We start from the raw sequence: 57,671 nt of genomic DNA on the forward strand, positions 1-57,671 counted from the left end.
TTGTGGATTTATTATTAGAGGCGACAAAATATTAATATTTCAAGCTGCGGAAATGGAATGCCTGAGAAAGCGGGAGCCGTCACAGAAAAATCAGGAGATGTCGGAAGCTCTCATCGTAAAAGGATTGGGTATGAGCAATTCCTCTTTGCAAATCATTCATGCCATTCTTAAAATTTGAATGATCAATGATCATGAAATAAGTAGCCGATTCATGAATAATGCCAGTCCCACTCTAAATCACGGAGAAAAGGGCTGGTGATTTTTAAAATAGATATTTTTCTAGCCATCTTTGCTGTTGATTCCTGACAAAACAATCTTTTTTAGGCTGAAACGCTTCGAAAAAGAAAAGGACCATTTGTTGAGTAATAAAAAAGTTGTTTAAATTATAAAAATGTCATTTAAAAAATAAAAAAGTCGTTTAGTTGAATAGCGTACCAGTTATTTTAAAGGAAAATACTATAATTAACGGGATGTTGCACAATAAGCCCAATATACTTCTTTTGATGTTTTTGTGTTTGATATTCTAATTTTAAGAAGCATCTCTGTGAAATCAGAGATGCTTCTATAATTATATGAGAATCAATGGTAAGGTTTTCCCGACTTCAAGTTTTTGTTCAAGTTTAACAACAAATTTTTATCAATATTTAATAAATTTTTATTGCGAAACGATAAATAACGTATTAAAATTTATTCAAAAATAAATAAGTGAGGTGCTTTTTATGAAACAAAGATCAACATTGTTTTTAAAAATAGCTGTTTTTATTATCGGAACTCCAGTTCTTGCTTTATGTATATTTGGGTTGCCTATGTTAGCTAAAGAAGCAGCAGAAAGTAATTCGGAGTTTGCTTATGTACTATATGGCTTTTTAATCGTTATGTATGTATCGGCGATACCATTTTTCTTCGCTCTGTATCAGGCTTTTAAACTTTTAAGTTATATTGACAAGAAAAAAGCTTTCTCGGAATTATCCGTAAAGGCTTTAAAGAATATAAAATACTGTGCGGTCATAATCAGTATCTCGTATGTGCCGGGTTTGCCATTCTTCTATATCGTTGCGAAGTTAGAAGACGCCCCAGGTATCATGCTAATCGGATTGGGCATTATTTTTGCTTCAACGATTATTGCAGTCTTTGCTGCTGTTCTTCAAAGGCTTTTACAAGAAGCCATCGATATAAAATCAGAAAATGATTTAACGATCTGAGGTGAATAATATGGCAATTATCATCAATATTGATGTGATGCTGGCTAAAAGGAAAATGAGCGTCACAGAACTTTCGGAGAGGGTTGGAATCACGATGGCTAATCTTTCTATATTGAAAAATGGAAAGGCAAAAGCGATTCGATTATCAACTTTAGATGCGATTTGTAAGGCTTTAGAATGTCAGCCTGGAGATATCTTAGAATACCGAAGTGATGAAGACATCCAAGATTAATAAAGTAGGAAACATTGAAAGGAAAAGAAAGTTATCGGCGGTGAGCTAGCTACTATACTAAGCAGGACTTGCATATATTCAGAAAAAACTTTGGAGGAACAAATCATTGAGAGCACTAAAACAACTCGTTCGTTTTGGTTGGAAGCAGGCCCTATCATGTTTGTTTCCTGTCGTTATTTTTGCCTCTTTGGCTTTTACAAAAATCATGCCACTTCCCTTCCTACCACGGTATGACTGGCTGCTTATCATCTGTCTTCTGATGCAGTGGTGGATGGTGCGTTCTGGGCTTGAAACACGGGATGAACTAAAGGTTATCACATTGTTCCACCTTATTGGACTTACTCTTGAAATTTTCAAGGTACATATGGGCTCCTGGTCTTATCCAGAGGAAGGATATTTCAAAATTTTTGGAGTGCCTTTGTATAGTGGATTTATGTACGCAAGTGTAGCGAGTTATCTTTGCCAGGCGTGGAGGAGGCTTAAGGTTGAACTGGTTAAGTGGCCACCGTTTTTGGTAGTTGTACCTCTTGCAGCTGCGATTTATTTGAATTTTTTCACCCACCATTATTGGATTGACGTTCGTTGGTGGTTATCTGGACTTGTAATTATCGTCTTTTGGCAATCATGGGTCACATACGAGGTTGATGGAACTCGTTACCGTATGCCACTCACACTTTCTTTTGTGCTTATCGGATTTTTTATATGGATAGCCGAAAATATCGCAACGTTCTTTGGAGCTTGGGAATATCCAAACCAAACCGATGCATGGAGTCTCGTTCATCTAGGAAAGGTGAGTTCATGGCTCTTATTAGTGATTGTTAGCTTTCTTATAGTAGCGACGTTAAAGCAGGCTAAGGGAAAATTCAACTAGGAGAAACTAGTAATAGTCAATTTTTATAACTGTTAAGAACCCTTTTTTAAAAAGTTGGAACCTTAGCATGGTAAGGAATTCGACTTTTTTAGGTTGAAGTTCTCCTAGCGTACAAAATTCTGAATAAGATAAATTGGAAAAAGCAACGTTGAATTGTTACTTTTTTCTCTAAAAATAGCTTTTGATCATTCTGCTGGAATGCATTTATTAGGGGGGGTTGTGAAAATATTCACTTAAAACTTTAGCGTCCTAAATCAGAATGGGGTTTTGTGTGTTTGAGGTTATAAAATTAAATAACTTTATTGTAATCTTACACCATATCTATGGAAAAAGAATTTCAAAAAAACTATTTACAAAAATAAAATACAATACTATAATAATTCATGTCTTTTTGATAAGCATTTTAATAAAGCGGGTGTAGTTTAGTGGTAAAACCACAGCCTTCCAAGCTGTTGTCGTGGGTTCGATTCCCATCACCCGCTCCAAAAAATAGTTCGGGCCTATAGCTCAGCTGGTTAGAGCGCACGCCTGATAAGCGTGAGGTCGATGGTTCAAGTCCATTTAGGCCCATTCTTCATATTGTATACTGATGCTCAGTAAAATGAATGGATTCGCAATCGGCAGTTGACATAAACAAGCAATGGTCTGTGAAGAGTGGGGAGAGCTGTCCGAGTGGTCGAAGGAGCACGATTGGAAATCGTGTAGACGGTCAACGCCGTCTCAAGGGTTCGAATCCCTTGCTCTCCGCCATGAAATATTTTGGCCCGTTGGTCAAGTGGTTAAGACACCGCCCTTTCACGGCGGTAACACGGGTTCGAATCCCGTACGGGTCATCCTCAATGGAGGTTTAGCTCAGCTGGGAGAGCACTTGCCTTACAAGCAAGGGGTCGGCGGTTCGATCCCGTCAACCTCCACCATCACCATGTAACTTTTTCGAAGTGTAGTGGACATCTGAATTTGGTTTTCATGCCTTTTATAAGGTCATGCGGAAGTAGTTCAGTGGTAGAACACCACCTTGCCAAGGTGGGGGTCGCGGGTTCGAGTCCCGTCTTCCGCTCTTTTTTTATGTCGGTAAGGGAATGAAGAATTGAAACTGATCATGATCATACTTTGAGCCTTTTTTCGATATACTTGCGCCCATAGCTCAATTGGATAGAGCGTCTGACTACGGATCAGAAGGTTAGGGGTTCGACTCCTCTTGGGCGCGCCATGAAATGGTCAGTTTTAAGAACTCTTCTAGAACCGTTATGTTCAGAAACTTGAATAATAAGTCTTTCTTTTTGGTTTCAGAAACTTTTTTTCAAGGTCCCGTAGTGTAGCGGTTATCACGCCTGCCTGTCACGCAGGAGATCGCGGGTTCGATTCCCGTCGGGACCGCCATGAAATCAAAAGAGGTCGGTAAAGGAAAAAACCGATAAAGCATTTTTTCTCAGAGAACATTTTCCCTTGCATTTCTTTTGTGTTGGGTGTATAAATAAATAGCTGACTTAAAAGAGATGATCAAAACAACTTTTAATAAAAAAGTTGTTGACACAAATGCAAGAAGGTAATATAATATAAAACGTCGCTTTTGATAATGCGATTTTGATAGATTCAAAAGTTGGATCCTTGAAAACTGAACAAAACGAAGCGTAAACCAATGTTTCAATCGAAACAAGCCAAGTCAAATTTCTTTTTGGAGAGTTTGATCCTGGCTCAGGACGAACGCTGGCGGCGTGCCTAATACATGCAAGTCGAGCGGACTTTCAAGAAGCTTGCTTTTTGAAAGTTAGCGGCGGACGGGTGAGTAACACGTGGGCAACCTGCCTGCAAGACGGGGATAACTCCGGGAAACCGGGGCTAATACCGGATAATATCTTCCTTCGCATGAAGGAAGGTTGAAAGGCGGCGCAAGCTGCCGCTTGCAGATGGGCCCGCGGCGCATTAGCTAGTTGGTGAGGTAACGGCTCACCAAGGCGACGATGCGTAGCCGACCTGAGAGGGTGATCGGCCACACTGGGACTGAGACACGGCCCAGACTCCTACGGGAGGCAGCAGTAGGGAATCTTCCGCAATGGACGAAAGTCTGACGGAGCAACGCCGCGTGAGCGAAGAAGGTCTTCGGATCGTAAAGCTCTGTTGTCAGGGAAGAACAAGTACCGTTCGAACAGGGCGGTACCTTGACGGTACCTGACCAGAAAGCCACGGCTAACTACGTGCCAGCAGCCGCGGTAATACGTAGGTGGCAAGCGTTGTCCGGAATTATTGGGCGTAAAGCGCGCGCAGGCGGTCTCTTAAGTCTGATGTGAAAGCCCACGGCTCAACCGTGGAGGGTCATTGGAAACTGGGAGACTTGAGTGCAGAAGAGGAGAGCGGAATTCCACGTGTAGCGGTGAAATGCGTAGAGATGTGGAGGAACACCAGTGGCGAAGGCGGCTCTCTGGTCTGTAACTGACGCTGAGGCGCGAAAGCGTGGGGAGCGAACAGGATTAGATACCCTGGTAGTCCACGCCGTAAACGATGAGTGCTAAGTGTTAGAGGGCTTCCACCCTTTAGTGCTGCAGCTAACGCATTAAGCACTCCGCCTGGGGAGTACGGCCGCAAGGCTGAAACTCAAAGGAATTGACGGGGGCCCGCACAAGCGGTGGAGCATGTGGTTTAATTCGAAGCAACGCGAAGAACCTTACCAGGTCTTGACATCCTTCGCTACCTCTAGAGATAGAGGGTTCCCCTTCGGGGGACGGAGTGACAGGTGGTGCATGGTTGTCGTCAGCTCGTGTCGTGAGATGTTGGGTTAAGTCCCGCAACGAGCGCAACCCTTGACCTTAGTTGCCAGCATTCAGTTGGGCACTCTAAGGTGACTGCCGGTGACAAACCGGAGGAAGGTGGGGATGACGTCAAATCATCATGCCCCTTATGACCTGGGCTACACACGTGCTACAATGGATGGTACAAAGGGTCGCGAAACCGCGAGGTGGAGCCAATCCCAAAAAACCATTCTCAGTTCGGATTGCAGGCTGCAACTCGCCTGCATGAAGCCGGAATCGCTAGTAATCGCGGATCAGCATGCCGCGGTGAATACGTTCCCGGGCCTTGTACACACCGCCCGTCACACCACGAGAGTTTGCAACACCCGAAGTCGGTGAGGTAACCCTTACGGGAGCCAGCCGCCGAAGGTGGGGCAGATGATTGGGGTGAAGTCGTAACAAGGTAGCCGTATCGGAAGGTGCGGCTGGATCACCTCCTTTCTAAGGATATATGAATGAGCGCTTTCGTTTTGTTCAGTTTTGAAGGATTTCATCCTTCCAAGTTGTTCCTTGAAAACTAGATAGAAGAAAGAAGCAGCATAAACCGAGTATCGCCATCTAGGATAAAACCAACATGGTTAAGTTAGAAAGGGCGCACGGTGGATGCCTTGGCACTAGGAGCCGATGAAGGACGGGACTAACTCCGAAAAGCTCCGGGGAGCTGTACGTAAGCGTTGATCCGGAGATTTCCGAATGGGGAAACCCGCTGCCCGTAATGGGGCAGCATCCTTGCCTGAATCCATAGGGTAAGGAAGGCAACCCGGGGAACTGAAACATCTAAGTACCCGGAGGAAGAGAAAGCAACAGCGATTCCCTGAGTAGCGGCGAGCGAAACGGGAACAGCCCAAACCAGAAGGCTTGCCTTCTGGGGTTGTAGGACACCAATTGTGGAGTTACAAAGGAACGAGGTAGACGAAGAGGTCTGGAAAGGCCCGTCAGAGAAGGTAACAACCCTGTAGTCGAAACTTCGTTCCCTCCCTGGTGGATCCTGAGTACGGCGGGACACGAGGAATCCCGTCGGAAGCTGGGAGGACCATCTCCCAAGGCTAAATACTCCCTAGTGACCGATAGTGAACCAGTACCGTGAGGGAAAGGTGAAAAGCACCCCGGGAGGGGAGTGAAAGAGAACCTGAAACCGTGTGCCTACAAGTAGTCAGAGCCCGTTTACGGGTGATGGCGTGCCTTTTGTAGAATGAACCGGCGAGTTGCGATCTCATGCGAGGTTAAGTCGAAAAGACGGAGCCGCAGCGAAAGCGAGTCTGAACAGGGCGCATGAGTATGGGGTCGCAGACCCGAAACCAGGTGATCTACCCATGTCCAGGGTGAAGGTGAGGTAACACTTACTGGAGGCCCGAACCCACGCACGTTGAAAAGTGCGGGGATGAGGTGTGGGTAGGGGTGAAATTCCAATCGAACTTGGAGATAGCTGGTTCTCTCCGAAATAGCTTTAGGGCTAGCCTCAAGGGAAGAGTCTTGGAGGTAGAGCACTGTTTGGACTAGGGGCCCTCATCGGGTTACCGAATTCAGACAAACTCCGAATGCCAGTGACTTATCCTTGGGAGTCAGACTGCGAGTGATAAGATCCGTGGTCAAAAGGGAAACAGCCCAGACCGCCAGCTAAGGTCCCAAAGTATACGTTAAGTGGAAAAGGATGTGGAATTGCTTAGACAACCAGGATGTTGGCTTAGAAGCAGCCACCATTCAAAGAGTGCGTAATAGCTCACTGGTCGAGTGATTCTGCGCCGAAAATGTACCGGGGCTAAACGTATCACCGAAGCTGCGGGTGGACACCTTCGGGTGTCCGCGGTAGGAGAGCGTTCTAAGGGCAGAGAAGCCGGACCGGAAGGACCGGTGGAGCGCTTAGAAGTGAGAATGCCGGTATGAGTAGCGAAAGAAGGGTGAGAATCCCTTCCACCGAATGCCTAAGGTTTCCTGAGGAAGGCTCGTCCTCTCAGGGTTAGTCGGGACCTAAGCCGAGGCCGACAGGCGTAGGCGATGGACAACAGGTTGATATTCCTGTACCACCTCTTTTCCGTTTGAGCGATGGGGGGACGCAGGAGGATAGGGTAAGCGCACTGTTGGATGTGCGTCCAAGCAGTGAGAGGGGCAGCGAGGCAAATCCCGTTGCCACTAACCTCAAGCTGTGACGGCGAGGGAAATATAGTACCGAAGTTCCTGATTCCACACTGCCAAGAAAAGCCTCTAGCGAGGAAAAAGGTGCCCGTACCGCAAACCGACACAGGTAGGCGAGGAGAGAATCCTAAGGTGTGCGAGAGAACTCTCGTTAAGGAACTCGGCAAAATGACCCCGTAACTTCGGGAGAAGGGGTGCTTTTTGGGGTGCATAGCCCCGAGAAGCCGCAGTGAATAGGCCCAGGCGACTGTTTAGCAAAAACACAGGTCTCTGCGAAGCCGTAAGGCGAAGTATAGGGGCTGACGCCTGCCCGGTGCTGGAAGGTTAAGGGGAGCGCTTAAAGCTTTGCTTGAAGGTGCGAACCGAAGCCCCAGTAAACGGCGGCCGTAACTATAACGGTCCTAAGGTAGCGAAATTCCTTGTCAGGTAAGTTCTGACCCGCACGAAAGGCGTAACGATCTGGGCACTGTCTCAACGAGAGACTCGGTGAAATTATAGTACCTGTGAAGATGCAGGTTACCCGCGACAGGACGGAAAGACCCCGTGGAGCTTTACTGCAGCCTGATATTGAATTTTGGTACAGCTTGTACAGGATAGGTAGGAGCCTTGGAAACCGGAGCGCCAGCTTCGGTGGAGGCGCCGGTGGGATACTACCCTGGCTGTACTGAAATTCTAACCCGCACCCCTGATCGGGGTGGGAGACAGTGTCAGGTGGGCAGTTTGACTGGGGCGGTCGCCTCCTAAAAGGTAACGGAGGCGCCCAAAGGTTCCCTCAGAATGGTTGGAAATCATTCGCAGAGTGCAAAGGCAGAAGGGAGCTTGACTGCGAGACCTACAAGTCGAGCAGGGACGAAAGTCGGGCTTAGTGATCCGGTGGTTCCGTATGGAAGGGCCATCGCTCAACGGATAAAAGCTACCCCGGGGATAACAGGCTTATCTCCCCCAAGAGTCCACATCGACGGGGAGGTTTGGCACCTCGATGTCGGCTCATCGCATCCTGGGGCTGTAGTCGGTCCCAAGGGTTGGGCTGTTCGCCCATTAAAGCGGTACGCGAGCTGGGTTCAGAACGTCGTGAGACAGTTCGGTCCCTATCCGTCGCGGGCGCAGGAAATTTGAGAGGAGCTGTCCTTAGTACGAGAGGACCGGGATGGACGCACCGCTGGTGTACCAGTTGTCTCGCCAGAGGCATCGCTGGGTAGCTATGTGCGGAAGGGATAAGTGCTGAAAGCATCTAAGCATGAAGCCCCCCTCAAGATGAGATTTCCCATTTCTTCGGAAAGTAAGATCCCTGAAAGATGATCAGGTAGATAGGTCCGAGGTGGAAGCGTGGTGACACGTGGAGCTGACGGATACTAATCGATCGAGGACTTAACCAAATGAAAGAGCGAGATCGGTGTAATACTGCTTCTTCTATCTAGTTTTGAAGGAACAATCGTTCCAACAACTTCATACCGTCTGGTGGCGATGGCGAAGAGGTCACACCCGTTCCCATCCCGAACACGGAAGTTAAGCTCTTCAGCGCCGATGGTAGTGAGGGGATTCCCCTTGCGAGAGTAGGACGCTGCCAGGCAAATGAAAAAGTCCGAGATCCAATTAGATCTCGGACTTTTTCATTTGTTAAATTTTTATGTTGATAGCTCACAGAATAAGACTGTATGGATTGACAAAGCTTATAATCCTCTATTTTGATCCAGCCATTCTTTATTGTTCCATTCAGCAGACATCCCGCCCAAATTTGGAAAGCCTATTTTGGCATCATTTGATTGCACGAAAGCAATAAGTTTTATGTCTTCAAGTAGAAATCTCCAAGAATTGTTTTGAATGATATCCAAAATGTCATAAGCCGCTTTTGGATCTCTTTTGGAGAATATATCATAGTTTTTGAATACTAAAACAAAACCTATTCCATCCGGAACCACATCTGATAAACAATCGTCAAAGGCATTTAAGTTTTTACCATATTAATTTGAAAAGTGGAGGACAGATGCCAAATCTTTATGGTAGTTTCGAGAATTCCATTTTGAACAATCAAAAATGTAAATTTCAAATCCTTCTTGAGAGATATCTGCTATAAACTGATATAGAATTTCGTCTTTCCAAAATAGCTTTACACAGCCGTTTAAAAGAAGTTGTTTCCATAACTCCATGTTTGCGCCTCTCTTCATTTTACAATTTGACCAAATTCCCATGAATGATAAGAAACATACCATCGAAGAATCTCATCAATCCATACAGTTTTCAAGATATTTTCGATTTGTAGACCATTAAACCTTTAATCTTCTATTCTTTTTTACTTCAACATTTTTCAAACTTAATTATAAAACAGCGGGTACTAAGAGGTCTTTTATTTATAAAATAAATTTAAAAAAACAGAAAATATAGTAGGAAATAAAGCAGTTTTTGTCGAAAAAAAGAAATATATGACCAATGTTTTCATCGGTTCAATTGGCGAGAGGTAAGTTATAGTGGAAAAAACTTATTGATTTTGGCACAAAGAAAAGTTCAAGGAGAGCTATGAAATAATGAAAAAAGCTATTTTTTTTGATTTGGATGATACTTTATTAAACGATCGTAAGAGCATACAGCGTGCGTTTGATGTGACATGTGGGGAACTGGCAGAAAAATATGGATTGGATTCTGCCGAACTGGAAGCGAATGTCCGTGATTGTGCAAGAAAAATATATTCCACTTATCCATTCTTCGAGTTTACCCAAAAAATTGGCATCAACCCATTTGAAGGATTATGGGGGAGATTTACGGATGTCCACCATTGGAAGTTTCGGGAGATGGGAATGCTTATTTCAGACTATCAATTGAAAGCGTGGAAAGAGGGCCTTCAGCTTTCCGGTGTTCCGGAAGAGGAGGCGGAAGGGGCGAAAAAAAGGTTTCAAGAAGTTCGACGTTCTACATCGTTTGTGTTTGACGATACTTATGAAGTTTTGGAGCAATTAAAAACAAGAGGTTTTCGGTTGCTACTGTTGACGAACGGCTCGCCTTCCCTGCAGCTGGAAAAGCTGGCGATGGAAAAGCGTTTGATTCCATACTTTGAACATATCGTGATTTCCGGCAACTTCGGTTTTGGCAAACCGGATCCTCGTTTATTTCAACATGCTCTCCGCTTAATGGAGATTTCAGCAAAAGAAGCCATTATGGTGGGGGATAATGTGAGTACTGATATTTTAGGGGCCAATAACGCCGGAATCGATTCGATCTGGATTGATCACGGAGACGGCAAAAAAATGGAGGGAGCAAAACCAACCTATCGTGCAGAGCGATTGAAAGACGTTTTGGATACGACCGTTCTTCTTCCTCGATAAGATCATGATCGTTTGCTATGGCTGATATTTGTGCAATTCTTAATCGATCGATGTCTTTTCATCGGAAAGCAACAATAGCATCGTTTTGTTCCGTCAGAACATGTAGACCTGATTTTATTCATTAAAATAAGATTCCCTCTAAAGTAGACGCAAAAACAAGAGTGACCTGCCTGTTATGGGTGGTTGCTAACTGAGATCTGCTTTAGAGGGTTTTTATTAAGTAGATCTATTTTGTGAAAACCGGCAAAATCGTTCTTATGTGTGAAAAGAATGACAGTGGTTTTCTCAAATATGAGGACTGAATAGCCATTGCTTTTATAGAGTGCAAATCGAGCGTTGAGTGAACATCTTATAATTCAACGCCTCCTAGTTTCATTATTTACTGCATGACCCTTTAGGACTACTTTCTCTTAGATTTTTCCGTTTTCCATTTCACAAACGTCTTTGCTTAATAGTCTATTACTATATATAAGCAAGGCTGACCCTATACTAGAAAAATACAGACATGAATATTTAAGAAAATTATTGCTCTTTAATAACCATTCGTACAGAATGATGAGCAAGTTTTTTGTGCGAGTGATCATGATAATTTATTAAGATGGACCTAGGTAAAAAGAGATGATAATTTTCCGAATAATAGAAGAAAAACTAGAATAACACTTGGAAATCAATATATTTCGATTGGGTAAAGAGTATTTTTATTCATACAAAAATCATAAAAATATAAAAGAATGACTAGACGAAAAGGAAAGAATAATATACAATATTTTCAGAATATTAATATATATCAAATAATTGTAATATTTTATTAGTATAAGAAGGAGGTCTGCGTCGTTCATTCATTTGTTAGGAAAGAAATAAAAAAATGGGGGAATTTTTATGAAGAAAAAATTTTCTAGTATTACGCTGACTTTATTATTCTCAACCGTACTCATGGCAGGGTGCGGAGCCAGCAGCACCACCGGCGGAAGCGCATCGAACGGCAAAACGATCAAGGTGGGCGCCGATCTCGAACTGTCGGGGAATGTGGCATCGTATGGGCAATCCATTGCTGAGGGATTTGCTCTCGCATTAGATGATATTAATAAAAAAGGAATTGATGGGAAGAAAATTGAATTAATCAAAGCGGATAATAAATCTGATGCGGCTGAAGCTACGAGCACCGCCATTAAGCTGGTGAGCCAAGATAAAGTAGCGGTCCTTGTAGGTTCTGCAACAAGTACCAATACGCTTGCACAAGTACAAGTGGCGCAAGATAACAAGATTCCTTTAATTACGCCGACAGCCACGAATCCGGAAGTGACTGTAAAGGGTGGAAAGCTGAATGACTATGTGTTTCGGACTTGTTTTATCGACCCATTTCAAGGGACGGTCGCAGCGAATTTTGCAGCCGATCAACTGAAAGTGAAAAAAGCGGCGATTCTCATTGACAGCTCGAGTGATTATGCAAAAGGGTTGGCAAGTGCTTTTGAAAAATCCTTTAAGAAAACGGGCGGGAAAATCGTTTCAAAAGAAGCGTATGTAGCAAAAGATACAGATTTTCATGCTACATTAACAAGAATCAAAGGCGAAAATCCACAGTTTATTTACTTGCCGGGCTACTATGAAGAAGTAGGGCTGATTGTAAAACAGGCTCGTGAAATTGGTTTAAACGTTCCGATTATGGGCGGAGACGGTTGGGATTCACCAAAACTGGTGAAAATTGCCGGGCCAAAGGCATTGAATAATACTTATATTACGAATCACTATTCTTCCGGAGATCCGGATCAAAAAATTCAGAAATTTGTGAAAAAATTTAAAGCAAAATATAATGGAGATTCTCCAGATGCCTTTAATGCGCTTGGCTATGATACGGCTTACCTGTTGGCAGATGCAATAAAAAGGGCGGGAAGCACAGATCCGGAGAAAATCAAAAAAGCACTGGAAGACACAAAGAATCTTGAACTGGTGTCAGGCACCTTGACTTTTGACAAAGATCATAATCCGATTAAATCCGCCTCTATCTTAGAATATAAGGATGGTAAGCAAGTATTTAAAACAAAAGTGAATCCATAATCTTGAAGAAAGGGGGGATCTTTCCCCCTATTTTGAATTTTCAAAGGGATTAAGCCACAAGGATGGGAGGAGCATGCATAATGGAATTCGTTCAACAATTAGTAAACGGAATATCGCTCGGCAGCATCTATGCTTTACTTGCTCTCGGATATACCATGGTTTATGGAATCGTGAAATTGATTAATTTTGCGCATGGTGATGTTTTTATGGTAGGAGCCTTTATCGGATTTTACTCCGTCACCGTGTTTCATTTCGGTTTTTTCCCGGCTTTGCTGTTGGCGATGGCGGTTTGCGCAGTGTTTGGCGTGCTCATTGAACGCATTGCCTATAAGCCATTGCGCAATGCTACGAGAATTGCCGCGCTGATCACAGCGATTGGAGTTTCTTTGTTTATTGAATATGGCACGATCTATTTGCACGGAGCACAGCCGGAGGCATATCCAAGCAATGTTCTTCCCGAAAAAAATATCAACATTTTCGGGGTTACGATCAATAGCCAATCGCTGTTGATCCTTTTTACCTCCATTGTATTAATGATCGTTCTTCAGTTTATCGTACATCGAACAAAGGTAGGAAAGGCCATGCGGGCCGTTTCCTATGATGCGGAAGCTGCACGATTAATGGGAATCAGCGTAGACCGCACCATATCGGCCACTTTTGCCATCGGTTCTGCTTTAGCAGGCGCTGCCGGAGTTATTTTTGGAATTTACTATACCAAAATTGATCCACTCATGGGAATTATCCCAGGACTGAAAGCTTTCGTCGCAGCCGTATTGGGGGGTATAGGGATTATTCCGGGAGCCATGGTGGGAGGTTTGCTTCTCGGTGTCATTGAATCGTTGGTCAGTGCAATGGGCTTTTCATTATGGCGCGATGGGGCGGCATTTATCGTTTTGATTCTGCTGTTAATTTTTCGACCGTCCGGCTTGTTTGGAAAAAATGTAAGAGAAAAAGTGTAGGAGGAAAAAATGATGACGATCAGACATACAAAAGGCTTTTGGCTTTCCATCATATTGGCGCTCGCAGCATTTGCAGTGGTTCAATTTCTTATTACCGGGCAAATTCTTAATTCCTTCTATTTAAACACACTATTTTTAATTGGCATCAATATCATATTGGCGGTCAGTCTTCACCTTATTATTGGTATTACAGGACAATTTTCGATTGGCCATGCCGGGTTTTTAGCGGTGGGGGCATATGCATCGGCGATTATGACAATGAAGTTTCAATTGCCTTTTTCGGCAGCCCTTTTGATAGGCGGAGTGGCAGCAGCTGTGGCAGGATTGATCATCGGGATTCCGACGCTTCGCTTAAAAGGAGACTATTTGGCCATTGCCACACTGGGATTTGGAGAGATATTGCGGATTGCATTATTGAATATTGATTATGTCGGGGGAGCAAGCGGGATGCAAGTCTCTCATTTTACCACGTGGCCATGGGTATTTGCCTGTACGCTGATTGCTATTGTAGTGATAGCCAATTTTACGAATTCCAGACATGGACGAGCATGTATTTCCGTCCGTGAAAATGAAATCGCTGCTGATGCGATGGGGATTAATACTACTTTTTATAAAGTGGTGGCATTTGTGATAGGGGCGTTTTTTGCCGGGGTGGCCGGAGGTTTATATTCCCACAATTTTTACATCATTCAGCCGACTAACTTCGGATTTTTAAAGTCTTTTGATATCTTGATTTTTGTTGTATTAGGTGGATTAGGGAGCATGTCTGGAGCGGTTATTTCAGCGATCTTGCTGACGATTATTTCCACGTTTCTTCAAGATTATCCGGAAACCCGCATGGTGATATATAGTCTTGTTTTGATTCTCATGATGTTGTTCCGCCCTCAAGGACTGATGGGGACAAAAGAACTGGCGACATTTTTCAAGAAACGTGCAGCTGAAGGGGGAACGAACCATGACAACAAACAAACCGTTGCTTAAAGTGGAGAATGTCGGAATTCGATTTGGCGGCTTAAAAGCTGTGGCCGAGGCCAATATGGAAATTTATAAAGGGGAGCTTGTCGGGCTAATCGGACCAAACGGAGCCGGCAAAACTACTTTTTTTAACCTTTTAACCGGCGTATATGTACCGACGGAAGGAAATCTTTTGTTTAACGGTGAACGGTTAAATGGAATGGCGCCTTTTAAAATTACACGAAAAGGCATCAGCCGCACTTTCCAAAACATTCGACTGTTTCAGGACCTTTCTGTTCTTGACAATGTGAAAGTGGCTTATCACTCTTCAGCGAAAAACTCTATTATCAGCTCCATTTTTCGCCTTCCTTCCCATTTTAAGAATGAAAAGGAAATAGAAGAAAAATCGCTGGACATTCTAAAGCTTTTCAAACTGGAAGGTTATGTACACGAAAAGGCAAAAAACTTGCCATACGGACAGCAGCGGCGTTTGGAAATTGCGAGAGCTCTCGCAGCGAATCCAAAGCTTTTATTGCTTGATGAGCCGGCAGCCGGAATGAATCCGCAGGAAACTCATGATTTAATGAATTTGATTGCGTTTATCCGCGATCAGTTTGAATTGACGATCTTGTTGATTGAACATGATATGAATTTAGTCATGGGTGTTTGCGAACGGATTTACGTCCTCGACCACGGACAGCTGATTGCCCAGGGAACACCGGAGGAAATTCGAAACAATCCGAAAGTCATTGAAGCCTATCTGGGCGAGGAGGTATCGTAAATGCTGAAAATAGAAGATATTCATGTTTATTATGGAAATATTCATGCTTTAAAGGGTGTGTCTTTGGATATTCATCAAGGCGAAATTGTGACGCTGATAGGAGCGAATGGCGCTGGAAAGAGTACACTGTTAAAAACGATTTCCGGATTGCTAAAGCCGAAATCAGGAAAAATAGAGTACGAGAATCAATCTATTATGGGAAAACCGGCTCAAGCAATCGTTAAGATGGGGATTTCTCACGTTCCGGAAGGACGTCGAATTTTTGCGAATATGTCTGTTCAAGAAAATTTGGAATTAGGAGCTTTTTTGAGGAAGGATAAAGATGAGATTCGCAAAGATTACGAAAAAGTTTTTCAGTTGTTTCCGCGGCTGCAGGAACGTTGGAAGCAGCAGGCGGGAACTTTATCGGGCGGAGAGCAGCAAATGCTAGCCATGGGCCGAGCATTGATGGCTCGTCCGAAACTGCTGCTGCTGGATGAACCTTCCATGGGATTAGCGCCTCTTTTAGTGAAAACCATTTTCCGAATTATTCAGGAAATCAATGAAACTGGTACAACCATTTTGCTGGTGGAGCAAAATGCCAATATGGCTCTGTCAGTAGCCGATCGAGCTTACGTGATTGAAACAGGGAAAGTCGTCCTGTCCGGAACTCCGGAAGAACTGAACGAAAGCGATCAAATCAAACATGCTTATTTAGGAGGGCAATAATGGACAAAAGTTCTGATTAAAAAACTTTCGTCTGAACAAGGCGGAAGTTTTTTAATCATTTCAATGGTTTCTGCTAATGTTATAGAAAAAAATGGTGAATGTGGAGTGTTGTATTTCATGAAAGATTTGTCTCTCATTGGAAAAATAAGTATTGTATCAGGAATTTTTTTGCTTCGTATGGCCTTTTATTATTCATAAAAGATATGAAAGAAAAGTCAACATTAATAAATTTTCTCGATTCAAGCGGATTTATTGCTCTTGGTATATCTATATTTTTATCAGCATTCTTTTACAAGAAACGAAAATAAAAGTCGAAGTGCAAAACGGATTATGGAGGGATTTATGGGACGTAAAACGAAAAGAACTTTGGAAATTTTAAATATACTAAGATGATTAGAGGGTATTATGTTCAGTTTAAGGACATATATCCTCTTTTTTCATACATAATAGATATATCGATTTTGGATGAAAATTTAAAATAATTAGTTTTTTAGGAAAGGGCATAGCCCACAGCGGGAGGCGTAGCGAAGTCTTTCGACCGATTGTAAATAAGTAAGGCTTTTTTAGAGAATAACAGCAAGAGATAATGTATTAGTGGTGAAGTGGGATTTCCTTTGATTCCTGTCGTGGAGTATCTGAACTATTTAAATACAACAGGGAAACGCAGTAATACAGTAAAAACTAAACCGTTATGCTTTAAAGCAATATTTTATGTATTTACGGGAGAAAAAGAAAGATTACAGGGAGATTCGTTTAAGAAAACTTGATGGAGTTTGTCCCATGGTTGAGGAATCCATATGAGAGTGCAAGGGCCAATCCCCTGCAACTTGTTAAAGCAAAAAACAGACAAGACGATTCATCTAATGAAGAAATTCAAAATGATATGGTCGGTAAGTTGATGAAACATTGTTTACGGTTAGAATAATTTTATTTATGAGGGGGATTTTTATGGAACTAATTACAAGTAAAGTAATGATCATCTCTTCATTTTTATTAGTTATCACAATGATTGAAACTTTGGCCTATTCAACGAGGATTTCAGGGGCAAGAGTAAAGTTAATCGCAACTGCAATATCTTTGTTTAGTACATTAGTGGTCGTTTCAAGATTATCTACAACCATTCAACAACCTTTAACAGCAAAACTTATTGCAGAAGCTCCAGATATAAATAGATTACATTTTATAGAGGAGCAGTATAGAATTTTAATGGGATTAACTTCAATTGGAGTTTTACTGGGAATTTTTCTTTTTCCGACATTTATCAACGTCTTCTCAAGAGCGATCGTTCAATTGTCAAATGAACGAGGTTCGATGATCACTTTATTTTTTAAGTTCTTTAATATAGAAGGTTTTAAAAAAGTTTTGAAATGTTTTAGATTGCCGAGATTTACCTACCTAAAAGGGATTACCTTAAAAACAATACCTAAACGTCTTTTTGTGATAAATATCATTATTTCTGCTATATTTACAACTGGTGTACTCTCTTCCATATATGCTTCATTGTTAGTTCCGAAAGATTATGCACAGGCTGCATTAATGTCATCTGGGATTATAAATGGAATAGCGACCATTTTGTTAACTTTGTTTATTGATCCAAAAGCTTCTGTATTAGCAGATAGAGTAATGAAAAATCAAATTGATTATATTTATTTAAAAAGTTACACTTTGACAATGGTTAGTTCAAAATTTTTAGGCACAATCGTGGCTCAATTTTTGTTTATTCCCGCTGCCTACTATGTCGCTTGGTTTGCCAAGTGGATTTAATGAAGAGGTTATTCCACTAAGAGGGCGTTCATTTAAAAAAAGGACATTACATTTTAGCCATATAAAATATGTAATGTCCTTTTATTTATCTTTTTAACATTATTTCCGAAAGAAGTCTCCCACTTCAAGCGTGTGAAGGGCGATAGCCCAACGATAAGTGGGGAGATGAATTTCGGTTGGCGATAGCCAACTAATAGGATAGAATATAGCTAGAACGGACACCTTCGGAACGAAGGGAAGCGTAAAGGGTTCTTGTGTGTGGCTTACCGTTCAGCGAACACGCACAAGTCGCTTGAAGCCCCCGCCTCTAAGCGAAGCGTAGGTGGTGGGTAGTTCACAATTTGTTCTTGATAAAAATCTTAATGTCCTTATTTATTGGCCTGATAAAGGTCTAAGATAGGAGTAGAAAAGAACCACGATCTAACGTGATGATGTAAAAGCCCGAAGGAGGCGTATGGCCCCCATTCGGGCTTTTCTTTTAATCTTCTTTTGCAGCTTCAATGTAGATGGCTACTTTAACGTCATCGCCGACAAGAACACCGCCGGTTTCGAGCGGAGCATTCCAAGTCAGGTTGTAGTCGCTGCGTTTAATCACGCCATTAGCGGAAAATCCTGCTTTTTCTTTACCGCTCATAGGATCTTTCGCCAAGCCTTCAAACACTACTGTAAATGTTTCTGGGCGAGTGACGCCATGAAAATTGACATCTCCCGTTACTTCATACTCTCCATCGCCTTTTTTGTGAATGTTTGTAGTGCGAAATGTCAATGTTGGGTATTTTTCGATGTCAAAGAAATCAGCGGACTTTAAATGTTGATCACGGTCACTGTTGCGAGTGTCAATGCTGGCTAAATCGATTTCTACTTGAATCTTTGCCGTTGTTAAATCGGTTGGATCCGCTTCAATGGAAGCATTGAAGTTTTTAAATGCGCCCCTTACTCTCGATATCATCATATGTCTGACAGAAAAATCAATGTTACTATGGGCCGGGTCCACGATCCATCTGGAAATGGTCATTTTGATTCCTCCAATTCACCAATATTATTACTAAAAGTAAGTTAGTGTTAATAAATAATATAATGCGATAATTAAAGTATAAGAGTGATAGTAACAATTGTCAATTTAAACAGTTTTTTCATACAAGCGCTCGTAAGATAGATGTTTAAAGGAGACATGAAACAGTATCGGGAGAAGGGTTTAGGAAAAAGATCAACACATTGGATGAATGAAAGTACGTTTTAGATAAGTTAAATTCTAAAGCAATTAGGCTTTAGGAGGAGTGGGAAAACAAAAAAATAGACTTATTCATTAACTTTTTTGGTACCGTCAAGAATTTTGTGTAATGTAAGATAGATAGGGTATCTCTGAAATAGATTTAGAATAGAGGGGAAGACTGGTTTCCTCCATACAGGAGACTGAATATTCAGTCTCCTGTATGGAAAGAGAGAATCCCCCTTATAAAATCAACCTCATTGATTTACATTATTTGGTTAATTATAACGTTCTTCAAACATTCGTTGAAGGGCTTCATGTGCTTCGGCAAATCCTCGCAATTTTCGTCCTGCCCATTTCTCATTAAAATCTTGGATGGTCAAATACACGACTTTTTCAGCGGCTTCTAAACTACTCAAACTGTTCATCGGCTTTAGACGTTTCCGAATCTCTTTGATCGTTCGTTCAATGGCATTGGTCGTGTAAATCACACTTCGAATACTGCTTGGATAATCCATAAATGTAAGGAGGACATCCAACTCATTGGCCCAAGATTGAACTTCTCTCGGATACTTGTTCGACCATTTCGACTCAAACTGTTGAAACATCTGTAACGCCATCTCCTTATTCGGTGCGCGATAAATCAGTTTGAGATCCTCTGCCACTTCAAATTGATCTTTTTTCCGAACACGATTTAAGGTATTACGTACTTTGTGAACGACACAGCGCTGCACATCGGCTTTCGGATAAACGGCTTTAAAGGCTTCCTCCAGTCCCGGAAGGCCATCGAATGCACCAAGAAGTACTTCCTGTAATCCTCTCTTGTAGAGATTGTGGAGAATCTCTTGCCACCCATAGGCACTTTCTTGTCCTCCTACGAAGAAGTCGAGAATTTCACGATACCCTTCTTCGTTTACACCTAACACGACATAAATGACCTCTTTTTCTACCGTATCTCGACGAAGTTTCACGTACAACCCATCCAAATATAAGACCGAATAACGCTTGGGTAGGGGGCGATTATGCCATTTCTCGATGTCTTCCCTTACCACATCCGTGATATGGCTAATCGTTGTTGGTGAGTAGGCATTTCCTAAAATTCGTTCGATAAACTTGCCAATTTCACGCGTACTCATCCCACTTTGATACATCTTGATGACGGCTTCCTCGAGCCAGCCGGTATGGCGTTGGTAAGGGGCAAACAGCTGCGTTTGAAATTCCCCGTTTCGGTCTCTTGGAACAGAAAGTCCTTCGATACGACCATACTGCGTGTCTAGGTTTCGATGGTAATAGCCGTTTCTTCTATTCGACGTTCCCTCTTGTTCCATTTCGAGGAAAGTCTGGATTTCTTCCTTCATGATCAGCTCTAATTTTTCCTTTACAAACTCACGAATAACGTTTTCCAGTTGATTCATCCAATCTATATTCGATATACTTTTAGACATAGGTAGGGTACTCCTTTCTCTAAGATTTTTGCCAAATCAGAGAATACCCTACCTTTTTCTTTTGGTCTAACTAAATGCTTGACACAAAATTTTATACATCATCACTTTTTTTAAACAATTTTTGATGTCTTTTGAATATGTTGTATGGAGAGGAGATGAAAAAGCATGAAAATAAGGAGCATCAAGAGAGAAGCGCGGCAGGCGCTAAAAAACCATTGGGGATTTGCAGTGCTTTTGAGCATCGTCGTCTTTTTGGTTTATTCAGTGGTCCCTTATTTAGTAGAAGTCATTTTAAGCGGCGGTTTTACACGATGGGCAACTGAAGAGCAAAACTGGCCTGTCATTGTGTCTCAAATCCTCACATTGTTGTTAACACCGGTTACGGTTGGATACAGTTGGGTATTTTTACGATTGGTGAGAAAAGAACCTGTTCAAATAAAGAACACGTTCGAGCTGTTCTCCGGCAAGTTGTACTGGAAATCGCTCGGCTTGACCATTCTCATAACCATTTACACGTTTTTATGGTCTTTATTATTAGTCATTCCAGGTATTATTAAGAGCTTCGCTTATTCTCAAGCTTACTTTATTTTGAAAGATCATCCGGACTATTCATTAAATCAAATCATTACAGAGAGCAGAAAAATGATGAACGGATACAAATGGAGATACTTTCTGCTGCAATTAAGTTTTATTGGCTGGTTCATCCTCAGTTTGATTACTTTAGGTATTGGGCTTCTTTGGTTAGTTCCTTACGTCTACAGCTCATTAGCCCGTTTTTATGAAGAAATCTCTCAAAAAAGGGAAGAAGTTCCCCAACCATAATCGAAGGATAACATGTTGCCGCTCATTTACAAATGGGTGGTTTTTTTCGTAAGAGGAAGAAAAAGCGTTGTTCACACTTTTTTCACAGCGATTGCTTCCCGTATTTTTTGAAGCGTGCCTGCGGCTTTTTCTTTTCTCTCCTTCATGACGTTGACAAATAAGGCGTCAATGATGGACAATTGGGCAATGCGCGAAGCGAGAGCTTCTGAACGATATTCGGTTTCTTGTGAAACGGTATGCAAGGATAGATCGGCCTTTTGAGTGAGCGGCGATTTCGAAAAACTGGTAATGGCAATGGTTTTACAGCCGGTTTTTTTAGCAACATCCACAATTTCAAGCAAATCTTTATTCATTCCGGAATGAGAGATAAAGACCGCGACATCTTGTTTGGACAGCAAGGAGGCGGACATGATTTGAAAGTGGGCATCCATAAATGCCTCTGTAGGGATGCCTGTTCTCATAAATTTGTGCTGAGCGTCCAAAGCCACGATGGCTGAGCCGCCTGTGCCGTAAAATGAAATTTTTTTTGCCTGCAAGAGATACTCAACCGCTTCCCCAAAGTGTTGAAGGTTTAAAATGTTCAGAGTATCTTGCAATGTTCGGATATTGGACTGAAACACTTTTTCAGCGACTTGATCGCTTGTATCATCTTCTAATATGTTTTCATGTATATCTTGAATGGGGGTCACAATTTCAGATGCCAAAGCGATTTTCATTGCTTGAAACCCTTTAAAACCTATACGTTTGCAAAAACGGAAAATCGTAGCTTCGGCCACTTGAAGGTCGTCAGCTACTTGGTTGATAGTGCTGTGGATAACTTCTTGCGGTTTTTCTAAAAAGTAATCGGCAATCGTTTGTTCCTTAGGACTAAAGCTGGAATAAGCAGATCGAATGGTTTGCAAGCAAGATCGGGTGGCCATAAGTCACTCTCTCCTTTTTCGTGTTTTTAAAACAGACAAGCAATCCAAAGCAGGGATGATCATAGGGCATCGGCTGAATCTGCAGGTTCTTTGGCTTTGTTACTGTTAACCATAATCTTGTGAACGCTTCCATTAAACGGTTTTGATTTCTTGGGTTTTGCACTTCCCGAAGGTCTTATCTCCATATGATGATAAGCTCCATTGCCTGCCTTATTTGAATAACCTATATAGTTGGAAAAATTTTTGACGATTGCTCTTTGATCTTATTTCGTCCCTGATACTTTATCGGACTGTCGAACAAAACTTCCTTATTTTAGTGTACATGAAAAAAGCTGTGAATAAAATATATTTTCATTGCCATCTTTGAATTAAAAAATTTTTATTATAAAATAAAGATAAAAAGAAAATTTTTTTCTATTAAGATAGGAGAATGAATATGAAAATTGGATTAATCGGTTTAGGAAAAATGGGGCTGAATTTAGGTCAAAACTTAATCGACCATCGCCACGAAGTGGTGGCGTATGACGTCAATCCCAAGGCAGTGGAAGAAATCCAAAAGTATGGCGCTCAAGGAACTTCCAGCTTACAAGAACTGGTGGACTCGTTGGAAAAGCCAAGAATTGTCTGGATCATGGTGCCGCATGGTGTGGTAGATTCCGTCCTCAGAGACCTGAAGCCGCTTTTGGAAAAAGACGATATTGTGATTGAAGCGGGGAATTCCCACTATAAAGAGTCGATTCGTCGCTACAACGAGTTCAAAGAAGCGGGCATCCGCTTCATGGATGCCGGTACTTCCGGAGGCATGGAAGGAGCTCGCCATGGGGCTTGTTATATGGTAGGGGGAGATCCCGAAGCTTGGAACATCGTAGAACCGATTTTCCGGGATACCGCTGTGGAAAACGGCTATTTATATGCCGGTAAACCGGGCAGCGGCCACTTCTTGAAAATGGTCCACAACGGCATTGAATACGGGATGATGGCCGCCATTGGAGAAGGATTTGAAGTGTTGGAGAAAAGCGACTTTGATTTTGACTACGAAAAAGTCGCGAGAGTATGGAACAATGGGTCCGTCATTCGTTCCTGGCTGATGGAATTAACCGAACGCGCCTTCTCGAAAGATGCGAAATTAGACGGCATCAAAGGTGTAATGCACTCTTCCGGTGAAGGAAAATGGACGGTGGAAACGGCTCTGGATTTACAAACGGCCACACCGGTCATCGCCCTGTCCTTATTAATGAGATACCGGTCTTTGGAAGAAGACACGTTTACTGGAAAAGTAGTTGCTGCTTTACGAAATGAATTTGGCGGGCATGCAGTAGAAAGATCTTAAACTATTCTTTTTCAGGACCGTTAACTACACCTAAAAGCGCGGATCATGAGTGATTCGTTGAGAAAGGATGTAGTTAGCGGTCCTTTCTTTCATGGATGATTAGTTTTTTCACCGATTAACAGTCGAAGGGTCAATCGATATTGACAAAGGGAATAAAGAAAAGCAACTAAGGCGTGAGGTGGAGAGAGCGGGGGAGCGTTTCATAGGGTTTCGCTGGTCAGTCTTTTATCGTTGTATAGCAGGCTGAGCAAGTTTTGTTTTATGTAAACTTTGTTATTTTTGTAGTTTACATAAAAAGTATTGTTTACTATAATGCTAGTATCATACATCATGAGGAGGATGAAGATGAAAACAAGAGATATGGTGCTAGCGGCGATGTTTACAGCTGTGGTGGCGGCGCTAGGGTTGATACCGCCAATCCCAAGTCCGTTTTCGCCAGTTCCGATCACAGCTCAAACGTTTGGAGTGATGCTGGCTGGGGCGGTCCTTGGTCCCAGATTGGGAGGATTGAGTTTATTATTATTTGATCTGTTAGTAGCAATGGGCGTTCCGGTATTATCGGGTGGAAGAGGAGGTATGTCCGTGCTCCTTGGCCCGAGCGGAGGATATATTATGTCCTATCCGATTGCGGCGTTTTTGATTGGCTATTTGGCGGATCGCTATCGAAATAATCTAAATGTGTGGAAGTTGCTTCTTTTTAATATTTTAGGTGGGATGATTTTCGTTTACTTATGCGGAGTAACGTATTTATCCGTTGTAACCGGTACGCCATGGCTGGCGGCGATGACAGCAGCTCTGATTTACTTGCCGGGAGATTTGACGAAAGCGATCGTGTCGGCCATAGTAGCCATAGAATTGAGAAAGCGTTTATCCTTCAAACGGTTTGCGGATGAAGGATGAGCCGGCCATGTATATAGGAGAATCATTATCGCACTATGCAGAAACGCAGCCAGATACACCGGCTGTTTGTTTTGAACACACACAGATTACTTATAGGGAATTCCGGGATCACATCAAAGGAATATCCGATAAGCTTCTTCAAATATTAGGAGAGGGAAGAAGACGAAAAGTCGCTTTATGGCTAGGAAATAGGCCGGAATTCCTCGAAGCCTTTTTTGCGATTATTCGTCTCGGTTGGATCGCTGTCCCTTTAGATAGAAAATGGACGACGACGGAATTGCGTCATGCCATGAGTATTGCCTGTCCTGATGCGGTGATTGCAGAGAATGATTCTCCTCCGGGATGGCAAGAAACTTTGGTAATACCGGTCGAACAGCTGTATCAGTATTCTGCCGGCAGTTCGAATTTGCCAAAGCCTCCGACAGAAGACGACCTTTTTTATTTGGGATTTACTTCAGGTACGACGGGAAAACCGAAAGGCTATGTTCGTAATCATGGTTCATGGCTTAAAAGCTTTTCCGCCGGAGAGACAGCCTTTGGTTTTCATAGCGGCCATAGCGTTTTGGCTCCGGGGCCTTTATGCCACTCTTTGTCGTTGTTTGCCGCTGTTCATGCCATTCATGGCGGCAGCACTTTTTATATGCTTGAGTCGTTTGATGTGGACAAAGTCTGTCGTCTGTTGAAGCAAGGTTGTGTGGATATGCTGCATGTTGTCCCGACGATGCTGGAAAAAATAATGGCTCAATACCGATGGAAACCCATCATCCATCAAAGTGTCAAATGGATTTTGGCTTCCGGTGCTTATTGGGAGGAAAATTCAAAGGAGCGGGCAAAGCAGTTTTTTCCGCAGGCAAGATTGTTTGAATATTATGGAGCTTCGGAGCTAAGCTTTGTCGCTTATCAAGAATATCCGGCTGAAGAAAAAGGAAGCAAGCCATTTCCGGGTGTTCACATTCGCATTTGTGATCAAGCAGGACGGGATGTCGAACCGGGGGAAATCGGCCAAGTCTACATAGACAGCCCATTATTATTTTCCGGTTATGTAAAAGACGAGAACGAAACGAAAAAAGTGTTAACCCATTTTGGGGCCACTGTTGGCGATATGGGAAGAATGGATTCACAAGGCCGCCTTCATATTGTCGGGCGATGCAAAAATATGTTTAAAAGCGGAGGGCTGAAAGTTTACCCAGAGGAAGTAGAGCATGTCATTAAAAAGCATCCTTCGGTAGAAGAAGCGGTGGTCATTGGAATAAAGGACGAGTATTGGGGCGAAAAAGGCGTCGCATGTGTGCAGTGGAGAAAAAAAGAATCGGAAGAAGAAATCAAGCGTTTTTGCAGGCGGCATCTCGCTGCTTACAAATGCCCAAAACAATGGGTTGAAATGGATCATTGGCCTTTGACCAAAAGCGGAAAAGTGGATCGCTTCACATTAAAACAGTGGCTGGAGAAGGTGTTGTCATGCCAAGAGCAGTGATTGTGGCAGCAAAAAGAAGTGCTGTTGGAAAAATTGGCGGAATTTTCCGTAATGTTCTGCCGGAAGTGTTGGCAGCGAAAGTGATTCAAGCAGTGCTGGAGGAATGCCCTGTTCCTGCGGCAGAAATAGATGATGTGATTTTAGGGAATGTGGTGGGACCTGGGGGTAACATCGCGCGGCTTTCCGCTTTAACGGCGGGTTTGCCTGTTGAAATACCAGGAATGACCATTGATCGTCAATGCGGATCGGGGTTGGAAGCCATCATTACGGCTTGCCGTTTTGTGCAGGTTGGTGCAGGGAATATTTATTTAGCAGGTGGAGTGGAAAGCACAAGTTTGGCGCCGTGGAAAATAGAGAAACCGGCTTCTTTATATTCGACGACCGCACCGCGAATTTATACGCGCGCACGATTTTCTCCAGATTGGATCGGGGATCCGGAAATGGGGATCGCGGCGGAAAATGTCGCACGAGTGTATCATGTGAGCCGAGAAGAACAGGATGAGTATGCACTACGAAGCCATCAAAAAGCTGTCAAGGCTCAAGAAAATCAATTATTCGCTGAAGAAATTGTCCCGATAAACAACAAGAGTCAAGATGAATGTCCTCGTCCCGGACTTACTCTTTCTTTATTGAGAGCACTAAAGCCCGTTTTTCAAGAAGATGGGACGGTGACAGCGGGAAATGCGTGTCCGATCAATGACGGAGCGGCCATTGTCCTTGTGATGTCTTTGGAAAAATGTCGCGAACTGAATCTGGAGCCGGTGATGGAGTTTATCGACAGCGCTGTAGCAGGTGTCGATCCGAATCTGCTTGGAATCGGACCGGTTCCAGCGGTAAAGAGATTGCTGCACAGAACGGGAATCAGCCTACAGGATATTGACTTGGTTGAATTTAATGAAGCTTTTGCTTCTCAAGTGATTGCTTCCATTCGCGAATTGGGGTTGCCGGAAGAAAAAGTGAATATTCACGGAGGCGCCTTAGCCATTGGACATCCTTATGGGGCATCAGGGGCCATTATTGTGACAAGGCTTTTTCATGAAATAAAGCGTGATTTTGGAGAAACGGGCCTTGCCACTTTAGGGATAGGCGGTGGAATTGGACTTTCGGCTTTGTTTCAACGTTTCCGATCATGACCATTGATCATCCCCTTCTCCCGCACTGTATCCGTGAGCGGGAAAAGGGGATTTGCCGGACATAGGCTGGGTTTAAGATTTTAGAAAGTTGTTATATGGTCGGAAAGGGATTAAGGCACCTCATGTCCCATGGAGCTGTGAAGTATTTCGAACCATTGGTCGTGTGTTAATGTATGCTCTAAAGATCGGACCGCTTTTTGGATGCGTTCTTTTTTTCCGGACCCCACGATTGGCATAATCTTGGCCGGGTGGTTCAAAAGCCAGGCATACAAAACTTCGTCTATGCTCTCCGCTTGAATTTCCCGGGCAATTTTCGCTAATGTTTTTCTCATTCGCACTGCCTTTTTTTCTTGGGACGAGAAAATGGCGCCACCGCCTAAAGGCGACCAAGCCATAGGTGGTATCCGTTTTTTTAAGCAAAAATTCAAAGTACCGTCCTCGAAATTTTCTAAATGATAAGCGGAAAGCTCTAATTGATTGGTAATCAATTTTTCTTCTAAATAAGACTCAAGCATTTCAAATTGGTGGTCTTTGAAATTGGATACTCCAAAATAGCGAACTTTTCCGGCTTTTTTTAATTCGGCAAAGGCTTCGGCCGTTTGTTCGGGATCCATAAACGGATCAGGACGGTGAATCAGCAATACATCAATATAGTCGGTTTGAAAGTTTTTTAATGACTGATCGACGGAACGAATGATATGTTCTTTACTGGTGTTATAATGATGTGATAAATGTTCCGGCCGGTTTGGCGAGGGAAGGACAATGCCGCATTTTGTGACAATTTCCATCTTTTCTCGCAAACTTGGTTTAAGGGCCAGTGCTTCTCCGAATAGCGCTTCACATGTGTAGCTACCGTAAATATCAGCGTGGTCAAAGGTCGTAATGCCTAGTTCAAGACAATATTCAATGATTGAAAGAGTTTCTTCTTTTGATTTTTTCCAATCCGCCAACCGCCAATAACCGTGGATGATTCGAGAAAATGATAAATCACTGGCTAATTTTACTCTTTCCATTCATCATTCTCCTTCTGTGAATAAGATAAACGATAATACAGATTTATCTTAACCTTTCCAACATTTCCTGTCATTACCAAATCATTCATGAACTATGCTTCTTTTTTGCTAATGGGAATTCATAATTGAGCTATAGCTAAGTTTTGAAATCATGACAAACCACGTGATTTCCTTTTGCTTTATCATTCATTATGGAGTGGTTAGTTTAACGTTGGCGGTGAATTTGTGTATTTAAATGAATAGATGATCTTCTTGTCTTAGGATTTAGAAGGGATGGATCATGAACGGCAAAATAAAAGGAACATCGTCAAAAGCAGTGCTTTTTCGAAATGAAATATCGCGAAAAAGAAGGAATTAGCAACGCAAGAGGAGAATTATTTTCTGATATGGAAATTTAGAATAAAGGGGGATTCGACATGGAGAAATTTCGTGCCTTAGTGGCGGACAAACAGGAGGAGGCTTTTTCACTAAAGATAAAAGAGCTGACAAAAGAGGATCTTCCAGAAGGCGATGTTACGATAAAAGTTTATTATTCCAGCGTGAACTATAAGGATGGGCTGGCATCGATAAACAACAGCACAGTGGTTAGAAAATATCCTATGGTTCCGGGGATCGATCTGGCGGGGAAAGTCATTGAATCCAAAAATGATCGTTTTAAAGAAGGAGACGAAGTGTTAATTACGGGTTATGACTTAGGTGTGGCCCATTTTGGCGGATACAGCGAAGTGGCTCGTGTTCCCGCTGATTGGGTTGTTCCGTTGCCGAAAGGTCTTTCCATGAAGGAAGCAATGGCAATAGGCACGGCTGGTTTTACGGCTGCTCTTTCGGTCCATCGACTAGAGGAAAATCATCTTTCTCCAAGTCAAGGACGGGTATTGGTGGCTGGAGCGACTGGAGGAGTTGGAAGCCATGCCATTTCCATACTGAGCCGACTTGGCTATGAAGTAACGGCAAGTACTCGCAAAAAAGCGGAGCATGACTACTTAAAGCAGTTGGGTGCAAGCGATTTTGTTTCTCCAGAAGAATTTGTCATGCCTGAAAAACGCGCCTTGTTGAAGCAACAGTGGGCTGCCGCTGTCGATCCGGTCGGAGGACAATATTTGCCGTACATATTAGCGTCGATTCGATACGGAGGTTCTGTTGCTTTAAGCGGAATGACGGGGGGAACCAACTTTCAATCTACCGTATTTCCATTCATTTTGCGTGGGGTAAACTTGCTTGGCATTGATTCGGTCTTCTGCCCAATGGAGACTAGATTGCATCTCTGGGAGAAGTTGGCTGATGAGTGGAAACCGGATCATCTACTTGATTCGATCAGCCATGAAGTTACGCTCGATGAATTGCCGGATGTATTGGCTAAAATCTTAAGAGGCGAAATGCGCGGAAGAACGATTGTAAAGTTATAATCGTTGGAAAAATTTTTTTTTTTAAGACCTAAAATCTAAAAATCTTTCAAAAAAGGTAGGCACATATTATCGTGCATAATATGTTTGCTTGCCTTTTTCTTAAGAATGAATAAGCATTGGGGATTTTATAAGTTTTCAGGCAAATAATATTGATACATGTCTAACGCATTGGTGTGTTTTTCTAAAACGGCAATGGTTTTTGGATTAGGTTTTGTATAGATGATGGGGAAATCTTTTTCGTCATGCTTTTCTTGGATTGGAAATGCCAAGATTTCGTGATCGATAGAAAATTCTGCTTGCACCCCAGGTTTATTTCCACGAGCATCTAAACGAATCCAGCGATTGAATGAGCGAAGAAAAATCCCATTCAGTGTATGAAGAGAATAACCCTTGTCAGGAGTATCAAATATCATAAGCCGTTGATAACAAAAACCTGTTGGTATTCGTTGCGATCTTAATAAAGCTGCTAATAAATTAGCTTTGGCATAACAAATTCCTTCTTTATATCTAAGCACCTCAGACGCTTTACACGTAACTCTTGTGCTTTGTATATCCCACGAGTGCGAAATCTCATCTCTTACAAATTCAAATGCTATTTTAGTTTTTTCAATTTCTGACTGCCCTTCATAAAACAGTTCGTTCCTTTTTTTCTGAATGAGAGGGTGAGAAAAATTGACAACATCTAATTCTACTAGATAGTCCACTAAATTAGCTGACTCGGGAATTAACTCCATTTTTAGTTCCCCCTTATCAAATTTAATTTTACATAATTATAAGAATATTCTATTAAAAATACAATGATGAAATTAACTTAGGAAGGGTAACTAGCACCACGCTGAGTTTTTCGTGTCCGGGAATCGCAGGTGGATATACGAGGTCTTTTTCATGGATTAGAGGGAGAAAACGCCGCTTCGATAACAAAAGAGATAAAGCCTATCAGCAGTGAATGCGTGCCAAAACAAAAAAATCATGGAAATCTGCAATTTCTACTTGAATTTTGGAGCAAATAGAGGTAAATTATATATTGGCCGTTGCGAAAAGCGGTAAATTCCATATCATGCTGGTGTAGCACAGCTGGTAGTGCACTTCACTCGTAATGAAGGGGTCGCAGGTTCGAGTCCTGTCACCAGCATAAGTCCAGTAATATCAACGGTTTGAACGGTTTCTAAACAATCAAATATGTAGTGGTCGGAAGCAGAATTTTTCCGACAAACAGAAGTCACTTCGCAGTCAAATGTGAGGTGACTTTTTTTGTGCTCATAAAGTTTGCTATTGAGGATTTTTTTGATGATAGAAAGTTTAACAATGTAACAGAAAACACTTTGACCACCTATCGTTATTATTTAAGAGATTTTCAAGAATTTTGCCAAGAGAACGAAATCGTGAACGTGGAGGATATAACCCCTAACTTAGTCAAAAACTTTCTAATCAGTTGCCAAAAGAAAGGAAATAACGCCACAAGTATTAATTCCAAATTGGCACGTATCAGGGCTTTTTTAAATTACATGGTTGAATGTGATGTTATTAAAGAGAATCCAGCCAAAAAGGTTAAGAAGGCGAAAACAGATGTAAAAATTGATGTATTTACAGATCAGCAAATAAAACAAATGCTGTCTTATTACAGACGAATAAAACAACGTGAAAAAAGTTTATTCGCTTATCGTGATTACACATTGATTGTTACCTTATTGGGGACAGGTCTTAGGTTGCAAGAAGTTGTTAATTTGAAGTGGTCTGATTTAGATTTTGAAAATTACACCCTTACTGTCTTTGGCAAAAACCGCAAACGTGAAATGATTCCAATCACAGAAAAGTTAGTGAAAGAGTTATTAGCATATCAAGTTTTTCTTAAAGGTTATTTTAAAGATAAGCAAATTGAATATGTGTTTACCAATATAAAAGGGAAACAAATGACAAAGAATGCAGTCCAATCAATCTTTAAAAGATTGTCAAAAATTATGAATTTTAAGAATGTTCGCTTGAGTTGTCATACCTTTAGACATACATTCTGCCAAAAATTAGCCATGTCTGGAATGTCGGTATTTGCCATTCAGAAATTAATGAGACACCAGGATATAAGTGTAACGATGCGATATGTTGCAATGTGGGGTAACGATTTAAAGGAACAGAATGACAAATTTAATCCATTAAACAAATTGGAATTTTAAAGAGGGATAGTAAAAGAAAGTGGAAATTGAAGAGAGGTACAGCCATTTGTAAGCAAAAAAAGAGGGAACGAGCACCGCAAATACTCATTCCCAAGTGTGGATAGACACACATATAAAACTTAGCAATTACAGTATATACTAATTTTAAAAAATGGACAAGTATATACTTTTATTTATGTGTGTCTATCCTATCGAACATATATTCGGTAGGAGGATTATTTATGCTAATAGGGAACATTGAACAATTTAAGCATCTTTCGCAGTTTACTACTCTTAAAGACTTCAACAACCACATTGAAATGTGGCTTGCAGAATACAAAAGCCATTTCACCAAATCAGAACTCATTGCACTCAAACGCCTTATTCGCTTTTCTGCAAAGGTTTATGGTGTATCCACAGCATCCATCAACACCATTCTTAAGGCAACAGAAAAAGATGGTGTAGGTGTATCAGAATCCACCTTCCATCGCATGAAACGCAAAGCGGTTAAAATTGGGATTTTATCCATTCACTACACGACACGTAAGAATGGTAGTCAATCATCAAATGTGTGGGTATTTAATCGTTTTGTTAATACAATTGACACCCCTATTACAGAACAAAATAAGCAAGAAACTCAAGCAAATCAAGGCGCTGACGCTAATTTAAATGAAATGGAAATTGACAGCCCCAATAAAACTAACATTCAATCTAAAACTAGTATTCTTATAAATAAACGTTATACAGGTAACGAAGCAGAATTTACATCAAATCGTGTGCCAAAAGAATTTGTCAAATTAGTTTCATGCTTTTATGGTAAAGCAGACACAATAGAAGAACTTTGGAAGGTTGTTAAATGTGCTACTCACACGCTCAATTACACCATTGCAGAAGTAACGGAAATGGCTTGTGACTGCTTTAGACAACTCATTAGACTTGTTAAAAAGGGCAGAATTAAGAAATCTACCTGAATCCGTGACAAAACATCTTTACAATGGTCGCAAACCGTTGATACGATAAGGAAAAACGACGTTGACGATTCTTCATCAAGTAGGTGATGTGATGAAAGATTTCCCGATTCGGTTTGTATTGACAGATGAAGCGATTACCCCAAGTGCTGGGCTTGCTCTCGTTGGCTACTTACTCCATCGAACGAAACTGGATAAACGGGTAAACGCACTTCGGCTTCCAACGGTTCGTCGAGAAGTGCACATTTCCCATAGCGATGTCATTCGCTCGATGATTGGCTTGCTTGCCACAGGAAAAACGGATTTCGATCATATCGAAGCGTATCGTCAGGACGATATCTTTTCGGCATCGATGGGGATTCAGCACGTGCCTTCCTCTCCAACCTTGCGACAACGACTCGATCAGCTCGCTTGTCTTCCGATGACCGAAACGATTCTTTGGGAGGAGTCCATACGTCTGTTGATTCAACGACATGCCACTTTGTCCCCTTGTTGGACCAAAGGAAAGACGACATGGCTTCCCCTTGATATAGATGGTTCCCCATTTGACAACTCCGATACGAAAAAAGAAGGAGTCAGTCGAACGTATAAAGGATTTGACGGTTTTACACCGTTGTTTGCGTATGCAGGGAAGGAAGGGTATCTCGTTCATGCCGAGTTGCGTCCAGGGAAACAACATGTGCAAGACAACATGCCCTCGTTTTTAGTCACCGCTATCCGTCGAGCTCGTCAACTGACTTCATCTCGTCTGCTTGTTCGCATGGATGCAGGAAACGATGCAGAAGCGAATGTGCACGTATGCCTAAAGGAAGACGTGGACTTTGTCATCAAGCGAAACTTACGCCGAGAATCGAAAGCGCTTTGGTTCCAGATCGCTTCGCAAAAGGGCAAACGTGTCGATGATGGACAAAGCGAAGGAGTACAAACCTATGAGCTATGCCTTCCACAGAAGGCAGCGATCGATGGAAACACGTATACGTACGTTCAAGTCACCCAAGTAACGGAACGGACGATGGAACGCAATGGACAGCTGATGCTCGTTCCTGATTATGAAGTGGAAAGCTATTGGGTGCGGCTCAAAGGATACGAGCATGTTCGAATGAGCGATGTGCTCGCGTTGTATCATGACCATGCGACATGCGAACAGTTTCATAGCGAACTGAAGAGCGACTTAGATTTAGAGCGGCTTCCATCTGGGAAGATGAAAACGAATGCGCTCGTGTTGGTCATGGGAGCCTTCGTTTACAATCTTCTTCGTCTGATTGGACAAGATCTATTAAGCGATCCGAGACATCCGTTGCACCACAAAGTGAAACGCCGCCGCATCAAGACGATTATTCAGACGGTGATCACGATGGCAGGGCGACTCGTCCGTCGATCACGACAGATCTGGATGAAACTGACGCGAAGGAGTGGTTATAGCGAGCCCCTACTGAACGTCTATCAGAAATGGAGAGAGGCAAGATAACGAACGAATGTTCGGTCGCTGATGTCCAACGTCACTCCCTGTGCTTTTTTGTCTCTTTTTTTGGTTCGTATACCTAAAAAAGAGATTGGTTCCATTTTCGGAAATAGAGATGACATAGGTCATAAGCATAAAAAGGGTTTTATGGATTATCAATCCATCAAAATTACAACAAAATCAAAGTCGATTTCAATTCATCACGGATTCAGGAAATCTATTTATGCTTGCTTTTGGGGCATTGTACAGAAGAAATTGGATGAGATGTACTTTAAGGAATTATATGAGTTGGGTTTTGCTATGTAGTCAACAGAAAAGCATTTTTGCTTTGATTTTTAACGTTATAACATAAAAAATTAAGGTCAATATCTATCTCATAGGTATTCTATTTAATAAAGAGTTATGATCAAAAATTGATTTTATAAAATAAAAAATTGAGGTAAAAATGGAGTGGGCAAGACGGTTGGAGAGAATTGAGAGAGTTAAAGCAGAGGAGAGAAGAAAAGCAACACTCATACAAAATGCAAATTCCGAGGTGGAAAATTTTCCACAACGGGACACAGGAGGTAAAACTCGTGACATCGTAGCTACAAAAAGTGGTTTTGGTAGTAGAGAAAAATATCGAGGTGGGTAAAATGCAAAAAATTTATGGTATTCCTCGATATTTATAAAATCAAAAACCTTGAAAAATCAACGAAAAATAAATGCGAAAAATAAAAAAGGATATATTTAATAAAAAATGTCACTATTATTGAGAGGGTATTAATAACCAAGTGGGTAAATTGCAAAAAAAATATTCATCAATGCCAACTAATGCCACAAGAAAAATATTGAAAAATCAATGAGAATATATCTATTTACATAACTTTAATAAAAAATGTCCTTATATATGAGGGGGAGTTTTTAAAGGTGGGCAATTTAAAGTAAATGATGAATGTTGGACAGACAAAAAGGATGATGTATAAAATTTTGTGTCAAGCATTTAGTTAGACCAAAAGAAAAAGGTAGGGTATTCTCTGATTTGGCAAAAATCTTAGAGAAAGGAGTATCCTACCTATGTCTAAAAGTATATCGAATATAGATTGGATGAATCAACTGGAAAACGTTATTCGTGAGTTTGTAAAGGAAAAATTAGAGCTGATCATGAAGGAAGAAATCCAGACTTTCCTCGAAATGGAACAAGAGGGAACGTCGAATAGAAGAAACGGCTATTACCATCGAAACCTAGACACGCAGTATGGTCGTATCGAAGGACTTTCTGTTCCAAGAGACCGAAACGGGGAATTTCAAACGCAGCTGTTTGCCCCTTACCAACGCCATACCGGCTGGCTCGAGGAAGCCGTCATCAAGATGTATCAAAGTGGGATGAGTACGCGTGAAATTGGCAAGTTTATCGAACGAATTTTAGGAAATGCCTACTCACCAACAACGATTAGCCATATCACGGATGTGGTAAGGGAAGACATCGAGAAATGGCATAATCGCCCCCTACCCAAGCGTTATTCGGTCTTATATTTGGATGGGTTGTACGTGAAACTTCGTCGAGATACGGTAGAAAAAGAGGTCATTTATGTCGTGTTAGGTGTAAACGAAGAAGGGTATCGTGAAATTCTCGACTTCTTCGTAGGAGGACAAGAAAGTGCCTATGGGTGGCAAGAGATTCTCCACAATCTCTACAAGAGAGGATTACAGGAAGTACTTCTTGGTGTATTCGATGGCCTTCCGGGACTGGAGGAAGCCTTTAAAGCCGTTTATCCGAAAGCCGATGTGCAGCGCTGTGTCGTTCACAAAGTACGTAATACCTTAAATCGTGTTCGGAAAAAAGATCAATTTGAAGTGGCAGAGGATCTCAAACTGATTTATCGCGCACCGAATAAGGAGATGGCGTTACAGATGTTTCAACAGTTTGAGTCGAAATGGTCGAACAAGTATCCGAGAGAAGTTCAATCTTGGGCCAATGAGTTGGATGTCCTCCTTACATTTATGGATTATCCAAGCAGTATTCGAAGTGTGATTTACACGACCAATGCCATTGAACGAACGATCAAAGAGATTCGGAAACGTCTAAAGCCGATGAACAGTTTGAGTAGTTTAGAAGCCGCTGAAAAAGTCGTGTATTTGACCATCCAAGATTTTAATGAGAAATGGGCAGGGCGAAAGTTGCGAGGATTTGCCGAAGCACATGAAGCCCTTCAACGAATGTTTGAAGAACGTTATAATTAACCAAATAATGTAAATCAATGAGATAAGGGGGATTCTCTCTTTCCATACAGGAGACTGAATATTCAGTCTCCTGTATGGAGGAAACCAGTCTTCCCCTCTATTCTAAATCTATTTCAGAGATACCCTATCTATCTTACATTACTGTAGTTGAGCAATTTTAATTACAATAATTACCATGTAAAAGAGACAAACAGGGTACCCCTTATGCCACGTGGAGCTGTTTTTTCACGGTATCAATGGGAATATTTTGTTTCGCTGCACGGTAAATGAACTCCACGAGGCTATGTCCTTTTCTCTTGCGCAGAAGATCGAGCCCATCAGAAAAATCGCTGTTCGACTCGAACATGCTGTACACGTAAGCAAGCTGCACCAAGATCCAGTAGCGTTTCACCGCCCGACGTCCGCGAACGCGGTATCCATCGAGTTTCAGCTGGTCTTTCGCTTGACGGAAAAAACATTCGATCGACCAACGCTGGGCATAGTAGCGCAAGATCTCTTCATCGCTTAGATCCCGGTCGGTGCTCAAGACGCAGTGAAGATGTTCCGATGTCATCGGCTGATCGGCTTTCCAAGCGAGCAGCACCACGGCATCATCGAGACCTTTGAGAGAGCCTTCGTAGCGATAAACCCGATAACGCTCTTCTCCCACCGTGACGAGGTGAGTGTCTTTCGGTTCGATGTAGCGGGCAAACTCCCTCACCTGAACCGCAATGCCTTTTGGATAAAGAAGCCGATTGGCCTTGAGCATTGCGATTACGTGGAATCCCTTTTTCAGACAAGCTTCCACGAGCGTTTGCGATGGATACCAAGAGTCCATCAGCACATAAACAGGACGGTGTACATCCAAAGAAGAAAGCATCTCGATCGCGAGTTCCCCCTTGCTTTTCCCAGCCGCCTTGTCGTAGAGGCGGAACGCAAAGGGAAAAGCCTGGGTCATCGTATGAACCATGAGCCAAACGAGAGAATGTCCCCAGATCGACTTTTTCTCTGTGTGAGAATAGTGCCAATCACACCCTTGAATGGCGTGCGTTGCCTGTGACGAAGGCTTGGTTTTTTGGCAAATCGTATCATCGATCGAAACAAAAAGGGGTTGATTCTCCTGTTTGGCGATGCGTTCGACACGACGAAGCATCCACTGTTGAAGTTTGCGAAGCAGCGTCTCTTCATCCCAAGGGCTTTTCGTGAAAAAATGGCTGAGTGTCGTGCGGTGGTTCGGATGAAAGCTCCAATGATGAAGATCGGTCAATGTTCCCGCAAATCCTTTGGTGGTCAGCGCATCCACGATATGAACGAGATGCTTCATGACAGGTTTTGAAAAATAAAGTGCCAACCCCAACATCGTGAAAAACTTGTGGATTCCTTGATGATGTGCTAATCTATTCATGAGACATGAACCTCCTTGTGAATAGTTTTGGTGACACATCTATTCTAATCAAGGAATCGGGTTCATGTCTCTTTTTTTGTTTGGTTGTAAATTTATGTTAGCGAATTTGCTCATCTATAGTTACATTACACAAAATTCTTGACGGTACCTTTTGAGCTCTTCTATATTCTAAATGGTGATGTTAAAATGAGTCAGAAAAGAATAATTTGGAATTAGGGGATGTAGGAGGGCTTTAGCATGGGATTTCATGGGCAAAAAATTTTACCGGCGATTCGTTCCATGAAGGATTTTGAAAAAATGCTGGAGATGCCGTATCAATATGGGGTATTTCTTGACCTTCATCTTGGAATGGTAAAAAGCGTGTATGAGTATGCACGCCGATACGACAAAAAGATGTTTTTACATATTGATTTGATACATGGTTTAACGAGCGATGAAAATGCGACGGAATTTATCGTCCAGTACGCCAAGCCTTACGGGATCATCTCCACAAAAGGCAGCGTCATTTTGAAAGCAAAGCAAAAAGGGATTTTCGCGACACAACGCGCTTTTATCATCGATTCCAGCGCTCTTGAGAGAAGCGTTAAATTAGTTGAAAAAACCAATCCGGATTACATAGAAGTGCTTCCCGGTGTGGTGCCGAAAATTATAAAGGAACTGCATGTAAAAACAAAAAAGCCAATATTTGCCGGTGGGCTGATCGAATCCGCGGAAGAGGTGGAACAGGCTTTAGCAGCAGGGGCTTGTGCGATTACGACTTCCAATGTGGATTTATGGAAACAATTTATATAGGGCGGCTGAAAAATGCCGATCGGATTGCCCGAACGCCTTAGCGGAGGACATACACAAATTCCTTTGGAATTAGTGTTTCCGGTGAAGACGAAGCCAATTTGCGGTATCGGATTTTTTCTATTGCTTTCCATCATCTCAATCTAGCCTTATCTAGCGGCAATATTAAATTTATGAAAATGATGGAAAAAGGTTTTCATATAAGCAAGCAACCTTGAATGATGTCCGTTCTTTAAGTACTTAACAAGTGCATATCCCAAAATTTTCATGGGCGAAAAAAACAGAAAGCAGTCTAGACCTTCTTTATTCAGGTTTTAGGCTGCTTTTTAATCCATTTCCTACTCTTCTATTGAAATAGTAAAGCATTTAATGAATTTTGTTTTTATCTGTTCATTGTCCATGCCATGCTTTAAAGAGCGTATAGGTATTAGGTCAAGAAACGGACACGTTAAATCGAGAATCGCCTCTCGTTATCTATTGATTCCATTGCGTACTAGCTTCTTCATGGTTCATCTCTCTTAATTCTGTTGAAGCGATTTGGTGATCGATCAATGATCACGGAAAAGGAACTGTTTCTTGTTTTGGATGAGGTTTTTCCGTTCCAAAGCATGAAAAAAAGGAAGGTTATGAGCATTCGTGCAGAAATATGAGCCGTTATTTTCATGAATGAGCCTTTATTCAAGAATATGAGCTTCATTTTTCGAAAAAACGGGCTTTTTTTATTTCTTTCGCTTTGCCAAGGAACAAAATCATTTTTATTCCCGATTTCCAACCCGTTGCGAATACACGAACTTTGAAAGTTGAGTAATTAATAGTATAATTTTTATATTATTTATTATATTCTTAATTTAAGGATAATTTTCGGAATGTTATTAAGAAAAATAAAGAGGAGGGGGAGTATGAATAAACGTAAAGATCACAATCTCGAGGAACTTCAAAATGAAACTTTGGCCGTACATGCTGACGAATGGGTGACCAATGATCGGACGGTAGCTCCGGCTATTTATTACTCTGCTACTTTTCGTGCAGATAATGCTGCCGAATTTGCTGATATGGCGGGTACGCCGCGCCATCCGCAATATTACACGCGTTACGGCAATCCAGTGCATGAGCGTGTAAAGAAAGTGATAGCTGAGCTCGAAGGTACAGAAACCGCACTTGTAACAGGTTCTGGGATGGGAGCGATTGCTACGACGCTTCTAGCGCTTGTCAGTGCAGGCGACCATGTGGTTGCACAGACACGCCATTATATGAGCACTGCCAAAATTATGGATGAGATGTTGCCGCGGTTTGGTGTCGAAGTGACGGTTGTGGAGCAATCTGATGTGACAGCTTTTGAAAAAGCCATTCGCCCTAATACAAAGCTTATTATGATTGAAACTCCGGCCAATCCGACGTTGGTGTTAACCGATATTGCCGCAGTAGTAGAGTTGGCCCGTCCACGGGGCATTATCGTCGTGGCTGATAACACATTTGCATCGCCGATTAACCAGCGGCCCCATGATCTGGGTGTCGACGTGGTTATCCACAGCGCAACAAAATATTTGGGCGGACACCATGATTTGACCGCCGGCGTCATTTGCACAAGCGAAGAATTAGCTGAACGTATTTGGCACACGCATATCTCAATCGGTTCGGTGCTCTCGCCAATGGACGCATGGCTGCTGTTACGCGGTTTGCGTACACTTCCGATGAGAGTTGAACGCATCAACGCCAATGCCCTCGCCTTGGCCGAATTTCTGGAGAAGCAGCCGCAGATTGAACGGGTGTATTATCCCGGTCTTGCCAGCCATCCGCAGCATCAATTGGCGAAACGCCAGATGCGCGGTTTCGGCGGAATGATCGCTTTTGCAGTCAAAGGCGGTTACGAAGAAACTCAGCGCTTCGTTTCTGCTTTAAAATTGTCGCTTAACGCAGTCAGCCTCGGTGGGGTCGATTCACTGGTTGTACATACAGCTGCGATGTGGGAAGGCGTGATGAACGAGGAGCAAATGCGGACTGCCGGGATCCCATATAATTTCGTACGCTTTTCGGTTGGCATCGAGCATATCGATGACTTGAAAGCGGATATTTTGCAAGCTTTGCAGGCGATATAAAAGACGATTCACGAGGTGCAAAAAGAGGCAGAATGAATAGGAAAGATCCCCTTAGACAACTAAGGTGACCTTTCCCTTTCATAAAATGTGAATTTCCATTGTGTTATTTTGTCATATCAATCACAATGCGTCCATTAATTTTGCCCTTTAACATGTCATCAAAAATATCATTGATTTCCTCTAGCGTACGGGTTTCAATGATCGTTTTTACTTTTCCTTCTGCGGCAAATTGCAGAGCTTCTTGCAAATCCTTACGCGTTCCAACAATTGAACCGACAACTTTGGTTCCATTTAAGACTGTATCGAAAATGGGGACATCTATTGATTCTGGTGGCAGTCCCACCATGACGCAAGTGCCTCCGCGTCGAATCGAACGATAAGCTTGATCGAATGCTTTTTTTGCAACAGCCGTACTAACAACACCATGCACACCGCCAATTTCTTTATGGATCCACGCTGCTGCATCCTCTTTTGCTGTATTGACCACTTTATCAGCACCTAGTTTTAAGGCAAGTTCTAATTTTTCATCATGCATATCAATGGCCACTACATTCATTCCCATAGCTTTAGCATATTGGACCGCAAGATGACCTAATCCGCCGATGCCAAAGATGGCTACCCATTCACCTGGTTTGACATCGGATACTTTCAATGCTTTATAGGTAGTCACTCCTGCACAAAATATAGGAGCGGCTTCTACAAATCCTAAATTGTTAGGAATCTTTACTACATAATCGGCAGCTGCGACACAATATTCTGCATAGCCGCCGTCTACTGAATACCCTGCATTTTCTTGGTTTAAGCAAAGAGTTTCGCGTCCTGACAAACAATATTCACAATGCCCGCACGCTGAATAAAGCCAAGGAATACCCACTCGGTCACCGACTTTTAAGTGAGTAACACCTTCTCCTACTTCTTCTACTATTCCGACACCCTCATGCCCTGGAATGAGAGGCAGCTTTGGTTTCACCGGCCAATCTCCATGAGCGGCGTGCAAATCTGTATGGCATACGCCGCATGCTTGGATATGGACTAATATTTCATTGAAACCTGGCTTTGGCTTAGGAACGTCTTGCACTTCTAACCTTTCCTTAAATTGTTTTACTACTGCCGCTTTCATACTCCCACTCCTTTTAGAAAATCTTTCGAAATGGACGTTGCATTCGAGTTTTCCGTGATTAGTAGAATTCTACCTTTGTTAAAAAGCAGTGCTAAGCAGTTTCCATTTTTTTAGTTCAAATAATGCCGGCTACACTTTGAAATAATGTGAAATATTTCACAAATCAAAAGGCAATATTTGCTTGCAGGCTGATCGAATCCGTGGAAGATGCGGAACAGGCTTTAGCAGTTGGGGCTTGTGCGATTACGATTTCCAATGTGGATTTATGGAAACAATTTATATAGGGCGGCTGAAAAATGCCGGGAAAGCCTTAGACGGGAAAAGAAAGACATTCCGCATTTTTTATAAAAAGTAGATTGAAAATTTCAAATTATAGTTGACAACGCTTTCATCCGTCGTTATGATGGAGTTAAGTTAATAAATCGTGACGGAGAAGAAGAGACTCACAAAATCCTCATATGAATGGGTGATTTCGTGGGTTTTTTATTTTTTTAAAATGAAAATGTAAAGGGGATGATGGGATGTCATATATTGGCGAACTAGTAGGTACGGCCATCCTGATCATATTTGGAGCCGGTGTATGCGCCAATGTGAATTTGAAGAAAACATTTGCTCACAATGCGGGTTGGCTTGTTATTACTATTGGTTGGGGGCTTGGTGTCACAATGGGGGCTTATGCGGTTGGAAAATTCAGCGGTGCCCATTTAAATCCGGCGGTCACCATCGCCTTGGCCTTCAATGGAGATTTTCCGTGGTCCAAGGTGCCAGGCTATATTTTGGCTCAAGTCATCGGAGCCTTTATTGGAGCCTGTATAGTGTATCTTCATTTTTTGCCCCACTGGAAGGTGACGGAAGATCCCGCCGCGAAGTTGGGAATTTTTGCAACGGGGCCGGCGATTCCCAATATTTTTGCTAATTTATTGAGTGAATTTATCGGAACTTTTGTATTGATGCTAGGAATTTTGACAATCGGAGCTAATAAATTTACTGATGGATTAAATCCGTTGTGTGTTGGGCTTTTAGTTGTAGCCGTCGGGGTTTCTCTCGGAGGAACGACAGGGTACGCGATCAACCCGGCGCGCGATTTCGGACCGAGGCTTGCTCACTTTATGTTGCCCATCCAAGGAAAAGGCTCTTCTAATTGGGGATATGCCTGGATTCCTATTGTCGGTCCCATATTAGGAGGTTCTGTCGGAGCCTTGTTCTATCGAGCTGTATTTCTAGGGGAAGCAACAGGGGCCTTATGGGGAATGCTGGCTGTATCTGTGATTCTATTATTCATTTCTTTTTTAGCAGAGAAAAAAAGAAATCACCGCATCGAAGTAAAAAATGAAAAATGGGAGGGAATCTAATGGAAAAGTACATTTTAGCATTAGATCAAGGAACGACCAGTTCCAGAGCTATTTTATTTGATAAAGAAGGGAAAATTGTCCATACAGCGCAGAGGGAGTTCCATCAACTGTTTCCACAGCCGGGCTGGGTCGAGCATAATCCTAATGAAATATGGGGTTCTATTCTTGCTTGCATCGCAACCGTACTCTCCGAAGCAGGGATTGAGGCAAATCAAGTAGCGGGGATTGGGATCACCAACCAACGGGAAACGACGGTCGTTTGGGAGAAGGATACCGGGAAACCGATCTACAATGCCATTGTATGGCAGTCAAGGCAAACAGCTGACATATGCGAACAATTAAAGGAAAAAGGGTATAATGAGCTGTTTCATAAAAAAACGGGATTATTGATTGATCCGTATTTTTCCGGAACAAAAATCAAATGGATATTAGATCATGTGGAAGGTGCACGCGAACGGGCGAAAAAGGGAGAGTTGCTGTTTGGAACGATTGACACTTGGCTGATTTGGAAACTATCCGGCGGAAAAGCCCATGTGACGGACTATTCGAATGCTTCCCGCACGTTGCTTTACAACATCCATGAGCTGAAGTGGGATGAAGAACTGTTGGAAATTCTGGACGTGCCGAAAGAAATGCTGCCGGAAGTCCGGCCGTCATCGGAAGTTTATGCCAAAACGGTTTCTTATCATTTTTTTGGCGAGGAAGTGCCGATTGCCGGGGCTGCCGGGGACCAGCAGGCAGCGCTGTTCGGTCAGGCATGCTTTGAAGAAGGGATGGCGAAAAACACGTATGGAACCGGCTGTTTTATGCTCATGAATACAGGCGATAAAGCTGTAGAATCGAAACATGGTTTGTTGACGACCATTGCCTGGGGGATCGACAATAAAGTCGAATATGCGCTGGAAGGCAGTATTTTTGTAGCTGGTTCGGCCATTCAATGGCTTCGGGATGGATTGAGAATGTTAAAAAGTGCTCCGGAAAGCGAAAGTTATGCGACTCGTGTGGAATCAACGGAAGGAGTTTATGTCGTACCGGCTTTTGTGGGTCTCGGAACGCCTTATTGGGACAGCGATGTCCGGGGGGCTGTCTTCGGGTTGACACGAGGTACTTCCAAAGAGCATTTTATTCGGGCCACGCTGGAATCGCTGGCTTACCAAACAAAAGATGTACTGACTTCCATGGAAGCAGATTCGGGAATCTCCCTGAAAACGCTCAGAGTCGACGGGGGAGCAGTCATGAATAACTTTTTGATGCAGTTCCAAAGCGATATCCTTAATGTACCTGTCGAACGGCCGATTATTAATGAAACAACAGCCTTAGGGGCTGCTTATCTGGCAGGTCTTGCTGTTGGCTTTTGGAAAGATCGCCAAGAAATATCCTCTCAATGGAAACAGGATCGGCAATTCACGCCGACAATGGCTCAAGAGAATCGTGAAAAATTGTACAACGGTTGGAAAAAAGCGATTGAAGCGGCACAGGCTTTTAAATGGTAACAAAATATGTTATAATAAAAACAAGTTAATATTAAGTCTAGAGATTAGGAGAGACCAAGAAGCATTATAGGTTGCTGTAATGTTTTTTTGGTCTCTCCTTTTTTATGGGCTTATGTACATTCGGTAAGGGGAGGGAGCTGTCCATGATTTTTTCCTCAGAAAATCGTGACGAAGTGATAGAGAAGATGAAAACAGATACATTTGATTTGCTAGTGATTGGCGGGGGAATTACCGGCTGCGGGATTGCTTTGGATGCTGCCGCAAGGGGAATGAAAACGGCATTGGTCGAAATGCAGGATTTCGCAGCAGGAACGTCAAGCCGTTCTACCAAACTCGTGCACGGCGGTTTGCGGTATTTAAAACAATTGGAAGTAAAAATGGTGGCCGAGGTCGGGAAAGAACGGGCGATCGTCTACGAAAACGGGCCGCACGTGACGACACCGGAATGGATGCTTCTTCCTTTTCATAAAGGCGGGACGTTCGGTGCGTTTACGACAAGCATTGGGCTGCGTGTTTATGATTTCTTGGCAGGGGTCAAAAAATCGGAAAGAAGGACGATGCTTTCTGCTGAGGAAACCTTGCGCAAGGAACCTCTCATTAAGAAAGAAGGCTTAAAAGGCGGTGGATATTATGTTGAATATCGCACGGACGACGCCCGGCTCACCATTGAAGTGGCGAAAAAAGCAGTGGAGCACGGCGCTTGCTTGCTGAATTATGTTAAAGCGGAACAGTTTTTATACAGCGGCAAAAAAATGATTGGTGCCCGTGTAAAGGATTGTTTGACAGGAGAAAGTTTTGAAATTCGTGCTAAAAAAGTGGTCAATGCCGCCGGGCCGTGGGTGGATGAAGTACGAAAAAAAGACCATTCGATGAATGGTAAACATTTGCGTTTGACAAAGGGAGTTCATATTGTCATCGATCAATCTGTATTCCCGCTAAGGCAGGCGGTATACTTCGACACCCCTGATGGCCGAATGGTGTTTGCTATTCCACGAGCAGGGAAAACGTATGTTGGTACAACCGATACGTTTTATGACGGTGATGCTCGCTATCCCAAACCGCTTAAAAAAGACTGGGAATATTTGTTGAACGCTATTCACTTTATGTTTCCGGATGTCCAAGTAAGCGAAAAAGATATTGAATCCAGCTGGGCAGGAGTAAGGCCGCTTATATACGAGGAAGGGAAAGACCCTTCGGAAATTTCCCGAAAAGACGAAGTATGGGAAGGAGACAGCGGCCTGATTACCATCGCCGGTGGAAAATTGACCGGATACCGCAAAATGGCGGAAACCGTGGTAGATCTTGTGGCAAAAGAATTAGCGTCAGAAGAAGGAAAAACGTTTAAGCCTTGCCAAACCCGCTATTTGCCGATTTCCGGAGGTGATGTCGGCGGATCGGACAACTGGCCGATTTTCGTGGCGCAAATGGCAAAAAAAGCGACGCAGTATGGCTTGAAAGAAGAGGAAGGCCGCAGACTGGCACAGCTGTACGGTTCCAATGCCGAAATTTTATATAAGATCGCCAGTGAATATCAAAAAGCATCCGGTGAAAAGCTGCTGCCGGCTGCTATATACGCTCAGCTCCTGTATGCCATCCGTTATGAAATGGCTGTAAAACCTGTTGACTTTTTTATTCGAAGGACTGGTTCTGTTTTCTTTGATATAAAATGGGCAAAAAAATGGAAAGAACCAGTTGTAGCGACGATGGCAGAAATTTTTCAATGGGATGAAGAAACGAAAGAATCTTATATGGAAGAATTGGAAAAAGAAATCACCGATGCGGAAAGACCGGTGGATGCAACGGACATACACAGTTAAATCGATTTTGAAATCGAAATCTTTGGATTAGAAAGGGCAATGGAAATTTGCTTCATCCTGCCCCGACACAACTTCTTATAAGTCGGGGCTGCCTTATTGGCGTGGAATGACAAGTTTTTGCCTTTTTGACAGATTAATAAGAATTTTTCGTCATTTATTGAAGGGCTGTACAAAATAGCTTTGTTTCGTATATAATATATTTTGCGCTAATGAAAGAGGTCATATGGAGAAGTACCCAAGCGGCTGAAGGGGACGCACTCGAAATGCGTTAGGACGGGTGACCGTCGCGTGGGTTCAAATCCCACCTTCTCCGTTACCCATTTGACAAGAGGTTCTCGGGTTGATTCCGGGAACCTTTTTGATTTATGACATTAGTCAGTTGAGCTTGCGATAGCGTGCGAAACAATAAACCACCTGCTATGCGGTGGCGCCGATTTATACTAGATCATATAAAGAAGTCCCTCCTGCATTGTCAAGGAGGGACTTCTTTATGTGCGCCCGGCATGTACATGAACTATAGGGTGTAAGTCCCGAACCCCGAAGACAGAAGTAGAGGTTAGCCAAGAGCAAGGGTGTCCGTGGTGACGCGGAATCTGAAGGAAGCTGGAGGCAAAACACCGGTCCGAGGAACACGAACCTCATATAAGGCTAGGTATGATTGAGTGAGTTTGCATAACAAAACAAAGCTCTTTCTGTCGAAGGTCATATCGAGTAAATGAGGCGGATAGATGGTGTGAAAGTGCATGTACTTACCCGGGGAGGTCTGGCGGATATGTGAAGTACTCTTCATAACCTACTTAGTGATAAGTAGCTGAACCGTCAGAAGTCAGCAGAGGTCATAGTATTAGTTGGTCTAGAACAACTAAGAAGGACCGAACAATTAAGAGAGAATAGCCCTTGGTATTCAGTGAGTCATGATGAACACAGAAAACGTAGTACCTCACTTGAGGGAGGAAGCGGTGAATCCCGTGGGAGACCTCTTGGAGGGTGGAGTGACCACTGGCATAAAGAGAACAGCTATTCACGGAAGTTATAAAGACTTGCGTCAATGATCTTAATTGAACCGCCGTATACGGAACCGTACGTACGGTGGTGTGAGAGGACGGGAGTTAATCGCTCCCTCCTACTCGATGGAATTCATCACTTTAAAAGATTCCGTCCATGAGGGCGGCAAACCAGTTTTCCTTTTGAATTTCTTCTTTTACCGTTGCTTTTACTTGGGCCTTTTTCTCTAATTTCGTCGTTAAATATCCGTAAGAACCATCCCGCAACGTAATTTTCCCAATAACGGTCCCTTTTTGAATAGGAGATTTAAGTTTCTTTTGATCTGTTAAAAATTTGGGCATAAGCGTCAGCTTGGCTTTGATCGAATGGCCGTTTTTAGGAACCAATTCAGTAACGGTTGTTTTAGATGTAATGGCTGCTTTTTCTTTCGTCCCGTTTTCTACGGGGATCTTTTGCTGGTTCGTTGGTAAGAATTTTTTCGGTGAAATTTTTTGATAGTCCCAATGGGTAAAGCCGTAGTCCAGCAATTTTTGAGCCTGCATGTAACGGGCTTTTGAAGATCGTTTTCCTTTTTTATTTTTGGCGTCTATGATGACGGCAATCAATTCGCGTTGCCCTCTTTTAGCTAATGCTACGATGCCGTAGCCTGCTGCGTCATTCATGCCCGTTTTCAAACCGATGGCGCCTTTGTAAGGATATTTTCCATTTGGCAGCAATTGATTTTTATTGCGAAGAGGGATGCTGTACGAATCTGTAACAGGAAACTGATCAAGTTCTTTTTTTTCGATATCCATTTCATTCGGGAAAGAATGAATGAAATGGTATGCCAATAAAGCGAGATCACGGGCTGACATCTTATTTTCGCCATCGGAAGCTGTTCCTTCCACTTGGTAAGGAGCAAGATCCTGGTTGTTTAATCCGGAAGTATTCACAAAAGACGAATGTTTCAAGCCAAGCTGTTTGGCTTTGTCATTCATCATTTGGACAAAGTGCTTGTCCGATTTGCCGGCTATTCGACCAAGAGCACGGCTGGCGGCGTTGGCCGATACCAGCGTCATGGCATTATATAAATCACGCACGGTGTACGATTGCCCTTGATACAGAGGAACATTTCCCAGCCCCGGCCTAGTGGACAAGTCTTGGTCGGTGGCATCCGCATGGTAGACATCATCCCATTTGAGATCGCCTTTTTGGATTTTTTCTAAAATGAGATATTGCGTCATCAATTTAGACATGCTAGCGACCGGCAGCGATTCATCCATATTTTGGCCAAAAAGAATTTTTCCGGACTTTGCATCCACTAAAATCGCCGCTTTGGCATGAACGCTCATGTCACTGGCTGCTTCTGCTTTCGAATGGCGGCCGCTTGGAAACGACATACTGATCCCGGCGACAAGAAGGATCGCTACCAAATACATATGTACATATCGAATCATAAAACTTCCCACTCCTTCCCCCTTATTATATCTCGTTTTCTGTATAGCCGAATAAAAAAATAGAAGTACTTGTTCTCCTTGCTCCCTTTGCTTTCCAATTGTCGCAAGGATTCGCCGCTATTTAGGAATAGCAAGAGAAGGTTTGCGGGAAGAAAAACAGTCAAAAGAAAAAATCCATTTTATAGAGAAGAGTGCTCTTGGAAGTTTGTGAAAAAAATGAAACTAGTATACCATAATAAGAAACATGATCTTTGGGAATGTGGAGAAAGAAGGAGGAAACAGAAGTTGGCGATTGTTTTGACCATGTTTGCCATGGGGCTCTTGCTCGGTTTTATAGGAGCAGGGGGGTCTGGCTTTATTATTGCTATATTGACTGTTCTATTTAACATCCCGATACATACGGCGCTGGGAACGTCGCTTACGGCAATGGCGTTTACCAGTTTATCAGGAGCTTATAGCCATTTTAGAGAAGGCAATACAGCTGTCGGTGTCGGACTGGTTGTCGGAATTTTTGGCGCGATAGGTTCTTACATCGGATCTAAAATTGCGACTGTTATCCCTGCCGGTGATCTTCATTGGCTGACAGCGGGAATGCTGTTTTTATCCTCCGTTTTACTGTTAGTCCGTTTATCTCTGTCTAAAAAGGCCGAAGAGACAAAAACGAAAGAAGTGAAGTGGAACCAGCCGCTGACAATGATAAAGGCGATAATACTTGGAATAGTGGCCGGAATTTTATCAGGAACATTTGGAATCGGAGCCACTCCATTTATTCAGTTGGGTCTCTTGACGATGCTTGGTTTGACGATCCGCCAATCGGTCGGGACTACTATGCTAGTGATTTTGCCGATAGCGATTGGAGGCGGAACGGGGTATAGACAGGCTGGATACTTGGACTGGATATTGCTGTTGGAAGTATTGGTAGGTACCATGACGGGGGCTTATGTAGGAGCTAAATTTACCAATTTGGCCCCGAAAAGTGTTTTAAAAGTAGCCATGGTTTTAACGCCGGCCGTAGCAGCGTTGCTGTTGTTAATACAATAGTTTCACAGATTGCTTTTAATGGATTTATAAGGGTTCATGAAGCGGAGAGCGTTTTTATTGGATGAACCGGAATTCTGCCTATAACTTTAGTTTGTTCCCTTCTATAGGAAAAATGAAGAAAAAGTGTATGAAAAAACGGACTCCCTTCAAAAGAAGTTCTGTCCGTTTTTTCATTAGTTTTCTTTTGTTTGTAATTTCCGCAAAAATTGTGCTTCTTGAAACTGCCTTCTCAATTTTTTGGTGTCATAAAAATTTTTCAACTTTGGATACACGATTGGAGCAATCAGTGCACCATATAAGAGCCATTTTTTTGCTTTTGAATTGGCCATATTCATCATTCCTTTTCCTTTGAATTTTCGTTAGATAGTGTCCCGTGCTTCAAAATTTCATCTGACAGTTTGAAAACCGAAAGAAGGAAGCCAGGTCCTTATTTTCCTTCGGCAACTTTAAACAAGCCATTTTATTAAATACTGTTCCGAATTAAATATACTATAAATATAGTTGGAATAAAAGTATGGATGTTTTTAAAAGTGTGATAATTTTTAAAATGAGTATAATCAGGATAATGTTGATAAAAAAATGATAATCGCTTTAAAGTTCGTGCAGCCTGTTTGCTTTACGTCCATCAGTTAGAGATGAACAAACGATTCCTTTTTTAGTTCCTGCATTCGAGATGAAGCGGCAAGAGAGTGTGATGTTCAATTCAATGCTGTAAGATAAACTGAAAAAAGGATGAGAGGAACATTAATATTCCTTTCATCCTTTTTTCATTTTCGCCTTTTCTTTTTATTTTTGAGGGTCTTTTTGAAATGTATTTGCTTGGAAGTGTACATTGATGATAACGTCTATCCGATTTTCATTCATTGCCCGAAAATTTTACATATCGCCTGTCGCCAAGAAAAAAGATTAGTCGGGGGATCACTGTTTGAATACTAGATTGTTTTAATCTTCGTTCGAAATATGCAAGATTTCGAACAATTTAAAGAGCAAGCTTAGTAGAACGGCCACGACTGTAGCCAATGCCATGCCTTTTATCGAGAAAGATCCCCATGTAAAAGTCGTTCCGCTGATCCCGATCACAAGCACGACCGCTGTCAAGATCATATTGATCGGTTTGGAATAATCGATTTGCGATTCGACCAGCATTCTCAATCCAGAAACGGCTATTACTCCAAACAATAGCAAGGAAATACCGCCCATAACGGGTGTAGGGATGGACGAAATCAAGGCAGCCAGTTTTCCGAAAAAGGACAGGAGAATGGACAGAACGGCAGCTCCCCCGATCACCCAAGTCGAGTACACTTTCGTCAGTGCCAATACACCAATGTTTTCCCCATAAGTAGTATTAGGCGTGGATCCTACAAAGCCTGATAAAGTGGTGGAGATTCCGTTTCCGAGAATAGAACGGGCAAGACCGGGGTCTTTCAATAAGTCTTTCCCCACAATATTTTGCGTGACCACAAGGTGTCCAATATGTTCAGCGACAACTACTAGAGCGGCTGGAACGATGATGGCGATGCTTGCCCAATCCCATGATGGAGCATAAAAATCAGGGATCGCAAACCATTTCGCTTCTTTGATCGGTTGAAAATCGACCATTCCAAGGGATAAGGCGCTGATATAGCCAACCGTGATTCCGATCAGAATAGGGATGATTTTCAAAAAGCCGCGGAGCACTACGTTTCCAAGAATCGTCACTCCTAACGTCAAAAGAGAAACGAAAATGGTTTTTCCGTCCGGCGACCAATGAGCGGGTGGATGGCTTAAAGGTTTAATCAACCCCGCCATGTCAGCCGCGGTAGGAACCAGTTCTAAACCGATAACCGTAATAATGGCTCCCATCGCTGCCGGCGGAAAGACGACATCGATCCACTTTGTTCCGGCCAGATGAATGATAAGGCTGATCAGAATAAAAATAATTCCTACTGCTATAAAGCCACCCAGTGCTTCATGATAGCTCTTTTCTCCCAAAACAACAAATACGGGTGAAATAAAAGCAAAGCTGGAACCTAGAAAAGCCGGTATCTTGCCTTTCGTAATGAATAAATAAAGTAAAGTGCCGATTCCGTTCATCAGCAAAATGGTGGCCGGGTTGACATGAAACAAAATAGGCACCAACACAGTTGAGCCGAACATCGCAAATAGATGCTGCAGACTCAACGGAACTAGAGCTGCAAAAGACGGCCGCTCATCTACATCAAATGTTTTCATCGATTGATTAAGCTCCTTTTGTATAAAAATTATGAAGATAAATTTCTAGTACTATTATACGACAAAATTCGAACAATTCCTTGTCCAAATGTGAAAGAAGTCGATTTCCTTTATGTGCCACTGACAAAACTTCTTATGAATCTCCAAAGTTAGTGAAAGGCTTTTAGACGGCTTTGTTGAATATCCTTATTTAGAAGGAAAAACGGGAGGGAACTAGTGTGGAGCAGGCATATTTTAGTTCGGAAGTAGCAAAAAGCTTAGGGATCGGGGCGAGCACACTTCGCAAATACGCTTTGGCTCTTGAAGAGAATGGCTATCATTTTGAGCGAGGCATCAACCATTCACGTGTCTTTTATCCGAAAGATGTGGCAGTCATTCAGCGGATCATTGAAGCGATCACAAAAAATAACGTTTCCTTTGAAAAAGCGATTCAAATGGCGGCCAAACAAAGCCGGGAGCAACAAGAAAATCAAGCGATTGATTCTCCAAAACAGGAAATTCATGTTCAAAGTCAAGATGTTTATGAACGTTTGCAGCAGTTGGAAGAAGGACAAAATCGACTCATCGAGATTAATCGTGAGCTGATTTGCAAATTAGAACAGCAACAATTGTGGATCAAGCAAAAAATGGAAGAAATCAAAATTGAAGAACGAGACCGTCATTTAATTCAGAGCTTAGGGACAACGCAGGAAAATAAATCAAAAAAATGGGTTCGCCCTTTTGAAAGTTTAGCCACCGTGTTGTTTGGAGAAAAAAAGAAACGCAAGCGAAATAAAACAGGGCTTTCGATTAGCTGAGGATGCAAGTCATTAATCAACATGGACAAATGTTAAAGACATTTCAAGGGAAAAAGCTGGAATGAAATTTACAAAAATACAGGGATTCTCCAGTGAACGTGGTAAATAAGAAAACCCGCCGAGAGTGATATTATCCCTCTTGTGTAGACAGTTGGAAAAAAACCCATACTGTTTTGCATAGGAGGGATTTGTTTTGGCAAAAAGGGACCAAAATTCATAAACTATTCAGTTGAGTTCAAACTATTCGCTGTAAATAAGTATTTTGAAAGGGAAATGGGATACAAGGCCTGTTTCAGAAAGTGTATGGGTGACGGCAACCCACCAGAATTGGATGTTTTTCATTTGTCAAAGTTAAGATTTTACTGTGATCGTGAAAGTGACGAGATTTCTGCGGAAAAGCGAGTCGGGCGAGACCCTACTGCGGGGGACAAATAAGAGGCTTCGGGACCGCCCGCGGAAAGCAATGCCCGATATCAATCTTTACATGAATAAAGGGATGCACCGGGAGCGATTATGAATCGTCGGACAGCCTCGGATTTGTGATGGTATTGAAAAAATAGTTTTGATAGGAGATTTTGATGATCTAATAAGATGTATGGGGGGCAGCAGAATGGCATGGATCATGCTGTTTCGTCAAAGGGTGCCATTCTTTTAAAAATAATTAACCATATTTTAACGGAAAATTAATAATATTTTAATATAATATTTTTTTGTCTGGCTGCCGTTTTTTATAGAAACGTCTTGGGACTGGATTACAACTATTTACAGCCGTATTTGAAAAGGGGCAACTTGACATTTTTTCCATGCAAAGCACCAAGTTCATACCATATTTTGTAGAAAATTGGATGAACTGAATAGGAGAATTACATATTGAGAAAATAAAAATAATAAAAAAATCAATGAAGAAACAGAAAATCAAAGGGAAAATTTGTATAAATATGTAGATTATTAGATGTTTTTTTCCTATAATAAGTAAATGGAGGGAATCTTTTTCATAGCAAGAGAACTGCAAAAAGATTCGTCAAAAAAAGTCGTGCCAGGAAGGAAAACGGTTTAAATGTCCATTTTTTTTGCAGAAAATTATGAAGACATGTCAATAAAACAAATGGCCAGTCACGACCTATTGACAAGGCTCCGCAACCGAAATGCTTTCATGGAAGATTTGAATAGATGGATCGATTGCAACGGTGGGATGTTTGCTGTTTTTTGCTTCGATTTGGATAGCTTTCAAAAAATGAATGATGCACTAGGTCACAGGATCGGAGATAAAGCGTTGGAAAAAATAGCCGAACGGTTGCAAGAAGTCATCGGGAAACATGGGACGGTCTATAGGGTCGGCGGAGACGAATTTGTTGCTCTAGTGAAATACGGAGAAAAAAGGGAACCGTATGTTCAATTAGCGCAGCAAATAATGGAAGTGATTGGCAGAAAAATGGAAGTGGAAGAATACGAACTTTTTATCACTACCAGCATTGGATTAAGTTTTTATCCTAACGATGGTGAAGATCCTGACACATTGTTTCAAGTCGCAGAAGTGGCTTTATCCCGGGCAAAAGAGTTCGGTAAAAATAATTGCCAAATCTATGTTTCGTCTATGAAAAGATCGACGTTTAAAATGTATCATCTAGAAAAAGAGCTGCGCAAAGCTTTAAAAAACGATGGCTTATCGATCGAATATCAGCCGCGTATAGAAGCCAACACGAATCAAATTGTTGGTGCAGAAGCTCTTTTGCGTTGGCACCATCCTGAATGGGGGACCGTGCTGCCATCGGAGTTCATTCCGTTGGCGGAAGAAGGAGGATTAATTAACGAGATCGGCGACTGGGTGATAAGGAAAGTATGCGAACAAATCCATGAATGGCAAAGCCAAAACATTGAAGTTCCAACGATCTCTATTAATATATCAGCAAAACGGTTTTTGAAAAAAGGTTTATATGAAACGATCCTGCAAGCAACGACGGACCACCAAATCGAACCTTCGCAGCTGGAAATGGAAATAACGGAGTTGTCTTTACTTCTTTTGAATGACCTGGTATTGGAACAATGGAGAAAAATACAAAACTTAGGAGTGCGGATTGCTTTAGATGACTTTGGCACAGGGTATTCTTCCATTAATAGCTTAAGAAAATATCCGATTGATACATTAAAAATCGACCGTTCTTTTATCCAATATTTAGAGGAGAACGTTATTGATCAAGCCATTATAAAAGCGTTGATCGAGATGGCGCATGCAATGGGAACGCGCGTCGTGGCAGAAGGAGTAGAGACAAAATCGCAGTTGCAGTTTTTGCAGCAATGCCGTTGTGATGAAATTCAAGGATTTTTATTTAGTAAGTCGCTGCCCGGCAAGGAGATTGGACAGTTATTTATCCAAAAAATGGTTATTCCGCAAGAAATGATTTCTAGGAGCCTCTGCCAAAATAAAAATATACCCTTGAGCGAGGCTCTGGAAAATTAATTATCCCGATTTTTTTTGCCTTTTCATCCAGATTTTCAATTTACATCCAGATTTTTAATTCAATAGAAGTAAAACGGTCATTTTTCTTCAAAAAAAGGGCATACGTATCCCGCCTTCACAAAATGGTTTTTTTCACTACCCTTTGTGGAAAGAAAACGTTCATTTGAGTTATTCACATATCCACCTGTGAATAACTTAATTTGCTCTTTGCAGCCGATTGCGTGTCCATCCACAATTGGCCTTTCCTGTCTGATGGTACGCCATATTTGCCATGATATGCATAGATATCATGCATCGATCTACATGAGCTTCAACTGCCTGCTTCCCACGCTTGTGAACACGACGGAGACTGTATCCGTCTTTTAGAATGCCAAAGATTCTTTCGATGATCGTCCTGGCACTATATAACACTTCAAATGTGCGACCATGTTGCGGCAACTCGACATCTACTTGAGGCGTTTGATCAAAGTCTATCCTAAATACTCTTCCTTGTGCTGCCCCATTACAACATTCCGCGTGATTCGCTAGCGGGCAGGTGAGACCTTCTTGCTTGGCATTTGGATGAAATACAGGACAAGTGTAAATATATTGCCCCTTTTCCCGATCAGATCCTCTAAGTTCCATTTTATGTCCACTGATACAGATGGGAGTGCCGTACCGGTTGATTTTTTCAATCCCTCGGGCGGTAGTTGGTTTATCTTTACGGTTCCGTGGATTGATCGGTGCCACCAATTTCGCCTGTAATACATCCTTTGTCACTTTTTGATTTTCCGGCGTTTGGTAGATTCCATCTGCCAGGATAAAGCTCAACTGCTCAGCCATCTCGGGGTGCTCTGCCTTAAACGTTTCCAATGTCGGTTCTAATGTTTTCCCATCGGGTGTATTTCCTTTAAATACTTCCCGCGTCAAAGGCAAACCGGATCTCACCCCGCATACCATTGATAATTTATGCGCAATATAGGAGACTGCATTACTTTTACGCATTACCCCTACATTGTCGTCCGTAAGGACTCTGGGGCAATCGCAATTACCCTCACAAGAACACGTCTTCCTTGTTTTATTCAAGGTTGCTTCTGCCTCTATATGCGATGTATCCACGGCGGCTGCTTCCTCATTCGTTTCAACCACGCCTTCCCCTTTATTATATTCAACAACCAATAGCCGGGCTTTTTCCCAAAGACCATTTGTTGTCATGATTTGATCAAAACGAGCAAAGGAACGGTAGCTCGGAATTTTCTCCGTAAATCCACACATGGTGGCAAATAGCGGGTTTGATTTCACTTGCAAATAGACACTCTCCACCATCACTTCAATATACTGTAAAGAGGCCAGTTCAAAAGCACGAAAAAAGGGCATGAAAGGATGCGGTTTTCTCCCAGTGGAAGGGAGATGAAATAATGAAGACGCAGACTTGTCTTCTTCCTCCGTTATTGAAAATAGTGCCGGTTGTATTTCATTAGAAGGATCATGTGCTCTTTCATTTTTTAGGTGCAAATATAAAAGGGTGTAGTATTCTCGTTCAATCGGCTTAAAAATCTCCCATGGGAAACACATGGCTGGAATGACAAATGGTATATCGGCATAGTCTTGCCAATTGTGGGGAATCAAATTTTGTTGTATTGAAAAGTCTCTGGTTTGTGTTAGAATAGAAATAGTCATGAAATCACTCCCTGGATATTTGGGCGTACTTATATCTTAACAAAGGAGTGGCTTTCATGGCTCTTTTTTTTTCAAAAAAAATCATCCTTTTCCGTTTTACAATATTTACCACAGGAATGAGTAGCCTAATCTATTGAAACTCGCCCAAAGCCTCAAAAAGTGATAAAATTCTGGCACTTATAATAAGCAAATTTATCCTATTAAAATCAAAAACTCACAATTTCTTTTTATATTTGTCATAATGTTCCTACAAACGTCTTTTTTCTTTAGTGGAATAAATCAACGAACTTTAATTGTCTGACTGCTTACAGTTTCAGGGGATATAGCATTTTGGCAAGGGCTCTAGTGAAAAAAGGAAAAACATTCAATCTAATCCATCGAATTCTTTTGTTTGTTACTTGTCAGCCAATAAAACAAACAACGGACAATGAATAATAGATGTCTTGTCGACGATCAGGGTTTATAGAGGATGGCTCGTTCATAAGCGTAGTTCGTGAAAGAATGGGTTGTCATAGAGTGAGAGATTGGACGAGCCTAATTTTCAACTTTAAGGCGGAGATCATTTCCTTGGCTGTTCATCGAGAGACATAGAAAAACATAGTAGTGAAAAAAGGAAAAAATATCGAATCCATGAAAGCATAGGGCTTGCTCAAAAGGGAGTCAACCTATAATGAGCCGGCTTTTTTTGCTTTTTAAAGGATCAATTGGACGAAAAAAGATCTTTTCTTCGAAAGGGGAATAGTACAGGCTTTTTACGCATAGATTGTCGATTTGCCTTTCTCATTCTGTTTTATGCTT

The 57,671-nt window shown here is 42.2% G+C and carries 41 protein-coding genes, 10 tRNA genes, 3 rRNA genes and 1 pseudogene (1 of these 55 cut by a window edge); 42 read left to right on the top strand and 13 right to left on the bottom strand.

What is annotated here, in order from left to right; all coding sequences use genetic code 11:
* The 15 genes from N1I87_RS01465 to rrf form a co-directional block, all read left to right on the top strand.
* On the top strand, positions 1-35 hold the final stretch of the coding sequence (locus N1I87_RS01465) for a (Fe-S)-binding protein (protein ID WP_445285679.1). The gene continues 1,288 nt to the left of window position 1, outside the view; only the last 35 of its 1,323 coding nucleotides appear in the window; the start codon falls outside the window, past its left edge; the stop codon is at positions 33-35.
* Positions 36-719: 684 nt separating this feature from the next.
* A complete protein-coding gene (locus N1I87_RS01470) occupies positions 720-1,202 on the top strand; it encodes a DUF2975 domain-containing protein (protein ID WP_341100352.1) in 483 nt (160 codons plus the stop codon).
* Between the two features lie 10 nt (positions 1,203-1,212).
* Positions 1,213-1,434, top strand: a complete 222-nt coding sequence (locus tag N1I87_RS01475) for a helix-turn-helix domain-containing protein (protein WP_003354823.1) — start codon at positions 1,213-1,215, stop codon at positions 1,432-1,434.
* Positions 1,435-1,540: 106 nt separating this feature from the next.
* Entirely contained in the window at positions 1,541-2,305 is a 765-nt protein-coding gene (locus N1I87_RS01480) for a DUF817 domain-containing protein (protein WP_341100353.1), read from the top strand.
* A 411-nt stretch (positions 2,306-2,716) separates the two neighbouring features.
* Positions 2,717-2,790: transfer RNA gene (locus N1I87_RS01485), tRNA-Gly, on the top strand.
* 11 nt (positions 2,791-2,801) lie between these two features.
* Positions 2,802-2,875, top strand: a tRNA-Ile gene (locus tag N1I87_RS01490).
* 88 nt (positions 2,876-2,963) lie between these two features.
* Positions 2,964-3,055 (top strand) — tRNA-Ser (locus tag N1I87_RS01495).
* A gap of 11 nt (positions 3,056-3,066) precedes the next feature.
* Positions 3,067-3,138 (top strand) — tRNA-Glu (locus N1I87_RS01500).
* Positions 3,139-3,146: 8 nt separating this feature from the next.
* Positions 3,147-3,222 (top strand) — tRNA-Val (locus N1I87_RS01505).
* A 68-nt stretch (positions 3,223-3,290) separates the two neighbouring features.
* Positions 3,291-3,362 (top strand) — tRNA-Gly (locus N1I87_RS01510).
* A 76-nt stretch (positions 3,363-3,438) separates the two neighbouring features.
* Positions 3,439-3,515, top strand: a tRNA-Arg gene (locus N1I87_RS01515).
* Positions 3,516-3,609: 94 nt separating this feature from the next.
* Positions 3,610-3,685, top strand: a tRNA-Asp gene (locus tag N1I87_RS01520).
* 292 nt (positions 3,686-3,977) lie between these two features.
* Positions 3,978-5,532 (top strand): 16S ribosomal RNA (locus N1I87_RS01525).
* Between the two features lie 135 nt (positions 5,533-5,667).
* Positions 5,668-8,600, top strand: a 23S ribosomal RNA gene (locus N1I87_RS01530).
* Between the two features lie 78 nt (positions 8,601-8,678).
* A 5S ribosomal RNA gene (rrf, locus tag N1I87_RS01535) occupies positions 8,679-8,794 on the top strand.
* Together the 16S, 23S and 5S rRNA genes with 8 tRNA genes alongside form the textbook arrangement of a ribosomal RNA operon.
* A 100-nt stretch (positions 8,795-8,894) precedes the next feature.
* On the opposite strand, the pseudogene N1I87_RS17975 reads toward rrf, so the two are convergent.
* Positions 8,895-9,173 (bottom strand): annotated as a pseudogene (locus tag N1I87_RS17975) (barstar family protein); the annotation flags it as partial.
* 12 nt (positions 9,174-9,185) lie between these two features.
* The gene (locus tag N1I87_RS01540) at positions 9,186-9,371 is read right to left on the bottom strand and encodes a hypothetical protein (protein ID WP_341100354.1); all 186 of its coding nucleotides are present in this window, start codon (positions 9,369-9,371) and stop codon (positions 9,186-9,188) included.
* 375 nt (positions 9,372-9,746) lie between these two features.
* Here N1I87_RS01540 and N1I87_RS01545 point away from each other — a divergent pair, with 375 nt between their 5' ends.
* From N1I87_RS01545 to N1I87_RS01575, 7 genes are all read left to right on the top strand, one after another.
* Complete coding sequence (locus tag N1I87_RS01545; protein ID WP_340397269.1) at positions 9,747-10,541, top strand: HAD family hydrolase; 795 nt, start codon at positions 9,747-9,749, stop codon at positions 10,539-10,541.
* A gap of 879 nt (positions 10,542-11,420) precedes the next feature.
* Positions 11,421-12,596, top strand: a complete 1,176-nt coding sequence (locus N1I87_RS01550) for an ABC transporter substrate-binding protein (RefSeq protein WP_341027869.1) — start codon at positions 11,421-11,423, stop codon at positions 12,594-12,596.
* 80 nt (positions 12,597-12,676) lie between these two features.
* Positions 12,677-13,555 (top strand): branched-chain amino acid ABC transporter permease, encoded by an 879-nt coding sequence (locus N1I87_RS01555; protein WP_003353169.1) that lies wholly within the window; start codon positions 12,677-12,679, stop codon positions 13,553-13,555.
* A 9-nt stretch (positions 13,556-13,564) separates the two neighbouring features.
* Positions 13,565-14,536 (top strand): branched-chain amino acid ABC transporter permease, encoded by a 972-nt coding sequence (locus tag N1I87_RS01560; RefSeq protein WP_270584708.1) that lies wholly within the window; start codon positions 13,565-13,567, stop codon positions 14,534-14,536.
* Entirely contained in the window at positions 14,511-15,290 is a 780-nt protein-coding gene (locus N1I87_RS01565) for an ABC transporter ATP-binding protein (protein ID WP_048622497.1), read from the top strand. Before N1I87_RS01560 ends, N1I87_RS01565 begins: the two co-directional genes overlap by 26 nt.
* Positions 15,291-15,998: an ABC transporter ATP-binding protein gene (locus tag N1I87_RS01570; RefSeq protein ID WP_003353163.1), complete on the top strand. Its 708-nt coding sequence runs from the start codon at positions 15,291-15,293 to the stop codon at positions 15,996-15,998.
* Between the two features lie 948 nt (positions 15,999-16,946).
* Positions 16,947-17,762: a lipid II flippase Amj family protein gene (locus tag N1I87_RS01575; protein ID WP_327805195.1), complete on the top strand. Its 816-nt coding sequence runs from the start codon at positions 16,947-16,949 to the stop codon at positions 17,760-17,762.
* A gap of 478 nt (positions 17,763-18,240) precedes the next feature.
* On the opposite strand, the gene N1I87_RS01580 is transcribed toward N1I87_RS01575, so the two are convergent.
* Entirely contained in the window at positions 18,241-18,777 is a 537-nt protein-coding gene (locus tag N1I87_RS01580) for a YceI family protein (RefSeq protein ID WP_003353157.1), read from the bottom strand.
* A 473-nt stretch (positions 18,778-19,250) separates the two neighbouring features.
* The gene (locus N1I87_RS01585; RefSeq protein WP_341100333.1) at positions 19,251-20,417 is read right to left on the bottom strand and encodes an IS256 family transposase; all 1,167 of its coding nucleotides are present in this window, start codon (positions 20,415-20,417) and stop codon (positions 19,251-19,253) included.
* Between the two features lie 165 nt (positions 20,418-20,582).
* Here N1I87_RS01585 and N1I87_RS01590 point away from each other — a divergent pair, with 165 nt between their 5' ends.
* On the top strand, positions 20,583-21,239 hold the full coding sequence (locus N1I87_RS01590) for a DUF975 family protein (protein WP_341100358.1): 657 nt from the start codon (positions 20,583-20,585) through the stop codon (positions 21,237-21,239).
* Between the two features lie 71 nt (positions 21,240-21,310).
* Here the strand turns inward: N1I87_RS01590 and N1I87_RS01595 are convergent, their stop codons facing one another.
* On the bottom strand, positions 21,311-22,159 hold the full coding sequence (locus N1I87_RS01595; RefSeq protein ID WP_003353155.1) for a MurR/RpiR family transcriptional regulator: 849 nt from the start codon (positions 22,157-22,159) through the stop codon (positions 21,311-21,313).
* 436 nt (positions 22,160-22,595) lie between these two features.
* Here N1I87_RS01595 and gnd point away from each other — a divergent pair, with 436 nt between their 5' ends.
* The 4 genes from gnd (at position 22,596) to N1I87_RS01615 (ending at position 26,996) form a co-directional block, all read left to right on the top strand.
* Positions 22,596-23,489 carry a phosphogluconate dehydrogenase (NAD(+)-dependent, decarboxylating) gene (gene gnd, locus N1I87_RS01600; protein ID WP_341100359.1) on the top strand — a complete coding sequence of 298 codons (894 nt, stop codon included), beginning with the start codon at positions 22,596-22,598 and terminating at the stop codon, positions 23,487-23,489.
* A gap of 345 nt (positions 23,490-23,834) precedes the next feature.
* A complete protein-coding gene (locus N1I87_RS01605) occupies positions 23,835-24,389 on the top strand; it encodes a biotin transporter BioY (protein ID WP_048622503.1) in 555 nt (184 codons plus the stop codon).
* A 7-nt stretch (positions 24,390-24,396) separates the two neighbouring features.
* Positions 24,397-25,863 carry an AMP-binding protein gene (locus N1I87_RS01610; RefSeq protein ID WP_341100360.1) on the top strand — a complete coding sequence of 489 codons (1,467 nt, stop codon included), beginning with the start codon at positions 24,397-24,399 and terminating at the stop codon, positions 25,861-25,863.
* The gene (locus N1I87_RS01615; RefSeq protein ID WP_341100361.1) at positions 25,848-26,996 is read left to right on the top strand and encodes a thiolase family protein; all 1,149 of its coding nucleotides are present in this window, start codon (positions 25,848-25,850) and stop codon (positions 26,994-26,996) included. The genes N1I87_RS01610 and N1I87_RS01615 overlap by 16 nt, the downstream gene beginning before the upstream one ends.
* Positions 26,997-27,106: 110 nt before the next feature.
* Here the strand turns inward: N1I87_RS01615 and N1I87_RS01620 are convergent, their stop codons facing one another.
* Positions 27,107-28,009, bottom strand: coding sequence for an aldo/keto reductase (locus tag N1I87_RS01620; protein ID WP_341100363.1), 903 nt, complete (start codon positions 28,007-28,009; stop codon positions 27,107-27,109).
* 416 nt (positions 28,010-28,425) lie between these two features.
* On the opposite strand from N1I87_RS01620, the gene N1I87_RS01625 reads away from it, so the two are divergent.
* Positions 28,426-29,415, top strand: a complete 990-nt coding sequence (locus N1I87_RS01625; protein ID WP_048622507.1) for an NADPH:quinone oxidoreductase family protein — start codon at positions 28,426-28,428, stop codon at positions 29,413-29,415.
* Positions 29,416-29,540: 125 nt separating this feature from the next.
* Here N1I87_RS01625 and N1I87_RS01630 read toward each other — a convergent pair whose 3' ends face one another.
* Positions 29,541-30,149, bottom strand: a complete 609-nt coding sequence (locus tag N1I87_RS01630) for a transglutaminase family protein (protein ID WP_341100367.1) — start codon at positions 30,147-30,149, stop codon at positions 29,541-29,543.
* Positions 30,150-30,474: 325 nt separating this feature from the next.
* On the opposite strand from N1I87_RS01630, the gene N1I87_RS01635 reads away from it, so the two are divergent.
* The 5 genes from N1I87_RS01635 to N1I87_RS01655 all read left to right on the top strand — a co-directional run bounded on the left by N1I87_RS01635 (position 30,475) and on the right by N1I87_RS01655 (position 36,215).
* Positions 30,475-30,547 (top strand) — tRNA-Thr (locus N1I87_RS01635).
* 121 nt (positions 30,548-30,668) lie between these two features.
* Complete coding sequence (locus N1I87_RS01640) at positions 30,669-31,583, top strand: tyrosine-type recombinase/integrase (RefSeq protein WP_341100370.1); 915 nt, start codon at positions 30,669-30,671, stop codon at positions 31,581-31,583.
* Positions 31,584-31,804: 221 nt separating this feature from the next.
* Entirely contained in the window at positions 31,805-32,533 is a 729-nt protein-coding gene (locus N1I87_RS01645) for a hypothetical protein (RefSeq protein ID WP_341100372.1), read from the top strand.
* Positions 32,534-32,624: 91 nt separating this feature from the next.
* Positions 32,625-33,998 carry an IS1380-like element ISGsp2 family transposase gene (locus tag N1I87_RS01650; RefSeq protein ID WP_044899598.1) on the top strand — a complete coding sequence of 458 codons (1,374 nt, stop codon included), beginning with the start codon at positions 32,625-32,627 and terminating at the stop codon, positions 33,996-33,998.
* Positions 33,999-35,048: 1,050 nt separating this feature from the next.
* On the top strand, positions 35,049-36,215 hold the full coding sequence (locus N1I87_RS01655; RefSeq protein WP_341100373.1) for an IS256 family transposase: 1,167 nt from the start codon (positions 35,049-35,051) through the stop codon (positions 36,213-36,215).
* 202 nt (positions 36,216-36,417) lie between these two features.
* On the opposite strand, the gene N1I87_RS01660 is transcribed toward N1I87_RS01655, so the two are convergent.
* On the bottom strand, positions 36,418-37,599 hold the full coding sequence (locus N1I87_RS01660; protein ID WP_040037972.1) for an IS701 family transposase: 1,182 nt from the start codon (positions 37,597-37,599) through the stop codon (positions 36,418-36,420).
* Positions 37,600-37,836: 237 nt separating this feature from the next.
* Between N1I87_RS01660 and N1I87_RS01665 the strand changes: the two genes are divergently transcribed.
* Together N1I87_RS01665 and N1I87_RS01670 are read left to right on the top strand one after the other, a co-directional pair.
* Positions 37,837-38,391: a glycerol-3-phosphate responsive antiterminator gene (locus N1I87_RS01665; protein ID WP_003353108.1), complete on the top strand. Its 555-nt coding sequence runs from the start codon at positions 37,837-37,839 to the stop codon at positions 38,389-38,391.
* Positions 38,392-39,287: 896 nt separating this feature from the next.
* A complete protein-coding gene (locus N1I87_RS01670; protein ID WP_341100375.1) occupies positions 39,288-40,484 on the top strand; it encodes a trans-sulfuration enzyme family protein in 1,197 nt (398 codons plus the stop codon).
* A 103-nt stretch (positions 40,485-40,587) separates the two neighbouring features.
* Here N1I87_RS01670 and adhP read toward each other — a convergent pair whose 3' ends face one another.
* Positions 40,588-41,604, bottom strand: coding sequence for an alcohol dehydrogenase AdhP (gene adhP / locus N1I87_RS01675; protein WP_341100376.1), 1,017 nt, complete (start codon positions 41,602-41,604; stop codon positions 40,588-40,590).
* A gap of 521 nt (positions 41,605-42,125) precedes the next feature.
* On the opposite strand from adhP, the gene N1I87_RS01680 reads away from it, so the two are divergent.
* The 4 genes from N1I87_RS01680 (at position 42,126) to N1I87_RS01695 (ending at position 46,579) form a co-directional block, all read left to right on the top strand.
* Positions 42,126-42,956, top strand: a complete 831-nt coding sequence (locus N1I87_RS01680; protein WP_341100377.1) for an MIP/aquaporin family protein — start codon at positions 42,126-42,128, stop codon at positions 42,954-42,956.
* Positions 42,956-44,449: a glycerol kinase GlpK gene (gene glpK, locus N1I87_RS01685; RefSeq protein WP_341100379.1), complete on the top strand. Its 1,494-nt coding sequence runs from the start codon at positions 42,956-42,958 to the stop codon at positions 44,447-44,449. The genes N1I87_RS01680 and glpK overlap by 1 nt, the downstream gene beginning before the upstream one ends.
* A gap of 143 nt (positions 44,450-44,592) precedes the next feature.
* Positions 44,593-46,266: a glycerol-3-phosphate dehydrogenase/oxidase gene (locus N1I87_RS01690; protein ID WP_341100380.1), complete on the top strand. Its 1,674-nt coding sequence runs from the start codon at positions 44,593-44,595 to the stop codon at positions 46,264-46,266.
* A 225-nt stretch (positions 46,267-46,491) separates the two neighbouring features.
* Positions 46,492-46,579: transfer RNA gene (locus N1I87_RS01695), tRNA-Ser, on the top strand.
* An 832-nt stretch (positions 46,580-47,411) separates the two neighbouring features.
* Here N1I87_RS01695 and N1I87_RS01700 read toward each other — a convergent pair.
* A complete protein-coding gene (locus tag N1I87_RS01700) occupies positions 47,412-48,707 on the bottom strand; it encodes a D-alanyl-D-alanine carboxypeptidase family protein (RefSeq protein ID WP_341100382.1) in 1,296 nt (431 codons plus the stop codon).
* 285 nt (positions 48,708-48,992) lie between these two features.
* On the opposite strand from N1I87_RS01700, the gene N1I87_RS01705 reads away from it, so the two are divergent.
* Positions 48,993-49,748 (top strand): sulfite exporter TauE/SafE family protein, encoded by a 756-nt coding sequence (locus N1I87_RS01705; RefSeq protein ID WP_341100384.1) that lies wholly within the window; start codon positions 48,993-48,995, stop codon positions 49,746-49,748.
* A gap of 173 nt (positions 49,749-49,921) precedes the next feature.
* On the opposite strand, the gene N1I87_RS01710 is transcribed toward N1I87_RS01705, so the two are convergent.
* Together N1I87_RS01710 and uraA are read right to left on the bottom strand one after the other, a co-directional pair.
* Entirely contained in the window at positions 49,922-50,077 is a 156-nt protein-coding gene (locus N1I87_RS01710) for a hypothetical protein (protein WP_157404835.1), read from the bottom strand.
* Between the two features lie 613 nt (positions 50,078-50,690).
* Complete coding sequence (gene uraA / locus N1I87_RS01715) at positions 50,691-51,959, bottom strand: uracil permease (protein ID WP_004439556.1); 1,269 nt, start codon at positions 51,957-51,959, stop codon at positions 50,691-50,693.
* A 218-nt stretch (positions 51,960-52,177) separates the two neighbouring features.
* Between uraA and N1I87_RS01720 the strand changes: the two genes are divergently transcribed.
* Both N1I87_RS01720 and N1I87_RS01725 read left to right on the top strand, forming a co-directional pair.
* Entirely contained in the window at positions 52,178-52,756 is a 579-nt protein-coding gene (locus N1I87_RS01720) for a hypothetical protein (RefSeq protein WP_341100385.1), read from the top strand.
* Between the two features lie 1,057 nt (positions 52,757-53,813).
* Positions 53,814-55,214 (top strand): putative bifunctional diguanylate cyclase/phosphodiesterase, encoded by a 1,401-nt coding sequence (locus N1I87_RS01725; protein WP_341100386.1) that lies wholly within the window; start codon positions 53,814-53,816, stop codon positions 55,212-55,214.
* Positions 55,215-55,409: 195 nt separating this feature from the next.
* Here the strand turns inward: N1I87_RS01725 and N1I87_RS01730 are convergent, their stop codons facing one another.
* Positions 55,410-56,873: a transposase gene (locus N1I87_RS01730; protein ID WP_328192315.1), complete on the bottom strand. Its 1,464-nt coding sequence runs from the start codon at positions 56,871-56,873 to the stop codon at positions 55,410-55,412.
* Positions 56,874-57,671 lie beyond the last annotated feature (798 nt).

It is taken from the genome of Bacillus sp. FSL W8-0102, assembly GCF_038007225.1.
GTDB lineage: Bacteria > Bacillota > Bacilli > Bacillales > DSM-4216 > Bacillus_O > Bacillus_O smithii.

What these genes read in the sequence shown, in the direction of transcription:
- N1I87_RS01470 (WP_341100352.1), top strand. Translation starts at nt 720, where the DNA reads ATGAAACAAAGATCAACATTGTTTTTAAAAATAGCTGTTTTTATTATC.
- N1I87_RS01475 (WP_003354823.1), top strand. Translation starts at nt 1,213, where the DNA reads ATGGCAATTATCATCAATATTGATGTGATGCTGGCTAAAAGGAAAATG.
- N1I87_RS01540 (WP_341100354.1), bottom strand. Translation starts at nt 9,371, where the DNA reads ATGGAGTTATGGAAACAACTTCTTTTAAACGGCTGTGTAAAGCTATTT.
- N1I87_RS01545 (WP_340397269.1), top strand. Translation starts at nt 9,747, where the DNA reads ATGAAAAAAGCTATTTTTTTTGATTTGGATGATACTTTATTAAACGAT.
- N1I87_RS01550 (WP_341027869.1), top strand. Translation starts at nt 11,421, where the DNA reads ATGAAGAAAAAATTTTCTAGTATTACGCTGACTTTATTATTCTCAACC.
- N1I87_RS01555 (WP_003353169.1), top strand. Translation starts at nt 12,677, where the DNA reads ATGGAATTCGTTCAACAATTAGTAAACGGAATATCGCTCGGCAGCATC.
- N1I87_RS01560 (WP_270584708.1), top strand. Translation starts at nt 13,565, where the DNA reads ATGATGACGATCAGACATACAAAAGGCTTTTGGCTTTCCATCATATTG.
- N1I87_RS01565 (WP_048622497.1), top strand. Translation starts at nt 14,511, where the DNA reads ATGACAACAAACAAACCGTTGCTTAAAGTGGAGAATGTCGGAATTCGA.
- N1I87_RS01570 (WP_003353163.1), top strand. Translation starts at nt 15,291, where the DNA reads ATGCTGAAAATAGAAGATATTCATGTTTATTATGGAAATATTCATGCT.
- N1I87_RS01575 (WP_327805195.1), top strand. Translation starts at nt 16,947, where the DNA reads ATGGAACTAATTACAAGTAAAGTAATGATCATCTCTTCATTTTTATTA.
- N1I87_RS01580 (WP_003353157.1), bottom strand. Translation starts at nt 18,777, where the DNA reads ATGACCATTTCCAGATGGATCGTGGACCCGGCCCATAGTAACATTGAT.
- N1I87_RS01585 (WP_341100333.1), bottom strand. Translation starts at nt 20,417, where the DNA reads ATGTCTAAAAGTATATCGAATATAGATTGGATGAATCAACTGGAAAAC.
- N1I87_RS01590 (WP_341100358.1), top strand. Translation starts at nt 20,583, where the DNA reads ATGAAAATAAGGAGCATCAAGAGAGAAGCGCGGCAGGCGCTAAAAAAC.
- N1I87_RS01595 (WP_003353155.1), bottom strand. Translation starts at nt 22,159, where the DNA reads ATGGCCACCCGATCTTGCTTGCAAACCATTCGATCTGCTTATTCCAGC.
- gnd (WP_341100359.1), top strand. Translation starts at nt 22,596, where the DNA reads ATGAAAATTGGATTAATCGGTTTAGGAAAAATGGGGCTGAATTTAGGT.
- N1I87_RS01605 (WP_048622503.1), top strand. Translation starts at nt 23,835, where the DNA reads ATGAAAACAAGAGATATGGTGCTAGCGGCGATGTTTACAGCTGTGGTG.
- N1I87_RS01610 (WP_341100360.1), top strand. Translation starts at nt 24,397, where the DNA reads ATGTATATAGGAGAATCATTATCGCACTATGCAGAAACGCAGCCAGAT.
- N1I87_RS01615 (WP_341100361.1), top strand. Translation starts at nt 25,848, where the DNA reads ATGCCAAGAGCAGTGATTGTGGCAGCAAAAAGAAGTGCTGTTGGAAAA.
- N1I87_RS01620 (WP_341100363.1), bottom strand. Translation starts at nt 28,009, where the DNA reads ATGGAAAGAGTAAAATTAGCCAGTGATTTATCATTTTCTCGAATCATC.
- N1I87_RS01625 (WP_048622507.1), top strand. Translation starts at nt 28,426, where the DNA reads ATGGAGAAATTTCGTGCCTTAGTGGCGGACAAACAGGAGGAGGCTTTT.
- N1I87_RS01630 (WP_341100367.1), bottom strand. Translation starts at nt 30,149, where the DNA reads ATGGAGTTAATTCCCGAGTCAGCTAATTTAGTGGACTATCTAGTAGAA.
- N1I87_RS01645 (WP_341100372.1), top strand. Translation starts at nt 31,805, where the DNA reads ATGCTAATAGGGAACATTGAACAATTTAAGCATCTTTCGCAGTTTACT.
- N1I87_RS01650 (WP_044899598.1), top strand. Translation starts at nt 32,625, where the DNA reads ATGAAAGATTTCCCGATTCGGTTTGTATTGACAGATGAAGCGATTACC.
- N1I87_RS01655 (WP_341100373.1), top strand. Translation starts at nt 35,049, where the DNA reads ATGTCTAAAAGTATATCGAATATAGATTGGATGAATCAACTGGAAAAC.
- N1I87_RS01660 (WP_040037972.1), bottom strand. Translation starts at nt 37,599, where the DNA reads ATGAATAGATTAGCACATCATCAAGGAATCCACAAGTTTTTCACGATG.
- N1I87_RS01665 (WP_003353108.1), top strand. Translation starts at nt 37,837, where the DNA reads ATGGGATTTCATGGGCAAAAAATTTTACCGGCGATTCGTTCCATGAAG.
- N1I87_RS01670 (WP_341100375.1), top strand. Translation starts at nt 39,288, where the DNA reads ATGAATAAACGTAAAGATCACAATCTCGAGGAACTTCAAAATGAAACT.
- adhP (WP_341100376.1), bottom strand. Translation starts at nt 41,604, where the DNA reads ATGAAAGCGGCAGTAGTAAAACAATTTAAGGAAAGGTTAGAAGTGCAA.
- N1I87_RS01680 (WP_341100377.1), top strand. Translation starts at nt 42,126, where the DNA reads ATGTCATATATTGGCGAACTAGTAGGTACGGCCATCCTGATCATATTT.
- glpK (WP_341100379.1), top strand. Translation starts at nt 42,956, where the DNA reads ATGGAAAAGTACATTTTAGCATTAGATCAAGGAACGACCAGTTCCAGA.
- N1I87_RS01690 (WP_341100380.1), top strand. Translation starts at nt 44,593, where the DNA reads ATGATTTTTTCCTCAGAAAATCGTGACGAAGTGATAGAGAAGATGAAA.
- N1I87_RS01700 (WP_341100382.1), bottom strand. Translation starts at nt 48,707, where the DNA reads ATGATTCGATATGTACATATGTATTTGGTAGCGATCCTTCTTGTCGCC.
- N1I87_RS01710 (WP_157404835.1), bottom strand. Translation starts at nt 50,077, where the DNA reads ATGGCCAATTCAAAAGCAAAAAAATGGCTCTTATATGGTGCACTGATT.
- uraA (WP_004439556.1), bottom strand. Translation starts at nt 51,959, where the DNA reads ATGAAAACATTTGATGTAGATGAGCGGCCGTCTTTTGCAGCTCTAGTT.
- N1I87_RS01725 (WP_341100386.1), top strand. Translation starts at nt 53,814, where the DNA reads ATGTCCATTTTTTTTGCAGAAAATTATGAAGACATGTCAATAAAACAA.
- N1I87_RS01730 (WP_328192315.1), bottom strand. Translation starts at nt 56,873, where the DNA reads ATGACTATTTCTATTCTAACACAAACCAGAGACTTTTCAATACAACAA.